52 protein-coding genes, 3 tRNA genes and 1 pseudogene (1 of these 56 cut by a window edge) are annotated in these 55,933 nt (G+C 62.5%); 35 read left to right on the top strand and 21 right to left on the bottom strand.

What is annotated here, in order from left to right; genetic code table 11:
• Window positions 1–480, bottom strand: the start of a protein-coding gene (locus tag GJ698_RS11965) for a hybrid sensor histidine kinase/response regulator (protein ID WP_154357855.1). 1,716 nt of this gene lie to the left of the window's left edge; the window shows 480 of its 2,196 coding nt (coding positions 1–480); its start codon is at window positions 478–480; its stop codon lies beyond the left edge, outside the window.
• A gap of 67 nt (window positions 481–547) precedes the next feature.
• Window positions 548–1,369 carry a response regulator gene (locus GJ698_RS11960; RefSeq protein WP_154357854.1) on the bottom strand — a complete coding sequence of 274 codons (822 nt, stop codon included), beginning with the start codon at window positions 1,367–1,369 and terminating at the stop codon, window positions 548–550.
• A gap of 229 nt (window positions 1,370–1,598) precedes the next feature.
• On the opposite strand from GJ698_RS11960, the gene GJ698_RS11955 reads away from it, so the two are divergent.
• The 9 genes from GJ698_RS11955 to GJ698_RS11915 all read left to right on the top strand — a co-directional run bounded on the left by GJ698_RS11955 (window position 1,599) and on the right by GJ698_RS11915 (window position 6,780).
• Window positions 1,599–1,826, top strand: a complete 228-nt coding sequence (locus GJ698_RS11955; RefSeq protein ID WP_154357853.1) for a hypothetical protein — start codon at window positions 1,599–1,601, stop codon at window positions 1,824–1,826.
• Window positions 1,827–2,032: 206 nt separating this feature from the next.
• Window positions 2,033–2,109: transfer RNA gene (locus GJ698_RS11950), tRNA-Arg, on the top strand.
• 72 nt (window positions 2,110–2,181) lie between these two features.
• Window positions 2,182–2,258 (top strand) — tRNA-Arg (locus GJ698_RS11945).
• A gap of 157 nt (window positions 2,259–2,415) precedes the next feature.
• Window positions 2,416–2,492, top strand: a tRNA-Arg gene (locus GJ698_RS11940).
• 149 nt (window positions 2,493–2,641) lie between these two features.
• Entirely contained in the window at window positions 2,642–3,187 is a 546-nt protein-coding gene (locus tag GJ698_RS11935; RefSeq protein ID WP_154357852.1) for an FxDxF family PEP-CTERM protein, read from the top strand.
• A 109-nt stretch (window positions 3,188–3,296) separates the two neighbouring features.
• The gene (locus GJ698_RS11930) at window positions 3,297–3,749 is read left to right on the top strand and encodes a hypothetical protein (RefSeq protein ID WP_154357851.1); all 453 of its coding nucleotides are present in this window, start codon (window positions 3,297–3,299) and stop codon (window positions 3,747–3,749) included.
• 64 nt (window positions 3,750–3,813) lie between these two features.
• Window positions 3,814–4,959, top strand: coding sequence for an alpha-hydroxy acid oxidase (locus GJ698_RS11925; RefSeq protein WP_154357850.1), 1,146 nt, complete (start codon window positions 3,814–3,816; stop codon window positions 4,957–4,959).
• Between the two features lie 116 nt (window positions 4,960–5,075).
• A complete protein-coding gene (locus GJ698_RS11920) occupies window positions 5,076–6,449 on the top strand; it encodes an NAD-dependent succinate-semialdehyde dehydrogenase (protein WP_154357849.1) in 1,374 nt (457 codons plus the stop codon).
• A gap of 10 nt (window positions 6,450–6,459) precedes the next feature.
• Entirely contained in the window at window positions 6,460–6,780 is a 321-nt protein-coding gene (locus GJ698_RS11915; RefSeq protein WP_154357848.1) for a DMT family transporter, read from the top strand.
• A 3-nt stretch (window positions 6,781–6,783) separates the two neighbouring features.
• Here GJ698_RS11915 and GJ698_RS11910 read toward each other — a convergent pair whose 3' ends face one another.
• On the bottom strand, window positions 6,784–7,755 hold the full coding sequence (locus GJ698_RS11910; protein ID WP_154357847.1) for a D-2-hydroxyacid dehydrogenase: 972 nt from the start codon (window positions 7,753–7,755) through the stop codon (window positions 6,784–6,786).
• A complete protein-coding gene (locus GJ698_RS11905) occupies window positions 7,752–8,702 on the bottom strand; it encodes a LysR family transcriptional regulator (protein ID WP_154357846.1) in 951 nt (316 codons plus the stop codon). The genes GJ698_RS11910 and GJ698_RS11905 overlap by 4 nt, the downstream gene beginning before the upstream one ends.
• Before the next feature lie 124 nt (window positions 8,703–8,826).
• On the opposite strand from GJ698_RS11905, the gene GJ698_RS11900 reads away from it, so the two are divergent.
• From GJ698_RS11900 to GJ698_RS11880, 5 genes are all read left to right on the top strand, one after another.
• Window positions 8,827–9,036 (top strand): hypothetical protein, encoded by a 210-nt coding sequence (locus tag GJ698_RS11900; protein ID WP_154357845.1) that lies wholly within the window; start codon window positions 8,827–8,829, stop codon window positions 9,034–9,036.
• Window positions 9,033–9,896 (top strand): alpha/beta hydrolase, encoded by an 864-nt coding sequence (locus tag GJ698_RS11895; RefSeq protein WP_154357844.1) that lies wholly within the window; start codon window positions 9,033–9,035, stop codon window positions 9,894–9,896. The genes GJ698_RS11900 and GJ698_RS11895 overlap by 4 nt, the downstream gene beginning before the upstream one ends.
• Window positions 9,897–10,040: 144 nt before the next feature.
• Entirely contained in the window at window positions 10,041–11,267 is a 1,227-nt protein-coding gene (locus GJ698_RS11890; RefSeq protein WP_154357843.1) for an efflux RND transporter periplasmic adaptor subunit, read from the top strand.
• Window positions 11,268–11,273: 6 nt separating this feature from the next.
• Complete coding sequence (locus tag GJ698_RS11885; protein ID WP_154357842.1) at window positions 11,274–14,462, top strand: efflux RND transporter permease subunit; 3,189 nt, start codon at window positions 11,274–11,276, stop codon at window positions 14,460–14,462.
• Between the two features lies 1 nt (window position 14,463).
• Window positions 14,464–15,969, top strand: a complete 1,506-nt coding sequence (locus tag GJ698_RS11880) for an efflux transporter outer membrane subunit (protein ID WP_154357841.1) — start codon at window positions 14,464–14,466, stop codon at window positions 15,967–15,969.
• Between the two features lie 64 nt (window positions 15,970–16,033).
• On the opposite strand, the gene GJ698_RS11875 is transcribed toward GJ698_RS11880, so the two are convergent.
• Window positions 16,034–16,366, bottom strand: a complete 333-nt coding sequence (locus GJ698_RS11875; protein ID WP_154357840.1) for a hypothetical protein — start codon at window positions 16,364–16,366, stop codon at window positions 16,034–16,036.
• A gap of 155 nt (window positions 16,367–16,521) precedes the next feature.
• Here GJ698_RS11875 and ligD point away from each other — a divergent pair, with 155 nt between their 5' ends.
• Window positions 16,522–18,993 carry a DNA ligase D gene (ligD, locus tag GJ698_RS11870; protein WP_154357839.1) on the top strand — a complete coding sequence of 824 codons (2,472 nt, stop codon included), beginning with the start codon at window positions 16,522–16,524 and terminating at the stop codon, window positions 18,991–18,993.
• A 33-nt stretch (window positions 18,994–19,026) separates the two neighbouring features.
• Here ligD and ku read toward each other — a convergent pair whose 3' ends face one another.
• A complete protein-coding gene (gene ku / locus GJ698_RS11865; RefSeq protein ID WP_154357838.1) occupies window positions 19,027–19,968 on the bottom strand; it encodes a non-homologous end joining protein Ku in 942 nt (313 codons plus the stop codon).
• Window positions 19,969–19,971: 3 nt separating this feature from the next.
• On the bottom strand, window positions 19,972–20,967 hold the full coding sequence (locus tag GJ698_RS11860; RefSeq protein ID WP_154357837.1) for an SDR family oxidoreductase: 996 nt from the start codon (window positions 20,965–20,967) through the stop codon (window positions 19,972–19,974).
• Between the two features lie 175 nt (window positions 20,968–21,142).
• Between GJ698_RS11860 and GJ698_RS11855 the strand changes: the two genes are divergently transcribed.
• Window positions 21,143–22,627: a GGDEF domain-containing response regulator gene (locus GJ698_RS11855; protein ID WP_154357836.1), complete on the top strand. Its 1,485-nt coding sequence runs from the start codon at window positions 21,143–21,145 to the stop codon at window positions 22,625–22,627.
• Here the strand turns inward: GJ698_RS11855 and GJ698_RS11850 are convergent.
• On the bottom strand, window positions 22,624–23,760 hold the full coding sequence (locus GJ698_RS11850) for a thiolase family protein (RefSeq protein ID WP_154357835.1): 1,137 nt from the start codon (window positions 23,758–23,760) through the stop codon (window positions 22,624–22,626). The genes GJ698_RS11855 and GJ698_RS11850 overlap by 4 nt on opposite strands.
• A gap of 86 nt (window positions 23,761–23,846) precedes the next feature.
• On the opposite strand from GJ698_RS11850, the gene GJ698_RS11845 reads away from it, so the two are divergent.
• Window positions 23,847–24,413 (top strand): TetR/AcrR family transcriptional regulator, encoded by a 567-nt coding sequence (locus tag GJ698_RS11845; protein WP_154357834.1) that lies wholly within the window; start codon window positions 23,847–23,849, stop codon window positions 24,411–24,413.
• Between the two features lie 4 nt (window positions 24,414–24,417).
• Here the strand turns inward: GJ698_RS11845 and GJ698_RS11840 are convergent, their stop codons facing one another.
• From GJ698_RS11840 to GJ698_RS11815, 6 genes are all read right to left on the bottom strand, one after another.
• Window positions 24,418–24,786, bottom strand: a complete 369-nt coding sequence (locus tag GJ698_RS11840) for a VOC family protein (RefSeq protein WP_154357833.1) — start codon at window positions 24,784–24,786, stop codon at window positions 24,418–24,420.
• 209 nt (window positions 24,787–24,995) lie between these two features.
• On the bottom strand, window positions 24,996–26,438 hold the full coding sequence (locus GJ698_RS11835; RefSeq protein WP_154357832.1) for an IS1182 family transposase: 1,443 nt from the start codon (window positions 26,436–26,438) through the stop codon (window positions 24,996–24,998).
• A gap of 182 nt (window positions 26,439–26,620) precedes the next feature.
• Entirely contained in the window at window positions 26,621–26,962 is a 342-nt protein-coding gene (locus GJ698_RS11830; RefSeq protein WP_154357831.1) for a hypothetical protein, read from the bottom strand.
• Window positions 26,963–27,027: 65 nt separating this feature from the next.
• Window positions 27,028–27,357 (bottom strand): DUF4431 domain-containing protein, encoded by a 330-nt coding sequence (locus GJ698_RS31415; RefSeq protein ID WP_371865279.1) that lies wholly within the window; start codon window positions 27,355–27,357, stop codon window positions 27,028–27,030.
• A gap of 407 nt (window positions 27,358–27,764) precedes the next feature.
• A complete protein-coding gene (locus GJ698_RS11820; RefSeq protein ID WP_154357829.1) occupies window positions 27,765–27,947 on the bottom strand; it encodes a hypothetical protein in 183 nt (60 codons plus the stop codon).
• Window positions 27,948–27,997: 50 nt separating this feature from the next.
• On the bottom strand, window positions 27,998–28,699 hold the full coding sequence (locus GJ698_RS11815) for a DUF3027 domain-containing protein (RefSeq protein ID WP_154357828.1): 702 nt from the start codon (window positions 28,697–28,699) through the stop codon (window positions 27,998–28,000).
• A 211-nt stretch (window positions 28,700–28,910) separates the two neighbouring features.
• Here GJ698_RS11815 and GJ698_RS11810 point away from each other — a divergent pair, with 211 nt between their 5' ends.
• Window positions 28,911–31,868: a sensor histidine kinase gene (locus GJ698_RS11810; protein ID WP_166454854.1), complete on the top strand. Its 2,958-nt coding sequence runs from the start codon at window positions 28,911–28,913 to the stop codon at window positions 31,866–31,868.
• Window positions 31,869–31,875: 7 nt separating this feature from the next.
• Here the strand turns inward: GJ698_RS11810 and GJ698_RS11805 are convergent, their stop codons facing one another.
• Window positions 31,876–33,276 (bottom strand): aminotransferase-like domain-containing protein, encoded by a 1,401-nt coding sequence (locus GJ698_RS11805; RefSeq protein WP_154357826.1) that lies wholly within the window; start codon window positions 33,274–33,276, stop codon window positions 31,876–31,878.
• 86 nt (window positions 33,277–33,362) lie between these two features.
• Between GJ698_RS11805 and GJ698_RS11800 the strand changes: the two genes are divergently transcribed.
• Complete coding sequence (locus GJ698_RS11800; RefSeq protein WP_154357825.1) at window positions 33,363–33,599, top strand: hypothetical protein; 237 nt, start codon at window positions 33,363–33,365, stop codon at window positions 33,597–33,599.
• 178 nt (window positions 33,600–33,777) lie between these two features.
• Here the strand turns inward: GJ698_RS11800 and GJ698_RS11795 are convergent, their stop codons facing one another.
• The 3 genes from GJ698_RS11795 to GJ698_RS11785 are packed head-to-tail and all read right to left on the bottom strand — an operon-like array spanning window position 33,778 to window position 35,095.
• Window positions 33,778–34,455: a DMP19 family protein gene (locus GJ698_RS11795; RefSeq protein WP_154357824.1), complete on the bottom strand. Its 678-nt coding sequence runs from the start codon at window positions 34,453–34,455 to the stop codon at window positions 33,778–33,780.
• The gene (locus GJ698_RS11790; protein ID WP_154357823.1) at window positions 34,448–34,723 is read right to left on the bottom strand and encodes a hypothetical protein; all 276 of its coding nucleotides are present in this window, start codon (window positions 34,721–34,723) and stop codon (window positions 34,448–34,450) included. The genes GJ698_RS11795 and GJ698_RS11790 overlap by 8 nt, the downstream gene beginning before the upstream one ends.
• A 9-nt stretch (window positions 34,724–34,732) precedes the next feature.
• Complete coding sequence (locus GJ698_RS11785; protein ID WP_154357822.1) at window positions 34,733–35,095, bottom strand: VOC family protein; 363 nt, start codon at window positions 35,093–35,095, stop codon at window positions 34,733–34,735.
• 150 nt (window positions 35,096–35,245) lie between these two features.
• Here GJ698_RS11785 and GJ698_RS11780 point away from each other — a divergent pair, with 150 nt between their 5' ends.
• The 6 genes from GJ698_RS11780 (at window position 35,246) to GJ698_RS11755 (ending at window position 45,771) form a co-directional block, all read left to right on the top strand.
• On the top strand, window positions 35,246–36,892 hold the full coding sequence (locus GJ698_RS11780; RefSeq protein WP_154357821.1) for a SulP family inorganic anion transporter: 1,647 nt from the start codon (window positions 35,246–35,248) through the stop codon (window positions 36,890–36,892).
• Window positions 36,893–36,978: 86 nt separating this feature from the next.
• The gene (locus GJ698_RS11775) at window positions 36,979–39,543 is read left to right on the top strand and encodes an ATP-binding protein (RefSeq protein ID WP_154357820.1); all 2,565 of its coding nucleotides are present in this window, start codon (window positions 36,979–36,981) and stop codon (window positions 39,541–39,543) included.
• A 50-nt stretch (window positions 39,544–39,593) separates the two neighbouring features.
• Window positions 39,594–41,777 carry a two-component system response regulator gene (locus GJ698_RS11770; protein ID WP_154357819.1) on the top strand — a complete coding sequence of 728 codons (2,184 nt, stop codon included), beginning with the start codon at window positions 39,594–39,596 and terminating at the stop codon, window positions 41,775–41,777.
• Between the two features lie 15 nt (window positions 41,778–41,792).
• Window positions 41,793–43,571 (top strand): DUF885 domain-containing protein, encoded by a 1,779-nt coding sequence (locus tag GJ698_RS11765; RefSeq protein WP_154357818.1) that lies wholly within the window; start codon window positions 41,793–41,795, stop codon window positions 43,569–43,571.
• Between the two features lie 68 nt (window positions 43,572–43,639).
• Window positions 43,640–44,971: a DUF945 family protein gene (locus GJ698_RS11760; protein WP_154357817.1), complete on the top strand. Its 1,332-nt coding sequence runs from the start codon at window positions 43,640–43,642 to the stop codon at window positions 44,969–44,971.
• A complete protein-coding gene (locus tag GJ698_RS11755; protein ID WP_154357816.1) occupies window positions 44,968–45,771 on the top strand; it encodes a DUF6624 domain-containing protein in 804 nt (267 codons plus the stop codon). Before GJ698_RS11760 ends, GJ698_RS11755 begins: the two co-directional genes overlap by 4 nt.
• Before the next feature lie 2 nt (window positions 45,772–45,773).
• Here GJ698_RS11755 and GJ698_RS11750 read toward each other — a convergent pair whose 3' ends face one another.
• A complete protein-coding gene (locus GJ698_RS11750; RefSeq protein WP_154357815.1) occupies window positions 45,774–46,667 on the bottom strand; it encodes an NAD-dependent epimerase/dehydratase family protein in 894 nt (297 codons plus the stop codon).
• A gap of 102 nt (window positions 46,668–46,769) precedes the next feature.
• On the bottom strand, window positions 46,770–47,279 hold the full coding sequence (locus GJ698_RS11745) for a Csu type fimbrial protein (protein WP_154357814.1): 510 nt from the start codon (window positions 47,277–47,279) through the stop codon (window positions 46,770–46,772).
• A 273-nt stretch (window positions 47,280–47,552) separates the two neighbouring features.
• Here GJ698_RS11745 and GJ698_RS11740 point away from each other — a divergent pair, with 273 nt between their 5' ends.
• The 8 genes from GJ698_RS11740 to GJ698_RS11705 are packed head-to-tail and all read left to right on the top strand — an operon-like array spanning window position 47,553 to window position 53,180.
• Window positions 47,553–48,410, top strand: a complete 858-nt coding sequence (locus GJ698_RS11740; protein ID WP_154357813.1) for an urease accessory protein UreD — start codon at window positions 47,553–47,555, stop codon at window positions 48,408–48,410.
• Between the two features lie 23 nt (window positions 48,411–48,433).
• Complete coding sequence (locus GJ698_RS11735; RefSeq protein ID WP_117010090.1) at window positions 48,434–48,736, top strand: urease subunit gamma; 303 nt, start codon at window positions 48,434–48,436, stop codon at window positions 48,734–48,736.
• 10 nt (window positions 48,737–48,746) lie between these two features.
• On the top strand, window positions 48,747–49,073 hold the full coding sequence (locus GJ698_RS11730; RefSeq protein ID WP_154357812.1) for an urease subunit beta: 327 nt from the start codon (window positions 48,747–48,749) through the stop codon (window positions 49,071–49,073).
• Window positions 49,074–49,081: 8 nt separating this feature from the next.
• Window positions 49,082–50,782 (top strand): urease subunit alpha, encoded by a 1,701-nt coding sequence (gene ureC, locus GJ698_RS11725; RefSeq protein WP_154357811.1) that lies wholly within the window; start codon window positions 49,082–49,084, stop codon window positions 50,780–50,782.
• A 16-nt stretch (window positions 50,783–50,798) separates the two neighbouring features.
• Complete coding sequence (gene ureE / locus GJ698_RS11720; RefSeq protein ID WP_154357810.1) at window positions 50,799–51,302, top strand: urease accessory protein UreE; 504 nt, start codon at window positions 50,799–50,801, stop codon at window positions 51,300–51,302.
• The gene (locus GJ698_RS11715) at window positions 51,303–51,983 is read left to right on the top strand and encodes an urease accessory protein UreF (RefSeq protein WP_154357809.1); all 681 of its coding nucleotides are present in this window, start codon (window positions 51,303–51,305) and stop codon (window positions 51,981–51,983) included.
• Between the two features lie 16 nt (window positions 51,984–51,999).
• Complete coding sequence (ureG, locus tag GJ698_RS11710; RefSeq protein ID WP_154357808.1) at window positions 52,000–52,623, top strand: urease accessory protein UreG; 624 nt, start codon at window positions 52,000–52,002, stop codon at window positions 52,621–52,623.
• An 8-nt stretch (window positions 52,624–52,631) separates the two neighbouring features.
• Window positions 52,632–53,180 (top strand): HupE/UreJ family protein, encoded by a 549-nt coding sequence (locus tag GJ698_RS11705; protein ID WP_154357807.1) that lies wholly within the window; start codon window positions 52,632–52,634, stop codon window positions 53,178–53,180.
• Between the two features lies 1 nt (window position 53,181).
• On the opposite strand, the gene GJ698_RS11700 is transcribed toward GJ698_RS11705, so the two are convergent.
• The gene (locus GJ698_RS11700; protein WP_154357806.1) at window positions 53,182–53,799 is read right to left on the bottom strand and encodes a 1-acyl-sn-glycerol-3-phosphate acyltransferase; all 618 of its coding nucleotides are present in this window, start codon (window positions 53,797–53,799) and stop codon (window positions 53,182–53,184) included.
• A 144-nt stretch (window positions 53,800–53,943) separates the two neighbouring features.
• On the opposite strand from GJ698_RS11700, the gene GJ698_RS11695 reads away from it, so the two are divergent.
• Together GJ698_RS11695 and GJ698_RS11690 are read left to right on the top strand one after the other, a co-directional pair.
• Window positions 53,944–55,284 carry a sigma-54 dependent transcriptional regulator gene (locus GJ698_RS11695; RefSeq protein ID WP_154357805.1) on the top strand — a complete coding sequence of 447 codons (1,341 nt, stop codon included), beginning with the start codon at window positions 53,944–53,946 and terminating at the stop codon, window positions 55,282–55,284.
• Window positions 55,285–55,490: 206 nt separating this feature from the next.
• A pseudogene (locus tag GJ698_RS11690) lies at window positions 55,491–55,933 on the top strand (hypothetical protein); the annotation flags it as partial.

Genomic DNA, 55,933 nt, shown 5'->3' with positions numbered 1-55,933 from the left:
CACGGCGGTTTCGTCGCGCAGCGCTTCCTGCGCGCGCTTGACCTGGTCGACGTCGGTGCTGGTGCCGAACCAGCGCAGCAGGCTGCCGTCGCCGCTGCGCACCGGATTGGCGCGGGTGAGGAACCAGCGGAATTCGCCGTTGGCGCTGCGGATCGGCACTTCCAGTTCGAATACTTCGCCGCTGCGGCGCGACTGTTCCCAGTGGGCCGCCATGGCATCCAGGCAGTCGGGCGCGTAGACGCGGCGCCAGCCGTCACCCGCCATCTGCTCGGGTGTGGTGCCGGTGTAGTCGTACCAGCGTTGGTTGTACCAGACCATGGTGCCGTCCTGCTCGGCGATCCAGGCCAGCTGCGGCATGGAGTTCGCCAGCGCGCGCAATTCCAGCTGGCTCTGGTGCAAGGATTCCCTCGCGCGGAGCAGTTCTTCATGCGCATCCGATGCCGGGGGCGGCACGGCGGTGGGAGTGTTCGGAACTATCATGGTCCCATTTTATCGCCAACCCCTGCACCGGCTCCGCACGTTTGACAGGCGCGAGGCGCCGCCGGAATCAGCGTTTGTGCAGCCTGGCGCCGATCTGTTCGAGCACCGCCTGCAATTGCTCGATATCATAAGGTTTTTGCAAGGACTGGGAGGGGAATTCCAGGTGGCGCGTCAGTTCCTCGCCGTAGCCGGAGGCGAACAGCAGCGCCAGGTCCGGCTTCTGCCGCACGGCCTGGCGCGCCAGGTCGACGCCGGACATGCCGGGCAGGCTGACGTCGGTGAATAGCACATCGAAGCGGTGCTGCTCTAGCTGCGGCAGTGCTTCCTCGCCGCTGGCCACGGCTTCCACCTCGTGGCCCAGCGCGCGCAGGGTTTCGCAGACCAGGTAGCGGGCATCGCTGTTGTCTTCCACCACCAGCAGGCGCAGCGGGGTGTCGCTGTCGGCCGTGGCGGTGCTGCGGCCGGCCGCGAGGGTGCACAGGATGCCGGCCACGCCGCCGCCGTCGCCCGGCACCGGCGTGTAGTACAGGTCCAGCGGCTGCGGTTCCATGTGGCCGTCGCGCCACACCGGCAGTTCGCAGCCGCGATAGCTGACGCTGCGGCCTTCGCGCGCCGGCGCCAGCGCGGCGCTGTTCCAGCTCCACGCCGCCGGCTGCATCGACGGCACCTTGCCGCCCGGCGCGCGCAGGCTCGGCAGGCCGATCAGGGTGGCATACGCGTCGTTATAGACCATAATCTGCTGCGGGCCCCACATCAGCAGCATGGCTTGCGGCGAGTTGAGCAGGATGTCGATGGTCAGCCGGAGGCTGGGATGCCAGTCTGCGGCGGGGCCGAGGGCGGTTTGCGACCAGTCGGGTGCGGGCGGCAGGGCGGCGGGAGGGTGATTCATGCGGTGCGGACGCTCTCTGTTATCTGTCTTGTATCGGTCTTATGAAAAGGCAAAGCTGAGTGCATCGTACACGGTTAAAAAAAAGCCCGCTACAGGAGCGGGCTAAATCTATTTCCTTGGAGGAGAATAGAGGAGACAGGTCAATGATGCTGCAATGCGCAAATGAATGCAAATTTAGATTCGTAATGTGTGCGATAACTGGCATGAATGAAGCAAGGGGAGAACGGTCATGGCGAATGTCATCAAGCACCGCAAGGTGAAGATTGTTGTGCTGGAGCAGGACGAGGAAGTGGGCGGGCATTGCCGCGAGGGCGATATCGCGATTTTGTCGGACAGCGAGGGCTGGTGGATCAAGTTTGTCGGCGCCGATGGCCAGGTGGACTGTTATGGCCAGCCCTATCCGTCCTACAACGAGGCGCTGTGGTCGGCCAAGGCGGCGGCCGAGTTCGGTACCTGAGTTTCTCTCTAGTTACAGAGTGCTGGACAAGCTGCGGGAGTATACCTATAATGCTGCTTCTTTCGAACGGCACGCTGTTTGAAAGAGATGCAGCAGAGCAGTTTTGTAAGGCAGTTGGTTCGGTATTTCGTATTCCAAGCCAACTAAACGATAGAAAATATCGTACTTTGCAAAACAAAATTAATGCTTTATAATGCTTGCACAGTGCGGCTGTAGCTCAGCTGGATAGAGTACTTGGCTACGAACCAAGGGGTCGTGGGTTCGATTCCTGCCAGCCGCACCATCAGTTTTACCTGAAGAGTTGGAAGATTCTTCTGTTTTCAAACAAGAAAGTGCTGTTATAATCTTGTTTTACGCGGCTGTAGCTCAGCTGGATAGAGTACTTGGCTACGAACCAAGGGGTCGTGGGTTCGATTCCTGCCAGCCGCACCAAAATTCGTAAGTGGAAGGGCCTGAAGAGTGATCTTCGGGCCCTTTTGCTTTATGCACGTGCAGCGGGACTGCCCGCGCGCATCTGTCATGCAGGGCTGGGGAAACTTCAAGTTAGGCCTTTTGGAATTGGAATTGCTCTGCTATAATGTTGTCTTTCGCGGCTGTAGCTCAGCTGGATAGAGTACTTGGCTACGAACCAAGGGGTCGTGGGTTCGATTCCTGCCAGCCGCACCAGAATATATGTAGTAAATTGAGGACTTGGAAGTCGCGAACTTCCAAGTCCTTTTTCTTTGTGTCACCACGTTGTGGAGTGTTTTTTGCATCGAAAAATTTAATAATGCTGATATATTCAACATTGTTAAGTTTTTTTTGGGGGATTGCAAATGCTAAAACGATTAGCTGGCTTTGTGCTTTCCGCCTTCTTATTCTGCGCAAACGCCGCCCAAGCGGCGGACTACAGGTTGGACTTTACGGCGACTAATTTTTCTGGCTTTGGTCCGAGTCCTTTGAGTGCCATTTCGGGATCGTTTCTCTATTCAGCCCCCAATGCTGCCAGCGTGTGGACGTCACTGAATGGAGTCGATTTGACGATCGCCGACTATCGCTACAGCGTGGCTGATGTTGGTTTCTCGCATGGGACTGGAATTAACGTTATCGGCGGAACTTTACACTCCGTCAATACCGTATATTCCGGGACCAACGACTTTTATCTTGCCTTGGCTGGAGAGACGATATTTTTCGTCTATGGACTCTCGTCGGTGCCATCCGATGCCTGGACCTCCTACACCGTTCAGACGGTTATAACGGAAGTAACCGCCGTACCTGAGCCGGGGACCTATGCAATGCTGCTTGCGGGACTTGGTCTGATGCGTGTGGTAGGGCGCCGCCGTCGCAATGCCAGCCGCACCAGAATATATGTTGTAAGTTAAGGACTTGGAAGTCGCAAACTTCCAAGTCCTTTTTCTTTGGGCCTTGCGCTTGCTCATGCGCTGTCTCAGCTACGCACGGTAGGCTGACTCCCTTGACCGGGAGGCCGTCATGGCGAATGATAAAAGCATGGAGCTACGCGTCGCACTGCAGGAGCATCAGATGGAAATGCTGATGGATATCGTTCGGGATATCCAGGCCAACTACGTCACCAAAGCCGAGTTGAAAGAAAGCGTGGCTGAGCTGAAGTCCTATGTCGAGCAGCGCTTTGCAAGCAAAGACGACCTCACACGCTTCGCTACCAAAGAAGACCTCGCGCGCTTCGCCACGAAAGAAGACCTCACACGCTTCGCTACCAAGGAAGACCTCGCACGCTTCGCCACCAAAGAAGACCTCTCGCGTTTCGCCACCAAGGAAGATCTCTCGCACTTCGCGACCAAAGAGGATCTGGAACGGACGCAGCAGAGTACCCGCAACTGGATGATCACCGTGGTGCTCTCCGTTACCGCGCTGCAATTCGCGATACAGTACGCGATGTTTCAGCTCTATATCCAGATCCACTAAATGCACTTGGCTTTTAGAAAAAAATGGCCGATGATCTGTCGGACATACTAAAAAGGGAGACTGGATGGGCATCATCACCACCATTGAAGACCTGCGCGTGCTGGCCAAAAAACGCGTGCCCCGCATGTTTTACGATTATGCCGATGCCGGTTCCTGGACCGAATCAACCTACCGCGCCAACAACGAAGATTTCGCCAAGATCAAATTCCGCCAGCGCGTAGCGGTCAACCTGGAAAACCGCACGCTGGCCAGCACCATGATCGGCCAGAATGTCGCGATGCCGGTGGCGCTGGCGCCGACCGGCCTGACCGGCATGCAGCACGCCGACGGCGAGATCCTGGCCGCCAAGGCGGCGGAAAAATTCGGCGTCCCGTTCACCCTGTCGACCATGAGTATCTGCTCGATCGAGGACATCGCCGCCCACACCAGCGCGCCATTCTGGTTCCAGCTGTATGTGATGAAGGACCGCGATTTCATCAACCGCCTGATCGACCGCGCCAAGGCCGCGCGCTGTTCGGCGCTGGTGCTGACGCTGGACCTGCAGGTGCTGGGCCAGCGCCACAAGGATCTGCGCAACGGCCTGTCGGCGCCGCCCAAGCTGACCCTCCCGAACATCATCAACCTGGCCACCAAGCCGCGCTGGTGCCTGGGCATGCTGGGCACGCCGCGCCGCACCTTCGGCAACATCGTCGGCCACGCGACCTCGGTGTCGGACATGTCTTCGCTGTCGTCGTGGACCAGCCAGCAGTTCGACCTCAGCCTGTCGTGGAAGGACGTCGAGTGGATCAAGCAGCGCTGGGGCGGCAAGCTGATCATCAAAGGCATCATGGATGCGGAAGACGCGCGCCTGTGTGTGGAAAGCGGCGCCGATGCGCTGATCGTCTCCAACCACGGCGGCCGCCAATTGGATGGCGCCGAATCGTCCATCGGCGCGCTGCCGCGCATTGCCGAGGCGGTCGGCAAGCAGATCGAAGTGCACATGGACGGCGGCATCCGCTCGGGCCAGGACGTGATCAAGGCGCTGGCGCTGGGCGCCAAGGGCGTCTACATCGGCCGGCCGTTCCTCTACGGCCTGGGGGCGATGGGCGAGCAGGGCGTCAGCAAATGCCTGGACATCATCCGCAACGAACTGGATCTGACCATGGCGTTCTGCGGCCTGCGCGATGTGCGCCAGGTCGACCGCAACATCCTGCTGCCGGGGAGTTTCTGACGCCGAACCCGCTAGCCTTCCTGAAAATGGAATTCTGAAGTCAATTCTTTTCCATTTATTGTGATGCCGGATTTTTCTACACTGGGGCCATACCAACCTCACTCAGGAGAAACATCATGGCATACCAAAGCATCAATCCAGCCACCGGCGCACTGGTCAAGACTTTCGACAACCACACCGACGCACAGGTCCAGGCCGCGCTGACGGTGGCGCATGCGGTCTACAAATCGGACTGGTCCAAGGGCGACATCCAGCCGCGCCTGGCCGTGCTGGACAAGCTGGCGGACCTGATCGAGGCGCGTTCCGAGCAGCTGGCCGTCACGCTGGTGCAGGAAATGGGCAAGCGCATCTCGGAAGCGCGTTTCGAAGTGCAGATGTCGGCCGACATCGCCCGCTACTATGCTCGCAATGCCGCCGGCTTCCTGGCCGGCCGCAAGCTGGAAACCGCGCACGGCGACGCCTGGACCGAATACCACCCGATCGGCGTGGTGGTGGCCGTGGAGCCATGGAACTTCCCGCTGTACCAGCTGATCCGCGTGGCCGGCCCGAATATCGCCGTCGGCAATCCGGTGCTGGCCAAGCACGCCAGCAATGTGCCGCAAGCCGCCGCCGCCTTCGAGCAGCTGGTGCGCGACGCCGGCGCGCCGGTGGGCGTGTGGACCAATCTGTATGCATCCGGCGAGCAGGTCGCCGCCCTGATCGCCGATGACCGCGTGCAGGGCGTGGCGCTGACCGGCTCGGAAAAAGCCGGCAGCATCGTCGCCGCCCAGGCCGGCAAATACCTGAAGAAATCGGTGCTGGAACTGGGCGGCGCCGACGTCTTCATGGTGCTGGACGACGCCGACGTCGACAAGGCCGCCGAAGTGGGCGCGGCGGCGCGGCTGTATGTGGCGGGCCAGGCCTGCAACGCCGCCAAGCGCTTCCTGGTACACGAAAAGGTCGCAGACCGCTTCCTGGAAAAATTCACCGCCATTTTTGCCGGCATCAAGGTCGGCGATCCGATGGATGAAAGCGCCGACATGGGGCCGCTGTGCTCGCTGGCCGCCCGTGCCGACATTGCGCAGCAGGTCGACAATGCAGTCCAGGCCGGCGCCACGCTGCACTACGGCGGCAAGGCCTTGCCTGGCGCTGGCGCCTACTACAGCCCGACCATCCTGACCAATGTCACGCGCGACAATCCGGCGTACTTCTCCGAGTTCTTCGGCCCGGTGGCCCAGGTCTACGTGGTGCGCAGCGACGACGAGGCGGTGGAATTGGCCAATGATTCGATGTTCGGCCTGTCCGGCGTGGTGTTCTCGGCCGATATCGAGCGCGCGCGCAAGCTGGCGTCGCGCATCGAAACCGGCTCGGTGTGGATCAACACACGCTCGTCGACCTCGCCCGAGCTGCCGTTCGGCGGCGTCAAGCGCTCCGGTTACGGCCGCGAGCTGGCCGAGGACGGTCTGAAGGAACTGGTCAACCAGAAAATGGTTGTGGTCGCCCGTAACTAAGGAGAACGACATGAACAAATGGTTGCTACTGGCAATTGCCATCGGCTCGGAAACGATGGCCACCACCGCGCTCAAGCACAGCGAAGGCTTCACCCGGCTGTTGCCATCGATCGTGGTGGTGGCCGGCTACACGGCGGCGTTCTACTGCCTGTCGCTGACCTTGCGCCAGGTGCCGGTCGGTATCGCCTACGCGATCTGGTCCGGTGTCGGCACCACGCTGATCACCCTGATCGGCTGGTTCTTCCTGGGGCAGCGTCTGGACATCCCGTCGCTGATCGGAATCGGCCTGATCATCGCCGGGGTAGTGACCATGAACGTGTTCTCCAGCTAGCCGTCAGGCCACCACGTTGCGCGGCGTGCCGGCGGCCCAGGCCTCGATATTGCCGATCAACTGGTCGACCAGCGTCTGCATGGCCTGGGTGCTGGCCCAGGCCGAATGCGGCGTCAGGATGAAGTTCGGCAGGCGCAGGTTGAGCAGTACGTTGTCGGCCGGCGGCGGTTCCGTCACCAGCACGTCGAAGCCGGCGCCGGCGATCAGGCCGCTGCGCAGGGCGTCGGCCAGCGCTTCCTCATCCACCAGGCCGCCGCGCGCGGTGTTGATCAGCAGGGCGCTGCGCTTCATGCGGATCAGTTCCTTGGCGCTGATCATATTGCGGGTGGCGTCGGTCAGCGGCAGGTGCAGGCTGATCACGTCGGAGGTTTCCAGCACTTCGTCGAAGCCCGCTTCGCGCACGCCGTCTGCCGCCGCATCGGGCAGCGGCGAGCGGTTGTGGACGATGACTTCCATGCCGAACGCGCGGGCGATCTGCGCGGTCGCCTTGCCCAGCGCGCCGTAGCCGAACAGGCCAAGGCGGCTGCCGGCCAGGTCGGCGATCGGATGGCCGAACAGGCAGAAGCGCTCGGACTTCTGCCACAGGCCGGCCTCGATATCCTCGCGGTAGGCCACCAGCTGGCGGCGCAGCGCCAGGATCAGGGCAAAGGTATGCTCCGGCAGCGTATGCACCGCGTAGTTGCGGATGTTGGTGACGACGATGCCGCGTTCGCGCGCCGCCGCCAGGTCGACGATGTTGGTGCCGGTGGCGGCCACCGCGATCAGCTTCAGGTCCGGCAGCTGCGCCAGGTCGTCCGCCGACAGCGGCACCTTGTTGGTAATGGCGATGGTGGCGCGGGCCTCGCGCAGGCGCTGCACGGCGTCGCCGGCGCCGGTGGCCGGATACTCGGTCCACTCGTGCTGGAACGCCGGCTTGCGGACATTGGCGATCACGCTGTCGCGGTCGAGGAAGACGATGCGGTGGGATTCAGTCATAAGGCAACCTCAAAAGAAGGGGCACGCGCGGTCATTTTCGGCAAGCGCATACCGGGATGGTTGGAAAACAGTTCGGCGACCCATTCGACAAACACGCGCACCTTGGCCGACAGGTGGCGGTTCTGCGGGTACACCACGTGGATCGGCAGCGGATCGCTGACCCAGTCGTTGAGTATGATCTCGAAGCGGCCGTCCCTGAGCAGCGGTTCCATCATGAAGCTGGCCATCTGCACGATGCCCAGGCCCGCCATGCCGGCCGCGATATAGGCGTTGCTGTCGTTCAGGGCGATATGGCCGGGCAGCGCAACCTGTACCCGTTCGCCGTCGCGGGTAAAGTCCCAGTCGAAGATTTTACCGGTACGGGCGGAAAAATAGTTGACGCAACGGTGACGCAGCAAATCGTTGGGGTGCGCCGGACGGCCGTAGCGCTCCAGGTAGGCCGGCGAGGCGCCGGTGGTGAATTGCAGGATGCCGACCCGGCGCGCGATCAGGCTGGAATCGCCCAGCGCGCCGCCGCGCACCGCGCAGTCGACGCCTTCCTCGACCAGGTCCACCGGGCGGTCGCTGCAGCCCAGTTCCAGCTGGATGTCCGGATACAGCTCGAAAAACTGCGGCAGGGCCGGCACGATGACATCGCTGGCCAGGCCGGTCGGGGCGTCGACCCGCAGCCGTCCGCTGGGGCTGAGCCGGGTGCGCGACAGCGATTCCTCGGCCTCGCGCACGTCGGACAGGATGCGCAGGCAGCGCTCGTAATAAGCGGCGCCGTCGGCGGTGACGCTGACGTGGCGGGTGGTCCGGTGCAGCAGCTTGACCGCCAGCGAGGTTTCCAGCGCCTGGATCAAGGTGGAGACGGTGGCCTTGGGCAGTTTCATGTTTTCCGCCGCACGCGTGAAGCCGCCGGCGTCCACCACCTGCACAAATACTTCCATCGCTTGAAGTTTATTCATCTTTGGTCCTTATTGTTCAAGATCCTGAACAATCAATTCGACTTTGCCTTATTTATCGGATTGTAGAACAAGTTTAAGATTGCTGTACTGCACAAAGTAAAAGACGAAGAAAGGAGGACTTATCATGAAATATCGGGATGCAATTTTCGCAACGATAGCACTGACGCTGACGTCGGTTGCACTGGCAGGCGTGGTATATACCGACGCCTATTCACATACGGCCAAATCGGAGGTTCGCGGCGTACGCGCCTTGACGCTGGTCGCCAGCGGCGATAAGCCGTGCGATCCCGCCAGCATGTTGTCCTCCAACGAATTGGGAACGGTGCAACAATGAACAATCCCGTAGAGGCTTTGCCGACCTTGTCGGACCAACTGAAAATCCGCAGCCTGGAAGTGAAGGGCGCGGAAGGTCCGCTGGCGGCGCGCCTCTATACCAGCGGCGATGCCGGCGCCAAGCGCGACATGCTGCTGGTCTTCTTCCATGCCGGCGGTTTCGTCGGCGGCGACCTGGAAGATGCGGACATGTTCCTCCGCCATTTGGCAGACGACAGCCAGCACGTCGCGGTGCTAGCCTCTGCTTATACACTGGCGACCGAAAAACCGTTCCCGGCCGCGGTGGAAGATGCACACGCGGTACTGCTGTGGGCCAAGAAGAACAAGGCCAAGCTGGGTTGGAGCGGCAAGCAGCTGCTGGTGGCCGGCATTGAAGCCGGCGCCAACCTGGCGGCCGTCTGCGCGCTGATGGCGCGCGACCGCGGCGGTCCGCTGCTGGCCGGCCAGATTCTGGTGATGCCGATGCTGGACCCGGGCCTGACCACCTGCTCGATGCGCGAGCTGCAAGCGCCGGAGCTGCTGGACGTGGCCGACGCCTGCGCCAAGGCCTACCGCGGCTATCTGCCGAACGCCGCCGACCGCACGCACCCCTACGCATCGCCGCTGCAGTCGAGCCGTTTGAAAAACCTGCCGCCGGCACTCATCCTGTCGACCGAAGACGATCCGCTGCGCGACGAAGCGGAACAATACGGCGCCAAGCTGATTTCCTGCGGTGTCAAAACCACGGTCCGGCGCATGCAGCCGGCGCCCCTGAACGATGTGGGGGCACGCAACGAATGTGCTTGCCGATGTCAGGCGCTTGGAGAAATCGCCAGCTTCATTGCTGGCCTGGAGCGGTCCGAGACGCCGCCGGCCGCATAGGATTTCCCACCCCTTAAGCAGTATGTAGAGTCACGTCCCCATTGGCTTGCCAGCGGGGCGTTAGTACCGTGTTTTCTCGATTTTCGTTGAGACCGCCCGGTGCCGCCTTTTCCATTAATTATTTTCATACAAAAAGGAATTAACATGAAAACCATTAAATCAATGTCTGCCGTGGCGCGACCGCTGGTCGCCGCCATGGCACTGGCGGGCCTGGCCGCAATTTCACTGTCCGGCTGTGGCGAGGCCACCGGCAAGGCAGCGGAAGCACCTGCAGGCGCGGGCGGTCCACCGGTCTCGGCAGCTGCCGTGGTCGAGAAAAGCATTATTGAAACCCAGGAGTTCTCGGGCCGCCTGGAAGCCATCGAACAAGTGCAGATCCGTCCGCGCGTCGGCGGCTTCATCACCGCGATCAACTTCAAGCCGGGTTCGCAGGTCAAGAAGGGCGACGTGCTGTTCGTGATCGATCCGCGTCCGTTCCAGGCCGAAGCCAACCGCGCCGAAGCGGCCGCCAACTCGGCCCGCGCCAAGGTGGAACTGGCCAAGGTGGAACTGGCCCGCGCCGAGAAACTGCTGGCCGACAAAGCCATCGCCCAGCGCGAATACGACACCTCGGCATCGAGCTTCAAGCAGCTGGACGCCGATGCCCACGCGGCCCAGGCCCAGTACGAAGCGGCCAAGCTGAACCTGAGCTACACCCAGGTGACGTCGCCGATCAACGGCCGCGTGTCGAAAGCGGAAATCACGCTGGGCAACCTGGTCGACGCCTCGGCCGTGCTGACCTCGGTGGTGTCGCTGGACCAGATCTACGCCTCCTTCGACGGTGACGAAGACACCTATCTGCGCGTCGGCGCCGCCGCCCACCAGGGCAAGCCTGCCACCGTGAAGATCGGCCTGGCCAACGAAACCGGCTTCCCGCACGAAGGCAAGCTGGAATTCGTCGACAACCAGCTCGACCCGCGCAGCGGCTCGGTGCGCATGCGCGCCACCCTGGCCAACGCCGACGGCCTGCTGGTGCCCGGCCTGTTCGCCCGCGTGCAACTGGCCGGCAGCACCGGCGCCAAGTCGACGCTGCTGATCAACGACCGCGCCGTCAATACCGACCAGGACCGCAAGTTCGTGTTCGTGGTCGGCAAGGACAACAAGGCCGAATACCGTCCGGTCACGCTGGGCCAGCAAGTCGACGGCCTGCGCGTGGTGCGCGACGGCCTGAAGCCAGGCGAGAAGATCGTTGTCAACGGCCTGCAGCGCGTCAAGCCAGGCGCGCCGATCACGCCGAACATTGTGCCGATGGACGCCGATCCGCTGGCCACCAATGCGGCTAAAAAAGAAGAGAAAGTTGCAGTCGCCAAGACTGGCACCACCAAGGAATAATTAAAAATGAATATCTCCCGATTTTTTGTCGACAAGCCGATTTTCGCGGCGGTTCTGTCGATCATTATCTTCGTCGCCGGCTTGATATCGATCTTCAAGCTGCCGATCTCGGAGTACCCGGATGTGGTGCCGCCGTCGATCGTGGTGCGCGCGCAGTATCCGGGCGCGAATCCGAAGATCATTGCCGAAACCGTGGCCGCGCCGCTTGAGGAACAGATCAACGGCGTCGAGAACATGCTCTACATGTCCTCGCAAAACACCTCGGACGGCGCGCTGGCGCTGACCGTCACCTTCAAGATCGGCACCAACGTCGAGCAGGCCGAAACGCAAGTGCAGAACCGCGTCCAGCGCGCGCTGCCACGCCTGCCGGAAGAGGTGCGCCAGATCGGCGTGACGACCGTCAAGGCCTCGCCGAATCTGACCATGGTGGTCCACCTGCAATCGCCGAACGGCCGTTACGACGACCTGTATCTGCGTAACTACGCGGTGCTGAACGTCAAGGACCAACTGGCGCGCCTGCCCGGCATGGGCGAGGTGCAGCTGTTCGGTTCGGGCGACTACGCCATGCGCGTCTGGCTCGATCCGCAGAAAGTGGCACAGCGCGGCCTGACCGCCGGCGACGTTGTCGACGCCGTCCGCGAGCAGAACGTGCAGGTGGCCGCCGGTGTGATCGGCCAGGGCCCGGCCCAGGGCGCGGACTTCCAGCTGACCGTCAACACGCAAGGCCGTCTGCAAAGCCCGGAGGAATTCGGCAACATCATCCTGAAGACCAACGCCGACGGCGCGGTAACGCTGCTGAAGGACGTCGCTCGCCTGGAGATGGGGTCCAACTCCTACGCACTGCGCTCGCTGCTGAACAACAAGTCGGCGGTGGCGATCCCGATTTTCGAGGCGCCTAACGCCAATGCGCTGCAGCTGTCGGCCGACGTCCGCGCGACCATGGCCCGCCTGTCGAAAGATTTCCCGGAAGGCGTCACGTACAGCGTTGTATATGACCCGACCCAATTCGTGCGTCAGTCGATCGACGCCGTGATCCACACCCTGATCGAAGCGGTGATCCTGGTTGCCCTGGTGGTGATCATCTTCCTGCAAACCTGGCGCGCCTCGCTGATTCCGCTGCTGGCGGTGCCGGTGTCGGTGGTGGGTACGTTTGCCGTGATGCTGGGCTTCGGCTTCTCGATCAACACGCTGTCGCTGTTCGGCCTGGTGCTGGCCATCGGTATCGTGGTCGATGATGCGATCGTGGTGGTGGAAAACGTCGAACGTAACATCGAAAACGGCCTGACGCCGCATGACGCGACCATCCAGGCGATGAAAGAGGTGAGTGGTCCGATCATCGCGATTGCGCTGGTGCTGTGCGCCGTGTTCGTGCCGATCGCCTTCGTCTCCGGCCTGTCCGGTCAGTTCTACAAGCAGTTCGCGCTGACCATCGCCATTTCGACCGTGATCTCGGCATTCAGCTCGCTGACCCTGGCGCCGGCGCTGTCGGCCGTGCTGCTGAAACCGCACGATGCGCCGAAAGACGCGCTGACCCGCGGCATGGACAAAGTCTTCGGTGGCTTCTTCCGCTGGTTCAACCGCTTCTTCAACCGCGCTTCGCACGGCTATGAAGGCGGCGTGAAGAGCGCGCTGAAACGCAAGGGCGGTTCGCTGATCGTCTACGCGGTGCTGGCGGTGGCCGCAGGCTTCATGTTCAAGATCGTGCCGCCGGGCTTCGTGCCGCCGCAGGACAAGGGCTACCTGATCGGCTTCGCCCAGCTGCCTGACGCCGCCTCGCTGGACCGTACCGACGCCGTGATCCGCAAGATGTCGGAAATCGCCAAGGACATCCCTGGCGTCGACAACTCGATCTCGTTCCCTGGCCTGTCGATCAACGGCTTCACCAACGCGCCGAACGCCGGTATCGTGTTCCTGGGCCTGAAACCGTTCGAGGAACGTACCAAGTCCAACGAGACCGCCGAAGCGATCGCCGCTGAAATGAACAAGCGCATGGGTGCGATCGAAGGCGCCTTCGTGCTGGTGCTGTCGCCACCGCCAGTGAGCGGCCTGGGTACCACCGGCGGCTTCAAGCTGATGGTCGAAGACCGTGGCAACCTGGGTTACGACGAGCTGTATAAAGCGGTGCAGGCGGTGCAGATGAAAGCCTGGCAGAACCCGAAACTGGCCGGCGTGTTCTCCAGCTACCAGATCAACGTGCCGCAGCTGTTCGCCGACATCGACCGCCAGAAAGCCAAGCAACTGGGCGTGCCGCTGCAGACCATCTACCAGACCTTGCAGATCAACCTCGGTTCGCTGTACGTGAACGACTTCAACCAGTTCGGCCGCACCTACCAGGTCCGCGTCCAGGCTGACAAGCAGTTCCGTTCGCACGCTGAAGACATCGCGCAACTGAAGATCCGCAACAACAAGGGCGAAATGATTCCGCTGTCGTCGCTGATGCGCGTCAAGGACAGCTATGGCCCGGACCGCGTACAGCGCTACAACGCTTACGTTGCTGCAGAAATCAACGGCGGCGCCGCACCTGGCGTATCGACCGGCGAAGCGCAGGCTGAAATGACCAAGATCGTCAACGAAGTGCTGCCGAAGGGTATCGGCTACGAATGGACCGAGCTGGTTTACCAGGACATCCTGTCCGGTAACACCATGATTTACGTGTTCCCGCTGTGCGTGCTGCTGGTGTTCCTGGTGCTGGCTGCGCAATACGAAAGCTGGACCCTGCCGCTGGCGGTGATCCTGATCGTGCCGATGTCGATCTTCTGCGCGCTGGTTGGCGTGAAGCTGACCCACGGCGACAACAACGTGTTCACGCAGATTGCGCTGTTCGTTCTGGTGGGCCTGGCGTCGAAGAATGCGATTCTGATCGTGGAGTTTGCACGGGAGCTGGAACACCATGGCCGCAGCATCGTCGATGCCGCGCTGGAAGCCTGCCGCCTGCGTCTGCGTCCGATTCTGATGACGTCGATCGCATTCATAATGGGCGTGCTGCCGCTGGTGTTCTCGCACGGCGCAGGTGCGGAAATGCGTCATGCAATGGGTGTGGCGGTGTTTGCCGGCATGCTGGGCGTGACCTTCTTCGGCCTGTTCCTGACGCCGGTGTTCTATGTCCTGCTGCGCAAGCTGGCCGTCAGCCTGGAGAAGAAAAAACCTGCCGCAGATGGCGACGCCTCCGCGGTAAAACTGGAAGGGACTCACTAATATGAACAAGCTGCATATGATCGCTAAGGGCGTAGCGCCCATCCTGGCGGCCTTGCTGATGACCGCATGCGCAGCGCCGGAGTTCAAGCAACCTGCGATGGACGTGCCGACCGCGTTCAAGGAATCGCAGCTGCCTGTCGCGGCGGACCTGCCGACCAAGACGGCGGCCGACGGCAGCACCTGGAAACAGGCGCAAGCCGCCGAAGCGCAGCCGCGCGGCGAGTGGTGGCTGGCGTTCAACGATCCGGCCCTGAATGAGCTGATCAACGAAGCCACCCGCGCCAACGCCAACCTGGCGGTGGCCGCCGCCCGCGTCAAGCAGGCCCGCGCTATCGCCGGCATCGCCGAAGCGGACCGCATTCCGCAAGTCGGCGTCGGTGTCGGCGCCCAGCGCCTGCGCCAGTCGGACGTGGAACTGGGCCTGCCGGCCGGTACGCCGGTGGCGCCGGCCAAGGTGTTCAGCGCCAACCTGACCGCAAGCTACGAGGTCGACCTGTTCGGCCGCGTATCGTCCAACGTCGCCGCGGCGCGCGGCGATGCGGCATCGGTCGAAGCGACCTACCGTTCGGTGCTGCTGTCGGTGCAGGCCGACGTGGCGCAGACCTACTTCCGTCTGCGTTCCACCGACGCCGAGCTGGAAACGCTGAACCGCACGGTGCAGACCCGCGAAGAAAACGTCAAGGTCAATCAGCGTCGTTTCGACCTGGGCGACATCGGCGAATTCGATCTGTCGCGTGCCAAGACCGAGCTGGCGACGTCGAAGGCGGAAGCCATCGGCCTGCAACGTCAGCGCGTGACCACCGAGCATGCGCTGGCTGTCCTGCTGGGCAAGCCGGCGGCCAGCTACACGGCGGGCAACAGCCCACTGCTGGACACGGCGCTGCTGCCGGTGATTCCAGCCGGCCTGCCATCGTCGCTGCTGGAGCGCCGTCCCGACATCGCCGCCGCACAGCGCGCGATGGAAGCGGCCAACGCCCGCATCGGCGTGGCCCGTTCGGCGATGTTCCCGTCGCTGATGCTGAACGCTAATGCGGGCGGCATCTCGGGTAACACCGTGGCCGACGTGTTCAAGTGGAGCAGCCGTTCGTGGCTGCTGGGCGCGGCGCTGTCGATGCCGCTGATCGATGGTGGCCGCAACAAGTCCAACATCACCCGCAGCGAAGGTGCGCTGGAGGAGTCGGTCGGTACCTATCGCCAAAGCGTGCTGACGGCGTTTGCCGAGGTTGAAGACAACCTGGCGGGCCTGCGCATCCTGGCCGGCCAGACGGCCCAGATCGACGAAGCGGTGGTTTCCGCGCGTCGTTCGGCCGACCTGGCGCAGAAGCTGTACAGCGCCGGCCGTTCGAGCTACCTCGAACTGCTGGATGCACAGCGCAACCAGGCGACGGTGGAACGTACTGCGGTGCAGTTGCGCGGCAATCGCGCGGTCACCACGGTGGCGCTGATCCGCGCGCTGGGCGGCGGCTGGGATGCCGGTGCACCGGCGCAGACGGTGGCGCAGCAATAACGCCATTGAAGCAAAATAAAAGCGGACCGAAAGGTCCGCTTTTTTTACGCCTGAAGCGACGTGATTACTTGGTGGCGACAGGCGCCGGCGTGGCTGCGGCTTCTGCTTTTTCAGCTTTGGCGTGGGCCTTGGCTTTGGTTTTGGTGGCTTTGGCGTGAGCGTCCGCCTTGTCGGATTTTTCCTCGGCCTTGGCGACGGCGACGTCTTTCTTGGCGTCGGCTTCTACCTTGGCGGTCTTGGCTTCTGCCTTGATCTCAGCCTTGGTTTCCTTGGCTTCCGCCTTGGCGGCGGTTTTGGTTTCCTTGGCTTCAGCCTTGGCGGCAGCAGGAGCTGGGGTCTGTGCGAATGCAGCGGTAGCGAACAGGCCGGCGATCAGGGTAGCGATTACTTTGGTCATGATATACATCCTTTAGTAAGGTTTCAGGGCCGGGACAATTCCCGTGTCACTGAGCAGAAAACGCGGCCCGGAAAGCAAGCGTTGACGGCCTTTACAATCGCTTACATGTTCGCCAACGCACGGTTCTGCGACGCGGACGGGCATAGTCTGACGGGATGAAAGACGCCCTCAAAACCTACCAGGCCAAACGCAACTTCGCCATCACCCCCGAACCTGCCGAAGGCGGCGACGAGGGCAGGGAGGCGCTGGCGTTCGTCATCCAGAAGCACTGGGCTTCGCGGCTGCATTACGATTTCCGGCTGGAGCTGGACGGCGTGATGATGAGCTGGGCCGTGCCGAAAGGCCCGAGCTACGACACGCACGACAAGCGCATGGCGGTGCACGTCGAGGACCATCCCATCTCTTATAACGACTTTGAAGGCACGATACCGCCCAGGCAGTATGGTGCGGGCAAGGTCATCATCTGGGACAAGGGCACGTGGCAGCCGCTGGACGATCCGCGCAAGGCGCTGGCGGCCGGCAATCTGAAATTCGAGATCCACGGCCACAAGATGCACGGCCGCTGGGTGCTGGTGCGAATGAAAGGCAAGAGCGAGAAGCAGGAGCCGTGGCTGCTGATCAAGGAGAAGGACGACTATGCGCGGCCGGCCGAAGAGTTCAGCGTGGTCGACGAGATGCCCGACAGCGTCAGGGCGCTGCCGATGCCCGCCGGCGTATCGTCTGCCTCCGAGCCGGTCGTGTCGCCGCGTGCGGCCGCCGCCGACGAACGCGCCGCACCGAAAGCCGCACTGCCCAAAACGCTGTCGCCGCAACTGGCCACGCTGGTCGACGCTCCGCCGGCATCGGCTGAGGAATGGCTATTCGAAGTCAAGTTCGACGGCTACCGGCTGCTGGCGCGCGTGGACGGCAAGGACCTCCGCCTGATCACCCGCAACGGCAACGACTGGACGCACAAGCTGCAACCGCTGCACGCCGCACTGAGCAAGATGAAGCTGCCCTCCGGCTGGTACGACGGCGAAATCGTCGTCCACGACGACAACGGCCGTCCCGACTTCGGCCTGCTGCAAAACGCCTTCGACGAAGAACATCCCGGCGACATCGTCTACTTCCTGTTCGACCTGCCGTTCCACAACGGCCACGACCTGCGCGAACTGCCGCTGGAAGAACGCCGCGCCATCCTGGCGGACGTGTTAAAGAAGCGCGCCAACGACACCATCCGTTTCAGCACCGCCCTCAGCGCGTCGCCGCAGGACATGATCGCCGCCGCCTGCCAGATGGGCCTTGAAGGCATCATTGGCAAGCGCCGCGACTCGCGCTACACCGCGCGCCGCAGCGGCGCCTGGATCAAACTGAAATGCGGCCAGCGCCAGGAATTCGTCATCGGCGGCTATACCGATCCGCAAGGCGCGCGCAGCGGCTTCGGCTCGCTGCTGCTCGGTACCTACGACAAGGACGGCAAGCTGCAATACGCCGGCAACGTCGGCAGCGGCTTCAACGCCACCTCGCTGGCCGAGCTGAAAGCAAAGATGGACAAGCAGGTCGCCGACAAAAGCCCGTTCGCGCCTAGCCGCGACATCGCCAAAAAAGCTCACTGGCTCAAGCCGGTGCTGGTGGCGGAAGTCGCGTTCGGCGAATGGACGCATTCCGGCTCGATCCGGCATGCCGTATTCAAAGGACTTCGCATGGACAAGAAAGCCAGCGCCATCGGGCGCGAACAAGCCGTCGAGGGCAAGCTGCCCGAGTCACTGAAAATCACCAATCCCGACCGCGTCATCGACAAGCAAAGCGGCGCCACCAAAATGACGCTGGTGCGCTACTACGCGCTGGTGGCGTCGCTGATGCTGCCGCACCTGAAAGGCCGCCCGGTATCGCTGGTGCGCGCGCCGGAGGGCGTGGGCGGAGAACTGTTCTTCCAGAAGCACGCCGAGGTCTCGCGCATGCCTGGCGTGAAGCAGTTCAAGCAGTCGCTGGACCCGGATCATCCGCCGATGCTGGAAGTGCCGACGGAGGAGGGTTTGCTGTCGGCAGCGCAAATGAACGTGATCGAACTGCACACGCAAAACGCCAACGGCAGCAGCTACCAAAAACCTAACCGCATGATCTTCGACCTCGATCCCGGCAAGGGTGTCACCTGGGACCAGGTCAAGGAGGCGGCGCAGCTGATGCGCGCCTTCCTGGCGCAGCTGGAATTGCCGGCCTTCCTGAAGACCAGCGGCGGCAAGGGCCTGCACGTGGTGGTGCCGATCAAGCCAGGCTACGGCTGGGATGACGTGAAGGCCTTCTCGCAAGCCATCGTTGCGCATATGGCGGAGACGATACCGGAACGCTTTGTGCTGAAGAGCGGGCCGCGCAACCGCGTCGGCAAGATCTTCATCGACTACCTGCGCAACGGACGTGGCGCCACCACCGTCAGCGCGTGGTCGGCACGCACGCGGCCCGGTCTGGGCATTTCGGTGCCGATCACCTGGGAGGAGCTGGATGGCTTGCAGGGCGCGGATCATTGGAACGTCGCCAACGTCCACACCCGGCTGGATGTCGGCAACGCGCCGTGGGACGATTACGCCAAGTCGGCCAAAGGTCTGGCGCCGGCCATGAAACGCATGCACTTCAAGCCCGGCCAGGGCTGAAGCACCGCGCAGCCGCTTCGCTGCGCTGCGCGGTCAGGCTGCCTTGGCGCGACTGGCGGCCGGCTTGCCGCGTTTGGCCGCTGCCGCGTGCGTGGTGGACTTTGCGCCGGCCTTGGATGCCTGTGCAGCTGCACGGCTGCGCGTCGCCGTGGCTTTGGACGGCGCCGCCTTGCCGCCACGCTTGCCCAGGCTGTCCTGCAACAGCGCCACCAGATCGACCACATTGGAAGCCTTCGGCGCGCTTGGTTCGGACTCCGGCGCGGTAATCGTCTTGGTCTGTCCAGCCTTGATCTTCTTCTTGACCATGGCCAGCACGTCTTCCTTGTAGGTGTCGTGGTACTGCTCTGGTTTCCAGTCTTCGCTCATGCCTTCCACCAGCGACAGCGCCATCTTCAACTCCTTGTCGCTGATGCCGGCCGCCTTCAAGGTCGCTGGCGGCAGCTTGAGTTCCTCGGCGCTGCGGATTTCGGTCGCGTAGCGCAAGGTGTTCAGCACAATCTTGTCCTCCACGCACACCAGCGCGCACAGGTGCTGCTTGGTGCGCATGACCACCGTGGCGATGCCGATCTTGCCGGCCTTGCGCAGCGTCTCGCGCAGCAGCGCATACACCTTCGATCCGCCGCGCGATGGCGCGAGGTAGTAGGGCGTTTCGTAGTAAGTCAGCGGCACGTCGGCCGCCTCCACGAAGGCCACGATGTCGATCGTCTGCGTCGCCTCCACGTTGGCGCGCTTCAGATCCTCGTCCGACAGCACCACGTACTCGTTATCCTCGTACTCATAGCCCTTGACGATATCGTCCCACGTGACTTCCTTGCCGGTCTTTTTGTTATAGCGCTTGTAGCCGACCGGCGAAAAGTCGCGCCGGTCCAGCATGGTCAGATCCAGATCATGCTCCTGCACCGCCGTGTACATCTCCACCGGAATATAGACCAGGCCAAAGCTGATCGCCCCTTTCCACAACGCGCGCGCGGCCATGGCTCAGGCGCCCACGGAACCGGTCACCGGCAACACGATGCCGGTGATGTAACTGGAACAGCACGGCGCCGCCAGGAAGACATACGACGGCGACAGTTCCTGCGGCTGGGCCGGGCGTTTCATGTCGGTGTCCGCGCCGAAGCTGGCGATCTTCTCGGGCGATGCATCGGCGGGATTCAGCGGCGTCCACACCGGCCCCGGCGCCACGGCGTTGACGCGAATGCCTTGCTCCAGCAGGTTGGACGCCAGCGACTTGGTAAATGCATGAATCGCGCCCTTGGTGGTGGAGTAGTCCAGCAGGTCCGCGGTCCCGGACAGCCCGGTCACCGAGCCGGTGTTGATGATGGCCGCGCCGCGCTTCAGGTAAGGCACCACCGCCTTCGCCATGTGGAAGTAGCCGTAGACATTGGTCTTCATGGTGAGGTCGAAGCGGTCTTCGGTGAGGTCGGTCAGCTTTTCCGCGTGCTCCTGGAAGGCGGCGTTGTTGACCAGGATATCCAGTCGGCCGAAACGCTCATGCGCCTGACGCGCGGCGTCGCGGCAGAACGCCGCATCGCGCACGTCGCCGCGCAGCAGCAAGCAGGTCTGGCCTTCCGCCTCCACGTAGCGCTTGGTGTCCTGCGCATCCTGGTCCTCGTCCAGGTAGATGATGGCCACGTCCGCGCCTTCGCGCGCATACAGCACGGCGACCGCGCGTCCGATGCCCGAGTCGCCGCCGGTGATCAGCGCCGCCATGCCGGCCAGCTTGCCGCTGCCGCAGTAGTCGGGGGCGAGAAATTCAGGCTTGCGCTGCATGTCCGCTTCCAGCCCCGGCTTCTGCAGATGCTGGGTTGGCAGCGGCGTGCCGGGATAGTCGTGGCCGGTGGTTTGCACCGGCGCCTGACTCTTGCCGGTGACGCTGGCGCGCGGATCTTGCTGGTCGATCTGGTCCTGACGCTGCTGGACTTCGCGCTGCAAGCTGGCCGCACCCGCGTCGGCCTTGTTTTCCGATTGTGCCATGGTGTCCTCCTTGATTCTGGAAGAAACAGTATTGGCGCGGCCCGCCTGCATGACGGTGCGCTTGTTCACATATGCTGCAAGCATAAAAATATTGCAAAAAGATTGCTAGTTTTGAACTTTATGGCACACTATCGTTCGAGAGAGAAACAAATTATAAATACTAGGGGGCAACATCATGTCGCACGTCTACAGTCGGTCGAACAGCACTGGCGTGTTTTTCCATCCCGCCCCGGAACGCAGGGCGGAATTCCAGTCCTGTTGCGGCGAAATGTTCTCGCAGCTGGTGATGTGCGACCACGTGGATACGGTCGGCGCCGAGCTGGTGCGGCGCGAGGCCGATCTGCTGATCCTCGACCTGAGCGGCTTTCAGCAACTGAGCCAGCTGGCCGGCGTCGGCGCATTGATACGCGGCCGCGCGGGCGCACCGGTCCTACTGCTGTGCGCCTATGAACACACCGCCTGGCTGCCGGAACTGATGGCGTATGGCGCCTTCGACTACCGTATCTGCCCGGTGCTCAACGACGAGTTGCAGCAGGCCGTGAGACAGGCGCTGGCCGTGCCGGCCGATCCGGCCGCCGCCATGCAGCAGGAGTTGCTGGACAAGGAAAAGGAGCTGCGCGACCTGCTCGGCGTGCAGCGCAGCCTGCAGCGCGCGCTGGGCGGCATCGACAGCATCGCCAGCATGTCCTCGCAGATTTGCCTGGCCCTGTGTAATTTCCCCGGCGTGCGCCACACCGCGGTGCTGCACATGAAGGCGCGCGGCGACCTGCAACTGGTGGCGCAGGAAGCGCGCAACCACCTCGATCTGAGCCGGCTGCTGCAACGGCGCGACCGCCTGCTGCAATCGCCGCTGCGCGACGTGTTCCCGCCGCTGATGGCGGTGGCGCGCGGCGAGCTGGTGCTGATGGACGCGCCGGAGAAAGCCGGCGATCCCGAACTGGCGATGGCGCTGCATGACCGCAATGTGCGCATGGTGCTGGCGCTGCCGCTGCGCGCCGATCCGGGCGGTCCGGAAATGGGCGCCATCTGCCTGATGTTCGACCGTCATATCAGCTTCTCGCGCGAGCAGTTTGCCTGCTTCGCCAGCCTGGCGCAGTTTGTCAGCTTCGGCCTGGGCATGAGCGAGTTGAAGCATCAGAACGATGCGCTGTCCGGCCAGCTGTCGCTGATGAGCACCGTGGACGGCGTCACCGGCGCCGCCAACCGCCGCGCCGGCGAGGATGCGCTGGACAACGAAATCCGCCGCGCGCGCCGCTATGGCCTGCCGCTGGCGCTGCTGTCGTTTGATGTGAGCAGCTTCCGCTCCTCCAACGATTTATACGGTACGCAGGTAGGCGACATCACCTTGCGCAAAGTGGCCGAAACGGTGATGGGCCGCCTGCGCACGTCGGACACGCTGGCGCGCATGCGCGGCGAGGAATTCCTGATCGTCGCCACCCACACCACCTCGGAGGACGCGGTGCGGCTGGCGGAAAAGCTGCGCGGCGCGATTGCCGAAGCCGACCTGCCGGGCGCCGACTTCGGCGCCACCATCAGCATCGCGCTGGGCGTGGTGCAGGTGGGGCAGGAAGAGGGCAGCGGCGCCGTGCTCGATCGCCTCGATACAGCGCTGCACCGCGCCAAGCGCGCGGGCCGCAACTGCATCAAGGTGGCCGCTTAGAGCTTTTCCAGGATGGTGGCGATCCCCTGGCCGCCGCCGATGCACTGCGCGGCCAGCGCGTAACGGCCGCCGGTGCGTTCCAGCAGCGCCGCCGCCTTGCCGGTGATGCGCGCGCCGGTGGCGCCCAGCGGATGGCCGATGGCCATGCCGCCGCCATCGATATTCAACGCTTCCGGCTTGATGCCCAGCTCGCGCACGCAGGCCAGCGCCTGCGAGGCGAAGGCTTCGTTAATCTCCGCCACATCGATGTCCTCCGCTTTCAGGCCGGCGATGCTGAGGGCTTTTTGCGTGGCCGGAATCGGACCGATGCCCATCAACGCCGGATCGACGCCCACAGCCGCCATCGAGACGATGCGCGCGCTCGGCTTCAGGCCATGCTTGCGGGCGAATTCCTCGCTGGTGACCAGCACCGCCGAGGCGCCGTCGGTCAGCGGCGACGAGGTGCCGGCGGTGACCACGCCGTGCTCGGGATCGAACACCGGTTTCAGCGACGCCAGCGCTTCCAGCGTGGTGCCGGGACGGATGCAGCCGTCTTCGGCGATCACTTCGCCGCTGGCGGTGGTGATCGGAATGATTTCATCCTTCAGCAAACCGGCTGCACGCGCGGCGGCGGCTTTCTGGTGCGATTGCAGCGCCAGCACTTCCTGGTCGGCGCGCGCGATCTCGTATTTGCGGGCGACGTTTTCGGCGGTGTCGCCCATGCTGATGTAGGCGTCGGTTTCAGCCAGCAGATGCGGATTCGGCGAGAAGTTGAAGCCGCCCTGCGGCACCATGGTCATCGACTCGACGCCGACGCACAGATAAGCTTCGCCCAGGCCGGCCTCGATATTGGCGGCGGCGATATGGATGGCCGACATCGAGGAGCCGCAGAAGCGGTTGATGGTCATGGCGCTGACTTCATGCGGGAAGCCGGCCAGCAGCGAGACGATGCGCGCCAGGTTGTTGCCCTGCGAGGATTCCGGATAAGCGCAGCCGAGGATCACGTCATCCAGCAACTTCGGATCGACGCCGGTGCGCTGGATCAGGCCCTTGACCACCTGCGCACCCAGATCGTCCGGGCGGACCTCGGCCAGCTTGCCCTTGCGGGCGAAATGAAAGGGCGAACGGGCATAGGCACTGATGACTGCTTTCATGATGGCTTCCTTTAATGATGATCGTAATGATTGATATATTATGCCCGTAATATATAATGTCAATAGATTAGAGGTGGGAGTCGAAAATGAAAGTCAGCAGGGAACAAGTGGCGCTCAACCGCGAGCGCATCGTCGAAACGGCCGCGCGGCTGTTCCGCGAAAAGGGATATGACGGTATCGGCGTGTCCGATCTGATGAAGAGCGCAGGGCTGACGCACGGCGGCTTTTACGGCCACTTTGAGTCCAAGGAAGACCTGCTGGCCGAAGCCGCCGCGCATGCGCTGAAGAAGTCGGTGGAGCGCTGGGAAGGCTTCATGGCCGATGGTCGCGATGCGGCACTGGACAAGATCCGCGCCAGCTACCTGAGCGAGACGCATCGCGATCATCCGGAGAGTGGCTGCGCCGTTACGTCGTTGGGATCGGACATCGGCCGGCTGGGCGACAAGGCTCGCCACGCGCTGACCGAAGGCGCGCGCGGCCAGATCGCCGTGTTGCAGCAGCTGATGCCCGGCGTGGATGCGGCCGAGCAGCGCAAGCAGGCGCTGGCGCAATATGCCGCCATGGTCGGCGCCATTGTGCTGTCGCGCGCGGTCGACGACGAGGCGCTGTCGGCCGAAGTGCTGGCGGCGGCGCGCGACGCGCTGCCGCGCTAGGCGCTTACTGGCCGGCCGGCGGCTGCCACAGCTCGACCTTGTTGCCTTCCGGGTCGATGACCCAGCCGAACTTGCCGTATTCCGAGTCGTCGGTCTTGTCGAGCACCTGGCAGCCTTCGTCGCGCAGGGCCTGGAGCAGGGCGGTCAGGTCGTCGACGCGGTAGTTGATCATGAACGGCGCGGTGCTCGGTTCGAAGTGACCGTTGTCCGCCGGACCGATCGACCAGACAGTCGTTTCCTTGCCTTCCCACGTGAAGGCCGCGCCGCCCCACACCTGCACGTCGATGCCGAGATGATCCTTGTACCAGGCGCGCAGCGCCACAGGATCTTTCGCGTGGAAGAAAATACCGCCGATGCCGGTTACGCGTTTCATGTAGGTCTCCGATTGGGATACAGGTTGTGTCGTCGCTAAGAATGATACTGCAGGATGCCGGACTAGTCAGGATGGAATATGGGGATTGTGGGCAGGCGATCGGCGGCTTGCGCCCCAGGCTGTGTGAAAACCCGAGTTTCTATGGCGCGAACACCGCGTAGTGCAAGTGCCGACTTTATCGGACGCGCAAGTCGACGTTAAAAAGGGGCTCACGCCAGCCCCAACAACGCCGCTTTCAGCCCCTGGTGACCCATGATGTTCACCACGCGTTTCAAATTGTAGGCTAGAACATGTAAGCTCATCTCTGTTTTCACGCGCGGCAAAGTTCGAGTTAGGAAATGCGTAGCTCCCATCCAGGCTTTTAACGTGCCGAATGGATGTTCGACAGTTTGCCGCCTGACTCTCGCGACGTCTCCGCGCTCAGCTAACCGCTTGCTCATCCGATCGAGGGCATCTTCATGTTCCCAGCGGGCGATGCGGCGATTTGTCCCCGTGGTGCACTGAGATTTTATCGGGCACTTGGGACAAGATGACGACCAGTATTTGTAAAACAGCAGCCCTTTTTCCAGCGTGCTGAATCGTCGTATCGCGCGTTCTCCGGCAGGACATTGGAACTCATCGCTCTCGGGCAGATATCGGAAGTCGCGTTTATCGAAGAGCCCCTTTGCACGATTGCCCGAAGTGAGTGGCTTAGGAACTAAAGGCACCATCCCCGACTCCTCGCACGCCAAAATTTCGGGGCCGCTGTAGTAGCCGCGATCGGCATACACTTCCAGATGTTCTTTTTCAAGTACCTCGTTGGCTTGCTTGGCCATTGACGCAAGTTGCGCGCGATCATTTCCTACGTTGGTGACTTCATGCGCCACGATTAAGTGGTGCTTGGTGTCGACGGCAGATTGGACGTTGTACCCGACAGTGGCGGTGCCTCGACCACTCGTCGACATCGAGCGTGCATCAGGATCGGTCAACGAGATCTGCTGATCTGGCGCCTGCTTTAATTGCTTGTTGAGTTCAGCCAGGTTTTCAATCTGTTCTTTCAGACCTGCGATTTTTTCTTTGATACGGGTCAAGCGAGTTTCGGCGACAAACATAGGATCGCGGTCGGCGCGGTCAAGCTCGTCCATGTAGCGCTTGATGCTTTCCTCCAGCTGCTCGACGCGGGCTTCAAGCTTGTTATTGGTGAAGTTGCGGTCGCGATTATTCACCGCTTTGAACTTGCTGCCATCGATGGCCACGCTGCTGTCGGAGAAAACATCAAGCCGGCGGCATACCTGAACAAATTGACGGCATACCTGGCAGATAGCAGGGCCATTATCCTTGCGAAAATCAGCGATGGTTTTAAAGTCCGGTGATAGCCTGCCGGTGAGCCACATCAGTTCGACATTGCGCTGGGCCTCGCGCTCCAGGCGCCGGCTGGACTGGATACGATTCAGGTAGCCGTAGATGTAGATCCCAAGGAGAACTGCAGGATGATAGGATGGGCGACCGGTGCGTGCTGGCTCGGCGCCGGCAAAGCCAAGCGCCTTGAGGTCAAGCGCTTCGATGAATGCCTCCACGATCCGAACGATGTTGTCTTCTGCAACATAGTCGTCCAGATGCTCGGGAAAGAGAACACTCTGGCTGCGGTCGGTTCCTTCGACAAAACGCTTCATCCTACTCTCCTGATGGCGTCAGATGAGCTATCAACGCTTTAGAAAGAATCTCGTTTACATTTAGGACGCGTTTTCACACAGTCTGGCCCCTTATCGGACAGTCGCAACTATTATCAAACCCAGTTAGTTGACGATCAGGTGCCGTTAGTGTGTATAAGAACGGCGAATACTATCCTTTAGATTTAAGACACATTGCTATAGATATCCAAAATTGCCCTAGCGCTCAATGCCATTAATCCTGACGGACACCGTGCTAAATTGTGCAATACCTTTGCAGCATCATCCCTGACTTCGGTCTTCATTAAATGCGCGGCTGCTACAAAACGGACGGAGTTCGAAGGGTAACTCAAAAGCGGCTTGAGAAAATCAGTAGAAAAATCACCCAATTGCGCGACAATTTTATTATTTCGTTTTTCCGCTAAATTGGCTGCTTTTGAATTTCCACTTTCGATATTTTCGCAATAATCCACCGCGTTCTTGACGAAGCCTATCAGCGTCTCGCGCTCACTTTGCAAAAACTTCATGTAGGGTATCCCGAAGTTGCAGGTTGATTTATCGTAAGGCCGCTATTGACCGATTGTTGCCTAATCTAGTTAGAAACTCGCATCAAAACGTCAGCGTGATGGTGACCGGTATGCGCTGAAAATAATTGCCCTTGCAGTATAACTTTCGTCCCCAGTTTTGGCCTAAGAAAGGCGTACTGCTTTTCGTTAAGTACAAGCTGAATTTTACGAACCGATTCAAAGGAGACTTGATCGGCACCGCTACCGCCCACCGTGCAAATAGGAGACTCCAATGATAAGTAGAAACCGGTTTCCGCCTCATCCCCATTTGCCACACTCTCAAAATTGGGGCGGCCAGGGAACGTCTCTCTGTGTAACTTCCCAATGACCGCTACCGTTTTAGGCTCATATTTCATGCAGCTGTCAGGTCCGGCGAAAGCTGTAGGGACCTGTGCGAGCAACAGTGCGGCAATGTAAGGTAGACGTGATTTCATAAAATATCTGTGCCGCTTCTTCGAGGTCTGCTTTTGGCCGAGCGCAGCCTTTTTCAATCTCAGTGGCTAAGTACACTGGGCGTTTCCTCACAATTCTCCAGCATCGCGAATCGCCCTTTGACCTTACCGACCAACAAGATAGGAACAGAGGTCTCACCATCATCAGATATGCGAACTTCCATTTCTTGATTTTCGAAGGTTTGCAATTCCTTTATGAATTGCGACACAGTCTTTCCTCGACTTTGCCAGTTCGAATTCGACATCGGTCATCCTATTCTGTCTCTAGTATGTTGTGTTTGGCCGCTTTTGGCCGGTACCGGGCAGCCATGTCAGCTAGTTGCTTTGAGTGCCATGACGATAGCAGCGGCAAGAATGATTGCCTCTAGGCCTGCATACCAATATTTTTTTCTGATGTGGTAAATCGTTTCGTTTCCGTCACCAGCGCGATACCATCGCAGGCCGATAACGGTTGCGCAAGCAATTAAAGGAATTAGCCAATGATAGTTATTCATACGCTCTTGGTTTAATGTGTTGGGCGGCAGCTCTTGGCCGGTAACAGAAGTCAGTTTTCATGCAAAGCAAAAGATGCACAGCCACTGGCCATATTTACGACTCGACCATCAAAAGGACTTTCTACCGACGTGCATACTCCGTAGTCAAGAAAATCGGCATTGCCGTCAAGGCGTATCATGTAGGTGCAACTATCACACCGTCCTTTTTGCCCGCTTCCAACGGCTACGCCCCAACGCTTCGCAGTAATGCGGGCATGCTCAAAGACTGCTTGATCCTCAGGTGCCAGGCCCGTCGCAACGCCGTCGCCCACGTACACTATCCCATCAACGCAAGAAATCCATACCGCGCCTGGCAATCGAATACTCCATTCAGAAGTGTCTGTACACATCGCGGCTGACATCAAACGTGCGCCGTTCGAGAACTCTATTGAAAGTTCGGGGACGGAACCTTGGATTGTAATATTTTGAATTGTGATGCCAACAAGCGCATCGATCCCGTCATTAATTTCGGGCTGACTATTTGAGCTTCCATAAAGTACTCGTGAACCCGCTTCGACCCGCCAATCCCATCCAATATAAATCGTAGCTTCGCCATTCTGATGCCGCTGTCGGGGGCGCTCAAGCGAAGCTAGGTTGCCAAGCTCCAAAAAAATGGCCGAACCACGTCCTTTCCAAGGCAACGAAATAGCCATATGAACGAGCGGCCGAATTAGCAAATTAGCCTCATCAAGAGTAAGCGATGTATCGGGCATTAGACTTTCTGATTTCGTAAAGTTTTAGTGCAATCGAAAGGCTGCGCTTGGCCGACTGTCGTCGACTGCGGCAAGAATAGCACCTTGCTCACGCACAAGACTCACGCATTGTCACCTGGAATCGCTGTTGTTTTGCAGTCACTTACCATATCGAGGCATGTGCGATTGTTGTGGACAATCTAAACTCGTGGGTTTGCGATTAGGAATGTTCATGCGTCTATCCCACTGGCCATTGGCGGTCGGCTTGCTTTCACTGCTGTGGTGGCCATGTGCGCATGCGCTCAATCCAGATCTCCGGCTCGAACAGCTCAATCACGCCAGCTGGACGCAGAAGGAAGGCGTACCGTCCGATATCACGAGCATGGCGCAAACCCCGGACGGTTGGCTGTGGCTGGGCACGCGCGGCGGGCTATATCGGTTTGACGGCATGACGTTTGAACGCTATCCGCTCAAGGGCAGCCGCGTTTATAAACTGCACGCGGCCGATAATGGCGATCTGCTGATCAGCTTTGTGCCGGACGGCCTGATGGTTCTGCATGCGGACGGCAGCAGCACCCAATTGCCGCCTCTCCCCAATCAGCTGGGAACATTCCGCGCCATGACGCTGGACCGCGATGGGGCGATCTGGGCCATTAACCTGAACGGGCTGTACCGGTATGCCCAAGGCCGATGGCAGGTGATGGCCAGCGGTGCCGAATGGGCGGAATCCACCCAGAGCCTGGTGGTGGATCAATACGGTCGCTTGTGGATTTCCAACAGGCAGGCGCTGTACCGCCATGACCGTGCCACGGACAAACTGGTGCGGGTGGAGGGCGAGGGTATGCAAGGCGGCTTGCTGCAATCGCCCGATGGACGTTTGTGGATCAATGGTAATGACGACCGCGTGCGACTGGTGCCGATGCCGCCGCTCGGACAGCATGCGCAGCGGCTGCCCTCATTTAACCAGGGCTCGGCGCGCAGCGCCGGGCAATTCGACCGCGATGGCAATCTCTGGGTGCCACTTTGCCCGCGCGGCATTTGCCGAATGGCCCGCGCCGGCGACCAGCGCAGCGGGGCGCTCGATCCAGAGCACGAGGCCACGGATCGTCTCGACCAGTCCTGGCAACTGAGTGACCTGGGCACGCGTGGCGTGCTGGAAGACCGGGAAGGGAATGTCTGGATTTTCACCAAGTCAGGCATCGATCGTTTTCGCGAAAACAAGCTGATCCCAGCGCATATGGTTGGCGTCGCCGGCGAGCTCAATGCCGCCAGCGATAATGCGGGCAAGCTATGGGTGGCCGACGGGCAGATGCACAGTATCTGGACCATCGGCGCCGACGGCATCGCCGTCCGCGACCCGCAACGCTCGGGCACCTCGGTCGCGACGGATCGCGACGGTGCGATCCTGATCGCAGGCAACCGCTATATCGAGCGCATCTACCAGGGCCAGTCCAGCCGCATTGCATTCCCCGAACGGGACGGCAAACCGGCCGATATCAGCGTGGTAGGCATGTTCGACGACGGCAAGGTATTATGGGTGATCTCCATGCAGGCCGGCCTGATGGCATGGATGGATGGCCGATGGCGCGATCGCAAGGAGTTCAACATCCCCCCGCGCATTTATATGCTGGCGCCGGGCGGTCCCGGCCAGATGTGGCTCAGCAATAACGACGGCAGCCTGAAGTTGTTCGACAACGGCAAGCTCACCCCTTACGATATTGCGCTGGTGGGACAGGAGTCGGGCATCTTTCCCGGTCCGCAACTGGTGGCGGCGGGCGAGCGCGGTATTGCGGTCCTGCGCGACAACAAGTTCGTCGCCCTTGGATCGGCCGGCGTGGAGGCCCTGCGCAACGTCAGCGGCATGGCGGTGACGGCCGATGGCGACCGCTGGTTGAATGGCGCGCGCGGCCTGGTCCACATCCGCCGCGAAGACTGGGACGCGTCGGTGCGCCAGCCCGCGATTCCGCTGATATACGAACTGTTCGACTCGCAGGAAGGCTATCCGGGCCAGGCCACCCTGGACAATCGTCAGCCGTCCGTGTACGACATGGGCGGCGGCGTGCTGTGGCTGCGCGGCAGTGGCGGCCTGGTGCGGCTTGATACGGCCAAGCTGCGGCCCAATCCCGTCAAACCGGTGGCGCAACTGCTGCGCGTGAATGTCGACAACCGCTCTTATCCGGCAACATCGCCCTTGCGCCTGCCGCCGGACACGCGCAGCTTCAACATCCAATATACGGCGCCGGGCCTGCGCAAGCCGGAAGGCATGCGCTTCCAGTACAAGCTCGACGGTGTCGATCCGCAATGGCAGGACGCCGGCAGCCGTCGCGCCGCCTATTACACCAATGTGGGACCGGGCCGTTACACGTTTAGCCTGCGCGCCGTCAACGAGGATGGCTTGGCCGGCACGGCAGTGGCTCCACTGCAGCTGGAGATCGCGCCCACCATCGTGCAAACCTGGTGGTTCCAACTGGCGTGCGTGCTTGCCGCGATGCTGGCGGTATATGGCGTGTACCGGTATCGCCTGAGCAAGGCGACAGCGGCTATCGCGCGGCAGCTGGAAGTACGCATGGACGAGCGCGTACGCATCGCCCGCACCTTGCACGATACCTTCCTGCAAAGTGTACAGGCGCTGATCCTGCGCGTATACACGGTGCTGACCAAGCTGCCCGAGGACAGCGAGCCTCGCATCAAGCTTGAATCGATTCTTACACAGGCGGAGCAGGCGATTAACGAAGGCCGCGATCAAGTGGAGCAACTTCGTAGCGGTCGCGATCTCCGCGAACAAATCGAAGGATGCGGCAACGCGATGGCCGCATTGCACGAAGGCGTTACGTTCAACCTGGTATCCGTCGGCCTGCCGCGTCGGCTGGCGCCGCCGGTGCAGGAGGAGCTGTGTGCCATTGCGCAGGAAGCGCTGGGCAACGCGTTCCGGCATGCGGCCGCCAGCCAGATCACGGCGAAGCTCGAATACCTGCGCGACGGATTGGCGCTGAGTATTGCCGATGACGGTTGCGGAATCGACGACGCCCAATTGCGTCGCCGTATGGATGAGCGCCATTTTGGCATGGTCGGCATGCATGAACGCGCCAAGCGGGTGGGAACGGTGCTGGAGGTTGGCAGCGCTCCTGGCAAAGGCACCGTGGTCGCCATCAAGGTGCCGGGCGAGCTGTGCTATGTCGCCGATATGTAAGGATGAGTTAAACCACGGCAGCGCTGAACGCCTCGGGCCGCCGCGCAAGCAGATGAGACAGCCGTTGAAGACCTGCCTGCAAGCGTCCACGGTCCTTGATGCTTCCCAAGGAGATCCGGATGGCATTCACGGATACGTTGCCGGTTGCGAAGGCCTCCGCCGGCGTGACAGCGATCCCCTCGCTGTCGGCGGCACGCGCAAGCTGCGCGGAGTTCCAATACGCCGGCAATTCCAGCCATACATGCAGGCCGTCGCCGGCGCCGCTGTAGCGTCCCGCCAGAATGTCCCGCGCCATGCGGTGGCGCAGGCGCGCCTCCTTGCGTACGCCTTCCATCAATCCGTCGGCCGAACCGTCGAGTATCCACTGCGTAGCCAGTGCGGCCGTTAGCGGAGCGACCATCAGCGCAAAGGATCTGAGCGCGACCAGGAAGCGTTCGCGCTCGTGCGGGTCGCGTATCAGCACGAAGGCGACACGCAGGCCGGGCGTCAGGCATTTCGACAGGGTGGAGATGTAGTACACCTGTTCCGGGGCCAACGTGGCAATCGGTGGCGGCGGCGCTTCGGCGAGCAGCCAGTAGGGATCGTCCTCGACGATGCGTACATTGCAGCGCTGCGCGATGCCGGCAAGCTCCTTGCGCCGGCGTTCCGGCATGGTGATGGCGGTCGGGTTCTGCAAGGTCGGGTTGAGGAAGACCAGTCCGGGCTGGTGTTGGCGGCATGCCTTCTCAAGCATCTCCGGCAGCATCCCGTGCTGGTCCGCTTCCACCGGAATGATGTGGCGGCCGAATTGGGTGGCCGCGGAACGCAAGCCGGGATAAGTCGTTGGCTCCGCCAGGATCACGTCGCCAGGCGCCGTCAGCGCCAGGATCAGGGCGGCGATCGCCGCTTGCGCACCCGGACAGACAAGCACTTGTCGCGCATCCAGACGTCCGAACATCGGTTCGAGCCACTTGGCGCCCGCCTTGCGGTCGGAGTCGCTGCCGCCGGCCAGGTGGTAAGTCATCAGCAATTCACTGTCTGCCCGCATCAGGACTTGGGACAAACCTTGCTTCAACATATCGTCGAAGTCGACGCCATCCGGCGGCGGCGGGGTATTCATGCTCAGGTCGAGGATTGAGGTCAATTCGACTTTCGGCGCCGCCACGTACGTGCCGCGCGCACCGCGGCCCTCCAGCAAGTTGCGGCGCCTGGCTTCGTCGTATGCGCGCGTGATCGTCGTCAGGTCGACGTCCAGCTGTGCCGCCAGCTGGCGCTGCGGAGGCAGACGGTCGCCTGGTTGCAGCGATCCGGCTGCCATCGCCGCCTGCAGCGCGTCCGCAATCTGCAAAAAACGTGGCCCGCCGTGTAGGGCCAAGCGTGGCAGCCAGGTTGGCAAATTTTCGTCTTGTATGGTTTTTAACTGGGACATTTTGTCTCAATGTATGGAAATTGCTTTTAAGTAGTATGCCATACAACGTGCAGCAACTCCTTAAATAGACTGGAAAACACAAAATCATGGATTGGATCCCTATAGTCTTCGTTGCATTCAAGGCTCTCGTGCTTGGCACGGGCATGTTCTACGCCATCAAGTGGCATTACGATCAAGGGCGGAAGGGGAGGGTGGCGGAGCGGCGCGCAGTGCTGCGCGCGAGCGGCAAGATCGCCGCAATCTTCGTGCTGTCGCTGCTGGGCCTGGGAATCGTCACCTACGTCCTGATCAGGACGCTCGGTATGGACTTGACCTTCCCGTGACGGCAAAGAATAGGCGGCCGATGCCGCCTACGCCTGGGCAAAGGTCTGACGCATAATTTCTATGTCGTAGGCGAGCAACAGGTCTTCATGCCGCTGGTATAACCAATTGAACATTGTGTGATGAATGTGTTTGGATGCTAAGGGTGACTTTGGTCTGCAGATTCAACAGAGTGAAAATTCAGGTTGAACCCGGCGAAAGAAATTGCTCTTCGTGGGATTGAAGGAATGTGGCTCGCAATGTTCTGAATTTCTCCGCACAAGAACAAAATTCATCATTGAATTTTGAAAGTTCACTCTTGGCATTTGATTCAGCGTACGCGGCAAACCCGTCCCCCTTCTTGCGTTCCCGGTATGTGGGACTCTCCTCAACAGCGACGATAACTGCTTGTTCAAATATGTCAGCAGCTTCTCTGGCTTGAAGTTCGCGAAGTGCTGGGACAATTAACTCTGCCATGTCGAAAGACAGGTTCCAAAAGAATTGATGAAGTCCACCGTTCATGACTTCTACTTCAACAATAAACGACAGGTAAAAAAGCTGTAGTCCACGAGGCAGTAAGCGCAGCGCAGCTAGCCGGTCTGTGGAATTTGAAAGCTGGCGTTCTACATACTCGTAAACAGCTAAGTCCAGGTCTTCACCGCTCAGCACGCTTAACGCTTCGGCGGAAATCTCTGTCAGGGTGGGCCTCGGTGGGCGAGCGTCGGCCTCAGTTTTCATTTTGGCGAATGCTTCCCGTACTTCAGGGGGAAGTGAGGCAAAAAGTTCCTCTTGAATGGCTAGCAATTCCGCTGGTGATTTCGTGTGGAGGTTATTGCTTACCTCCATCAATTCATCGAGAGACATTTTTTTGTTAGCCATGATAATCAATATCTCCGCAAGTGCCGTCTATTTCCTGAAGGTGGTCGGCAGGCTGGGACTGAAATTGCGTGCCGTGCTCGCGGGCCAGGTACAAAGTCAGGTAGGCGCCGAATAATGGCACCAGCAATATGAGCGCGGTTTGCCCCCATCGCTGCGCAGGCTCGTAGAACGACGAGGTGAATACTTTTCGTATGGCGTATGCATCGAGGGCAAGCGCTACCGTAGCCAACGCTATGAAGAACCATGCGGTCAAAGAAAGTGTGCCCATATGCGTTTGTTACAGTTCCTGGCCGAACATGATGCGGTGGCCGTCGATGGTGCGGATGCCGAACTCGCGCATGCCCCACGGTTTGTCGGCAAGTTGCTGGGTGAACTCTACGCCCGCTGCCTGGTATTCGGCAAACAGGGCGGCGGCGTCCGAGACCGTCACATAGCCATACCAGGAATGGTCGCCCAACTGCGCTGGGGGAAGGGCGTCCGTGCACTCGCCCAGCATGAGGCGGAAGCTGCCTCGGGACAGAAACGTCCAGCCCGGTGCGGTGAAGTCGATGGTCAGGCCAAGAACGGCGGTGTAGTAGTGCGTGGAGCTGGCCAAGTCGAGAACCGCCAGCGTGAAACGGACATCGGTGAAGTCGGACATGGTTTTCTCCGCTGGCGCATAAGGGCTTTCACGACAATACAGTAAATGAATGTTTTAAAATTTGCAACTCGCGTTATACGTTTATCGAATGAGCTAATTTGGTAAACGCATTTAAGGTAAACTGGCGTCTTTCTGTACAGTGGAACAACGATGCTGCAATGGCTGAAGCACTACCGGCGTGACCAACTTCCCGGCGACCTCAGCGCCGGGCTGGTGGTGGCGATGATGATGATCCCGCAGGGCATGGCTTATGCTCTGGTGGCGGGGCTGTCGCCGGTGGTCGGGATTTACGCCAGCATCCTGCCGCCCATCGTCTACGCCCTGTTCGGCAGCAGCATGACGCAGTCGGTCGGCCCGATGGCGATCATTTCGCTGATGACGGCCGCCGTGATCGGCCCGCTGGCGGCGCCGGGTTCCGCACTGGCCGGCGTGCTGGCGGCGCAGCTGGCGCTGGTGTCGGGCGCGGTGCTGCTGCTGTGCGGCCTGCTGCGCATGGGCTTCCTGGCCAACTTCTTTTCCCGTCCGGTGATGAGCGGCTTTACCGTCGGTTCGGCGCTCGTCATCGCTTACGATCAGATTCACACCTTGCTGGGCGCGGAACTGCCGCACGTGCACGTGCCCAGCGCCGCGCTGGGCCTCGGTTCGCTGCTGTTGCTGGTGCTGGCGCGCCAGTACTTGGCCGGGCTGCTGAAGCGCTGCGGCCTGTCGCCGGCGGCGTCCGATGTCTGCGCCAAGCTGGCGCCGATGCTGGTGGTGCTGGGCGGTATCGCGCTGATGGCTTGCACCGGCCTGGCCGGGATGGGCGTGCGCACCACCGGCGCCGTGCCTGCCGGCCTGCCGCATCTGAACCTGGCGTCGTCGAGCGCGCACTGGCGCGTCTTGCTACAACCGGGGCTGCTGATCGGTTTCATCGTGTTCCTGATGTCGATGTCGGCGGCGCAGTCGCTGGCGCTGAAGCGCAATGAGAAGCTGGTCAGCAACCACGAGCTGATCGGCCTCGGCGCGGCCAACGTGGCCAGTGCGCTGTCCGGCGGCTTTCCGGTGACGGGCAGCCTGTCGCGTTCCGCCGTCAACTTCGCGGCCGGCGCCAACACGCCGCTGGCCAGCTTGATCACCGCGGCGCTGCTGGCCTGCGCGCTGATCGCGCCCACCGGCTGGCTGGCGCTGCTGCCGCTGCCGACGCTGGCCGCCACCATCATCGTCGCCGTGCTGGGCATGCTGGAACTGGGCATCCTGCGCACCGCCTGGCAGTACGACCGCGGCGACGCGCTGGCCTGGGGTGCGACCTGTCTCGGCGTGCTGGTGATGGGCGTCGAGGCCGGCGTGGTCATCGGTGTCGCGCTGTCGATGGGGACGCTGATCTGGCGCGCCAGCCGGCCGCACATCGCGGTGCTGGGACGGATTGCCGGCAGCGAGCATTTCCGCAATATCGAACGCTATCCGGCCGAGACGCAGCGGGAACTGCTGGCGCTGCGCATCGACGCCAATCTGTTCTTCGGCAATATGGAGTCGGTGACCCAGCGCATCGAATGCGAACTGGCCACGCACCAGAGCGCGCGCCAGCTGCTGCTGGTGATGTCGGCGGTCAGCTCGATCGACACCACCGCGCTGATGGCGCTGGCGGAACTGAACCAGAGCCTGAAAAGGCGCGGCATCGGCCTGCACCTGGCCGAGGTGAAAGGCCCGGTGATGGATCGTCTACGTAATAGTACGCTGCTGCAGCAATTGAACGGCAAGCTGTTCCTGAGCACCGCCAATGCATGGGATCAATTACATAACATCAAGGATGTTGCTTAGGCGCAAATATGAATAGACTTCACGCTGGATTGAACCTATGATCTAAGTCGTTACAACGCAGATTAACCCCAAAGAATGGTTTGCCGATGTTGGTTCGACTTGCACGCCGTATTGGAAAAGTATCGATCGCCGTTTTCGTCAGCGTGACGCTGACCGCCGTGGTCACACTGGTGCTGACCACGTTTGCGCTGTACTTTTATCAGGTGGAACGCGCACAGCGCTGGGAGCAGCTGCGCAAGACCCTGGCCAACAGCGCCGACGAGCTGGCCGCCGCCGTGGCGCTGCCGGCGTGGAATTTCGACGAGACGCAAATCGTCACCATCATGAAGAGCGGCTTGAGCAACCGCGACCTGTACGCCAGCGCGGTGGCGCCGGCCGCCAGCACCCATCCATTCATCCTGAGCCGCAACGAAGAGGCGCAACTGGTGCCGGCCGAGCGGCTGCCGTCCGATCCCGAACTGCTGTCCGAGCAGCGCCCCATCGTCGCCGGCGGTCAGAACATCGGCACCATCACCGTGTACGCCTCGCCGGCGGTGCTGATCGAGCAGCTGCGCCAGCGCCTGTACACCATCGCCGGCCTGATTTTCGTGCTGGACGTGACGCTGGTGCTGAGTCTCTATCTGCTGCTGTGGCAGCTGATCCTCAAGCCGCTGACCAATATCGAACGCTACGCCGCCAGCGTCAAGGCCGGCCAGAACTCCGGCGCCGCGCCGCCGCGCGACTGGTACACCGGCGAACTGCGCACGCTGAACGCCTCCATCCGCGACATGGTGCGCCTGATGGAAAGCCGCTACGTCGCCATGCACGCCAGCGAGGAACGGTTGCAGATCGCTTCCAGCGCCGCCGCCATCGGCATCTGGGACTGGAACATCGTCACCGGCCAGATGGTGTGGGACGAGCAGATGTACCGCCTGCACGGCATGGAGGGCGAGAAGCTGGAAAATCCGTTCCAGATGTGGCGCAGCATGGTGCACCCGGACGACGCCATTCCGACCGAGATGCTGTTGCAGCAGGCGCTCAACGGCGCCGCCGAATTCGACATCGAGTACCGCCTGATCTGGCCCGACGGCTCCATCCATTACCTGAAGGCGGACGGCATGACCTTCCGCGACGGCCAGGGCCACGCGATGCGCATGGTCGGCGTCAATTACGACGTCACGGCCAGCCGCACGGCGGAGCAGGAGCTGGTGCGCCACCGCGTCCACCTGGAGGAACTGGTTGCCGAGCGCACCAATGCGCTGTCGGTGGCGGTGCGCCAGGCGCAGGCGGCCAACCGCGCCAAGAGCACCTTCCTGGCCAATATGAGCCACGAGCTGCGCACGCCGCTCAATTCCGTGATCGGCTTCTCGCGCCTGATGGCCGACTCGAAGAATATGCTGCCGGAAGAGAAGCGTAACCTGGCCATCATCCACCGCTCCGGCCAGCACTTGCTGACGCTGATTAACGACATCCTGGAACTGTCCAAGATCGAGGCCGGCCGCGCCGTGCTGCAAACCGAAGTGGTGCACGTCAACGACATGCTGCAGGAAGTGATGGACATGGTCAGCATGCGTGCGGTGCAGACCGGCGTCGAGCTGGTGCTCGACAGCGTCGGCCTGCCGGTCAGCGCGCGCGTGGACGGCACCAAGCTGCGCCAGGTGCTGCTGAACCTGATGTCGAACGCGGTCAAGTTTACCGCGCAGGGCAAGGTCACGCTGAAGGTGCGCGGCGTGTCGCGCAACGGCCATTGCGAGCTGGCCTTCGCCGTCATCGACGACGGCCCCGGCATCGCCGAGGAAGACCAGTTGCGCATCTTCGAACCGTTCATCCAGGCCGAAGGCCCGGGCGCGAAGGAGGGCACGGGCCTGGGCCTGACCATCTCGCGCGAATTCGTGCAGCTGATGGGCGGCACGCTGGCGCTGCATTCCACGCCGGGCCACGGCTCGACCTTCTACTTCACCGTCGCCGTGCAGGTGGCCGACGAAGCGCCGGTCATCGACCAGGACGAAGTGGCGGTGCTGGAACCGCAACAGCGCCGCCGCATCCTGGTGGCGGACGATAACGCCGACGGCGGGGCGCTGATGGAAAGCCTGCTCAAGCCGCTGGGCTTCGACGTCGCCGTGGTGGGCGACGGCGTGCAGGCGCTGGCCATGGTCGATGTGTGGCAGCCGGACCTGGTGTTCATGGACTGGCGCATGCCGGCGCTGGACGGCATCAGCGCCACGCGCCAGATCCGCGCCAACCGCGAAGGTCCGCAGCCGAGCATCGTGATGCTGACCGCGTCCGCCTTCGCCGAGGAGCGCGAGGAAGCGCTGGGCGCCGGCGCCGATGAATTCCTGCGCAAGCCGGTCGAGCAGGACCAGTTGTACGCGGTGCTGGAGCAGCAGCTGAATTTGCAGTTCGTGCGCCGCCACCGGGCCGCCGCGCGCCAGGCGCCGCCGGAGCCGCTGAACCGCAATGACCTGCGGCGCCTGGATCCGGAACTGCGCGGCGACCTGAAGACCGCCGTGCAGGAGCTGAACCTGGCGCGCGTGGCCATGCTGCTGGAACCTTTGCCGCCGGCGCTGGCCGACGTCGCCGAGCGCATCGCGCACATGGTGCAGCTGCACCAGTATCCGCAGCTGTGCGCGTTGCTGGACGAGGCGGGTAACGAATTGGAACCTGCGGCCTGACCAGTATATGATAGTGAAATGTAGCAGCTAAATCAGGCGAGAGACTTTACATGCATCGGGATTTGTCGGAACAACACACCAAGGGCGAAGTGCTGATCGTGGAAGACACGCCGGCGTCGCTCAAGCTGCTGAGCGACCTGCTGACCGAGGCCGGCTACTACGTGCGCCAGGCGCCCAACGGCGAGCTGGCGCTGTGGACCGCGCAATCGCGGCCGCCGGAGCTGATACTGCTCGACGTGCGCATGCCCGGCATCGACGGCTTTGAAGTGTGCCGCCGCCTGAAAGCCAATCCGGAACTGAACCAGGTGCCGGTGATTTTCCTCTCCGCCCAGCATGACACCGACGACAAGGTGCGCGGCTTCGAACTGGGCGCGGTCGACTTCGTCGCCAAGCCGTTCCAGGCCGAGGAAATCCTGGCCCGCACCGATGCCCACGTGCGCCTGGGCCGCGCGCAGAAAGCGCTGGCCGAGGAGCGCGCGCTGCTGGAACAGCGCGTGGCCGAACGCACCGCCGAACTGGCCAAGGAAGTCGAGCAGCGCCGCGCCAACGAGGAGTTCCTGCGCCTGGCCAGCCAGGTGTTCGAGGCGACCCAGGATGCGATCGTGGTCACCGACCGCGAGGCGCGCATCGTCGCCACCAATCCCGCCTTCACGCAGATTTCCGGCTACACCGCCAAGGAGGTGCTGGGCCAGAACGTGGGGCTGCTGCATGCCGGCGAGCTGGATCCTGGCTCATTCGATGCGCTGGTGCAGTCGGTCGTCACCAAGGGCCACTGGTCGGGCGAGATCCTGGCGCGCCGCAAGAACGGCGAAACCTATCCGGGCCTGTTGAGCGCTTCCGTAGTGCGCGACGCCGACGGCCACGTGATCAACCACGTGGCGGTGTTCATGGACATCACCGAGCGCAAGGCCGAACAGCACCTGATCGATTTTCTCTCCAATCACGACGCGCTGACCGGGCTGCCGAACCGCCTGCTGGCGCGCCAGCGCTTTACCCAGACGCTGAACACCGCCCGCCGCGAAGGCCGCTGCGTGTCGGTCATGTGCCTGGACCTGGACCGCTTCAAGAGCATCAACGATTCGTATGGCCACGACATGGGCGACAAGGCGCTGCAGGTGGTGGCCAAGTATTTGAGCGAAACCGTGCGCGCCGACGACATCGTCACCCGCCAGGGCGGCGACGAATTCCAGATCATCGTCGCCGACGATGCGCAGCTGAGCGCCACCATGGCCCTGGCGCAGCAGATCCTGGCCGGCCTGCGCAAGGAACTGGTGATCGACGGCCAGCAGATCACCGTCACCTCCAGCATCGGTATCGCCGTCAGCCTGACCGACGGCGACAGCTTCGATGAACTGGTGCGCAACGCCGACACGGCGCTGTTCCGCGCCAAGGAAATCGGCCGCGACAACTACGCCCTGTTCACCGAACGCATGGACGCGGAAATCCGCGACAAGCTGGCGATCCAGGGCCAGCTGCGCGGCGCCATCGCGCGAGACGAATTCGAGGTGCATTACCAGCCGCAGGTCTGCCTGAAAACCGGCGCCATGGTCGGCGCCGAAGCGCTGCTGCGCTGGGATAACGCGGTGCTGGGCAAGGTGCCGCCGAACCGCTTCATCCCGCTGGCGGAGGAATATGGCCTGGTCAATTCGATCGGCGAATGGGTGCTGGAAAGCGTGTGCGCGCAGATGAAGGTGTGGCACGATCAGGGCCTGGGCAAGATCAAGGTGGCGGTCAACCTGGCGGCGGGGCAGTTCGCCAACGACGCCACCGTGCCTTACGTGGAAAGCACGCTGCGCAAGTTCGACGTGGCGGCCGAGTACCTGGGCCTGGAAATCACCGAAGGCACGGTGATGGGCGATCCGAACAAGGCGGTGGCGGCGCTGCGCCGCCTGAAGGACATCGGCGTCAGCATCTCGCTGGACGACTTCGGCACCGGCTATTCCAGCCTGAGTTACCTCAAGCGCTTCCCGATCGACGTGCTGAAGATCGACAAATCCTTCGTCGACGACGTCACCACCAACAGCGACGACGCGGCGATCGCGCTGTCGGTCATCTCGCTGGCGCACAACCTGAATATGCGGGTAATCGCCGAAGGCGTGGAAACCCGCGAGCAGGTGCAGTTCCTGACCGAGCGTGGTTGCGACGAGATGCAGGGCTATTTCTTCAGCCGTCCGCTGAACGCCGAAGGCTTTACCGCGCTGCTGCGCGAGCGCCGCAATCTGTTGACCATGTAATCTACCTGGAGTCTTATGGAAAAGAAGTTCAGTACCGCCATCGCCGGTGCATGCATGCTGTTATGCCTGAATGCGGCGAGCGCAACGCCGGCTGCGGCTGTCAAGGCCGGCCCGTCGGACGCCCAGTTCAAGGCCATCTACACCCAGGAATGGAAATGGCGCCTGAGCCAGAAACAGGAAGACGGCGAGGATGATGACGACAGCGGCGTCTCGCCATCGCTGCCGCAGATCGACGTCGCCACCCAGAACAGCCGCACCGCCTACTGGCAGGGCGTGATGAAGAAGCTGGACGGCATCAAGGAATCGAAGCTGTCGGCGCCGGAGCGCATCAACTACCAGGTCTACAAGGCGCAGATCGCCGCTTTCATCGCCGCCCAGCAGTTCAAGGAATATGAAAAGCCGCTGAATGCCGATACCGCGTTCTGGTCCAACATGGCCGGCACCGCGCGCCGCCCGATGACCAAGGACGCCGAGTTCCGCGACTACCTGAAGCAGCTGGCCGACGTGCCGCGCTACTTCAACGACGAAATCGTCAACATGCGCGCCGGCCTGGCGCGTGGCTTCACGCCGCCCAAGGTCACGCTGGTGGGCCGCGATGGTTCCATCACCTCGGTGACCGAGGCGAAGACGCCGCAGGACACGGTGTTCTACCTGCCGTTCAAGAGCATGCCGGCCGCCATGCCGGCGGCGCGCCAGGAAGAGCTGCGCGCGCAGGCGGTCAAGGTGATCCAGACCGTGGTGATTCCGGCGCACCAGGCGCTGTTGAAGTTCATGCGTGAAGAGTATGTGCCGAAGGCGCGCGAAGAACTGGCGGCGGAAACGCTGCCGGACGGTAAAGCCTACTACCAGTCGAAGATCGTCGAATTCACCACCACCTCGATGAGCGCGGACCAGATCCACCAGCTCGGCCTCGATGAAATGGCCAAGATCCGCAACGAGATGCAGGACGTGATCAAGCAGGTCGGCTTCAAGGGCGACCTGCCGGCCTTCCTGCACTTCCTGCGCACCGATCCGCAGTTCTACGCCAAAACGCCGGAAGAGCTGCTGATGCGCTCCGCCTGGGTGGCCAAGAAGTTCGACGGCAAGGTGTCGCAGTACTTCGGCTACCTGCCGCGCCGCCGCTTCGCGGTGATACCGGTGCCGGACGACCAGGCGCCGTTCTACACTTCCGGCCGCGGCGGTCCCGGCGTCTACCTGGTCAACACCTACAACCTGCCGGCGCGCGCGCTGTACAGCATGCCGGCGCTGACGCTGCACGAATCGGCGCCGGGCCATGCATTCCAGATGCCGATCGCGATGGAGCAGAAGGGGCGTCCGCCGTTCCGCAACGCCTACATCTCGGCCTATGGCGAGGGCTGGGCGCTGTACACCGAGCGCCTGGGCGCGGAGATGGGCATGTACGAAACGCCGTATGAAACCTTCGGCATGCTGAGTTACCAGGCCTGGCGCGCGTCGCGCCTGGTGGTCGACACCGGTATCCACAGCAAGGGCTGGACCCGCAAGCAGGCGCAGGACTACCTGCATGCCAACACCGCGCTGTCCGACCATGAAATCGAAACGGAAGTGGACCGCTACATTTCCTGGCCGGGCCAGGCGCTGTCCTACTACCTGGGCGAGATGAGCATCATCAACGCGCGCCGCAAGGCGGAAAAAGCACTGGGCCAGAAGTTCGACATTCGCGCCTTCCACGACACCGTGCTGCAACTCGGCTCGGTGCCGCTGCCGGTGCTGGAGGCGCGCATCGACCAGTTCATCGCCGACGGCGGCAAGAGTCCGTATCCCGATCTGGAGTGACAATGCGTGTATTTCCGGAGAGTATGGTTAGGTAAAATGCCACACCTTTGACTCTTCCGGCGTGCACCTTGAAACAGACATTCTTCGCAGTCACGATGGCCAGCGCCTTGCTGGCCATTCCTTCCCACGCCCAGGACGCGGCACCAGCCCACTTCCTCAAGCAAGAGACCATCATCACGCTGGGCGATGCCGCCAAGGAGGTCCAGGCTGTGCTGGGCAAGGAACGCACGCCCGGCAAGCGCCTCGAAGCCTATACCAAATTCCAGTTTTCGCCGGAATTGCGCCCCAAGCTGCAGGAGATCTTCGGCACCGAGCGTCCGCTGCCGATGACGCGCGTGGCCAGCGGACCGAAAGGGCAGGTCAACTACGTCGCCAGGCTGGCGCCATACGCCTACAAGCAGGATAACGGCACCGATTTCACCTGGACCGAACTGGTCTCGAAGGTCAATGTCGATAAGAGCGGCCGCGCAACCACCAGTACCACTGTGTGGCCGTCGCTGGTGATCTCGCGCCCGGATATGTCGGTGAGCCTGCTGAACATGAACATGATCAGCAAGCAGCTGACCGGCGCCGACGAAGTGGCCTACGGTACCGCCGTGTTCAAGATCGGCGGTGTCGTCATGCGTGATGCGCCGGCCGGCGGCACGGAACTCAAGGAGACGATGCGCTTCGAGGATATCGAGGCGAAGTCGGAAGTCCGGCGCCGTGGCGCGATGACCGAGATTATCTACGGTAGCTCGATCAAGGCTATCGTGTTCAGCGACGAGCGTGTGGAGCGCGTCAACACGGCCTTCCGCCTGACCAATGTGCCGGTCAAGGCGGTGGCGGATCTGGGCAAGCAGTGGCGCGAACAGCAGGGCAAGAAGCTGGAGACGGCGGAAGAGCGGCAGCAGTTGCTGAAAACGCTGCAAGACTTCGGCAAGCGCGTCGCCATTGCCGGCGCCACGCTGTTCATCGACGACATCAGCGTCGGCTATCGCGGCAACACGGCTTCGCTGAAGGGCCGCATCGGCTTCCAGAAAGTGCTGGAGGCGGATTTCAAGGATATGCCGGCGCTGCTGAAGAAGCTGGTCGGCCGCTTTGAGGTGCGGCTGCCGGTGGCGCTGGTGCGTGACGCATCGCGCGCCTTCATCACCAAGACCATCAATCCGGCGGCGCCGGATGCCGCCAAGCAGATCGATGCCGGTACCGATTCCGTCGTCAGCATGGTGGTCGGCAAGACCGTCAGCGGGGGCTATGGCATCGTGGAGCAGAACGAACTGCGCACCGTCATCGAGATCAAGGACGGCAAGGTGACGTTCAACGGCAAGCCGATCGAGGTGCCGGCAGGTGTGCTTAACAGCCTGAACGCCAAACCGGCGCCGCAGCCGGCGCCGGCGCCACCACAGGAGGCGCAATGATGCGGTATCCATGCATCCTGCTCATCGGCGTTCTGGCCGCTGTTGTGCTGTCCGTGCGGGCGGAGGACGGCCTGTCGCAGACCACGGTGTCGTTCTATGCCGACGGCAAGCCTGTCGGCGGAATCATCTTTGCCATCGGCGCCAAAACCGCGATGAGCGCCAAAGCCAATCATGCGGAGAACGACGAGACAAGCCGGCATTTGACCGGCAATGTGCAGGCGCGACTGATCCCGGACGGCGGCCAGCCCTTCCTCCTGTTCGGTGAGGACGTCGTACTAAGCAATGCATCCATCAGCGCTGAACATGCCAAGGCGGTGCGGGATCTGCAAGCAATGGGCGCGACCGATCAGTTGTATCGCGGCCGTTCCAGCAACGTCGAACTGACGCCGGATGAATGGAAGCAGCAAACCGCAATCGACGTTGCCAATACCAAGCGTGTGGCGGAGATCATCGATGCTTTCGGCTGGCCAGGATTGCGTTTCGCCGGTGCGGCGTCACAGACCGCTTTCCTGGTGGTGCAGCACGCGGACAACGACACCCAGCGTAAATACCTGCCGCTGTTGCGCGACGCGGTCAAGCGCGGCGACGCCAGGGGCGACGACCTGGCCCTGCTGGAAGACCGTGTCCGCGTCTTCGACGGCAAGCCGCAGCTATATGGTTCGCAGCTGTCGGGCAAGCCGTTGAAATTTTTTCCGATCGAGGATGAGGCCCATGTCGACGAACGGCGGCGCAGCATAGGCCTGCCGCCGTTGGCCGAATATGCCCAGATGTTCGGACTGACCTACACGCCAATCCGCTAGCATCAGGCGCGCAGCATGTCGCCCGCGATCCAGTCCAGCACTGGCGGGCGATGCGGCTGCCAGCCCAGTTTGCGTGCGCGCTCGCCGCGCACGCGGCTGTTGGAGCCCAGGCCGTACGAGGCCATTTCGTAGCCCCATTCTTCCTTGGCCTGTTCCAGCGGCCAGTCCTGCGCCGGACCGAGGTTGAGCGCCCTGGCGATCGCGTTGCTCATCTCGCCGAACGAGGCTTCGCCGCTTTCCACAAAGTAGAAGGTGCCGGCTTCGGTCTTTTCCAGCGCCAGCAGGTACAGGTCCACCACGTCGTCGATGTGGGTGTTGGACCAGATGTTGCGGCCGGGGCCGACGTGGCGCACGATGCCGCTCTTGCGCGCCTGTTTCAGCAGGCGTGGCAGCTGCACCGAGTCGCGCGGCAGCGCGCCGTGGCCGTAGATCAGGGTATTGCACAGCACCGCCGAGCGCACGCCCTTGTTGGCGGCGTCCAGCACCAGGGTGTCGATGGCGACGCGCGCGGCCTTATCTTCGGTGGGCGCGGGCAGCTTGTCTTCGTAGTAGATGTTGTCGGTGCCTTCGCCGCCCGATGCATCGCCGACGATGCTGGAGCCGCTGGTGTGCAGGAACACCTTGCCGCTGCCGGCCAGCGCGTCGATGAAGGCTTCCACTGCCGCGCGGTTGTCGCTGCTGGCGGCGTTGATGACGGCGTCGGCCGCCTGCGCCTGGGCGATCAGCAGGTCGCGGTCGGTCAGCGACCCGAGCACGCCGGTGACGCCGATCTTCTTCACTTCTTCCAGCTGCTCCGGCTTGCGCACCAGGCCAAGCACTTCATGGCCGGCCTTGACCAGGCCCGCGGCGATCGAGCCGCCGATAAAACCGGCGGCGCCGGTGACGAATACTTTCATGTGCTGCTCCCAGATCCATTACGAGAAGCAGACAGTATGGGGACCGCACGGTTGCACACCAATAGGGCGCGGCTCAAAGCTCCCTTGCGCCCGTATCAAGAATCAGAAATACACGGTCGCGGTGATGGTCGATTTGTAGGTGTCAGGTTGCGGCGTCGCCTGGGCCGGCACCACGCCGTACACCGTATGCGTGACCGTGACGCCCGAGCCGACGCCGGACTTGGTGTCGGTGCCTTGCGTATTGCCCCAGTTGGTGGTGCCCGCGGCCTGGTACAGATTGAAGGCGACGGTGCTGCTGTTGCCGCTGGTGCCGGTCATCAGGCGCGCTGCGGTGGTGGAGCCGACGCCGGTGCCGGCGCTCAGGCCGATGTTGTAAGGCGTGGTGTTGGTGCAGGTGACCTGCAGCGTGGTGTTGACGCTGACGTTGGTGGCCAGCACGCCTTGCGTCTGGCCGAAGTCCAGCGCGTTGGCGGCAATGGTGCAGTCGGCGATGATTTTCAGCGTGACGTCGAAGTTGGAGGTTTTGGCCCCGTTGCTGTAGACGGCTGCGCCACCCAGCATGGGCACCAACGAGGCGGCCACGATCGCCCGGGCCAGGAATTTGCTTTTCATGATGAATCTCCGTTCAAGTCAGGCAACTTTAGTTTCTGTTTCCTAATGAAACCAATTATTCCTCAACAATGAAAAAGCTGCTTTTGTCGCGTGAGGCCAAGCTTTTGCCCGCGTAGAAATCGCAAAATATATTTTCCATAGGGAACTTTTTACAACGGACGCACCTGATTGGTGCGTGATGCCGCATAACGGTGCGCGCTTCGACCGGCGCGGAGGCTTCGGGCTGGCATGACGATTGCATAGGACAGTACATTATTTTATCGTCCTCTTTATATGCCTGACTGCACCGCATCGCGTGACCTTGCCGCCAGCACCACCGCCTGGCAGGCCAGCCTCACGCTCGGTTTTGCGGATGACGCCGGCACCACGCGGCTGCTGAACAAAATCCACTACGGCCCGCTGCGCGTGCAGAAAGCCCTTTACCCGGAAGACCACAAGGTCTGCCAGGCCATCATCGTCCACCCGCCGGGCGGCGTGGTGGGCGGCGACCAGCTGGAAATCGACATCGGCGTCGGCGCCAGCGCGCATGCCTTCATCACCACACCGGGCGCCGCCAAGTGGTATCAGGCCAACGGCAAGCAGTCGCGCCAGACTGTGCATTTGCACGTGAACGAGAATGCGGCGCTCGAATGGCTGCCGCAGGAAACGATCTTTTTTGATACCGCTAACGTGGTGCTGGAGCAGCACGTGGAACTGGCCGCCGGCGCCACCTTCCTTGGCTGCGAAATCCTGTGCATGGGCCGGCGCGGTTCGGGCGAGGTGTTCCGCACCGGCCGCATCCGCCAACGCAACAGCATCCGCCGCGCAGGCCGCTTGATCTGGTGGGAGCAGGGCGACATGGTCGGCGGCCGCCTGGACAGCCCGCTGGCGCTGAACGGCCACACCGTATGCGCCACGCTGACCGCCGCCGGCAAGCCGCTGCCGGCCGCCGTGCTGAATGATATCCGTGCCGACATCGCCGCCGACGGCGCGCATGTTTTCGGCGTTACGCAAACCAAGGGGGTGCTGGTGGCGCGCCATCTGGGCGACGACAGCGAAACCGCGCGCCGCCTGATGCTGGCCGTGTGGCGCCGCCTGCGCCCGCATCTGCTGGAGCGCGCGGCCGTCACGCCGCGCATCTGGCAAACCTGACAAAGCAGAAAGAGCACAACGACATGGACCTGACTCCACGCGAAAAAGACAAGCTGTTGATTTTTACCGCAGGCATTGTGGCGGAACGCCGCCTTGCGCGCGGCTTGAAGTTGAATTACCCGGAAGCGGTGGCGTTGATTACCTGCGCCATCATGGAAGGTGCCCGCGACGGCAAAACTGTCGCCCAACTGATGTCCGACGGCACGCGCATACTCACGCGCGCCGACGTCATGGAGGGTATCCCCGAAATGATCCCCGACATCCAGGTCGAAGCGACGTTCCCCGATGGGAGCAAGCTTGTGACTGTCCACAACCCCATCCCATAAGGAGTTCATCATGATCCCAGGTGAATACAAGCTTGAAGAGGGTGAGATCGGTCTGAACGTGGGCCGCGAAACGGTCACCGTCGTCGTCACCAACCAGGGCGACCGCCCGGTGCAGATCGGCTCGCATTTCCATTTTTTTGAAGTCAATTCCGTGCTCAAGCTGGAACGCTGGAAGGCCTACGGCAAGCGCCTGAACATCGCGGCCGGCACCGCCGTGCGCTTCGAACCGGGCCAGCAGCGCACCGTGGAACTGGTGCAGCTGGATGGCGACCAGGAAGTGTATGGCTTCAACGGCAAAGTAATGGGCAAGCTGGACTCCAAACCACCAAAAAGCTAAAGGCTCTCATGGCTACAATCTCGCGCCGCGCTTACGCGGAGATGTTTGGTCCGACCACAGGTGACCGCATCCGGCTGGCGGACACCGAACTGTTTATCGAAATCGAAAAGGACTACGCCACCTACGGCGAGGAAGTGAAATTCGGCGGCGGCAAAGTGATCCGCGACGGCATGGGCCAGTCGCAGCGCGTAGCCGCCGACGTGATGGACACGGTGATCACCAATGCGGTGATCATCGACCACTGGGGCATCGTCAAGGCCGATATTGGTCTGAAAAACGGCGTGATCGCCGCCATCGGCAAGGCCGGCAACCCGGATATCCAGCCGGATGTGACGATGGCCATCGGCGGCGCCACCGAGATCATCGCGGGCGAGGGCATGATCGTCACCGCCGGCGGCGTCGACACGCACATTCACTTCATCTGCCCGCAGCAGATCGAGGAAGCGCTGATGAGCGGCGTGACCACCATGATAGGCGGCGGCACCGGGCCGTCGGCCGGCACCTCGGCCACCACCTGCACGCCGGGGCCGTGGCATCTGCACGCGATGCTGCAGGCGGCCGATGCGTTTCCGATGAACCTGGGCTTTCTCGGCAAGGGCAATGTCAGCCTGCCGGCGCCGCTGGAAGAGCAGGTGCTGGCCGGCGCCATCGGCCTCAAGCTGCACGAGGATTGGGGCAGCACCCCGTCCGCCATCGACAACTGCCTGTCGGTGGCGGACAGGATGGACATCCAGGTCGCCATCCACAGCGACACGCTGAACGAAGGCGGCTACCTGGCCGACACGCTGGCCGCGTTCAAGGACCGCACCATCCACACCTTCCACACCGAAGGCGCGGGCGGCGGCCATGCGCCCGACATCATCGCGGCGGTGGGCGAATCGAATGTGCTGCCGTCGTCGACCAATCCCACGCGGCCATACACGGTCAACACGCTGGACGAGCACCTGGACATGCTGATGGTGTGTCACCACCTCGACGCCGCCATCACCGAGGACGTGGCGTTCGCCGAATCGCGCATCCGCCGCGAGACCATCGCTGCCGAGGACATCCTGCACGACATCGGCGCGATTTCGATGATGTCGTCCGACTCGCAAGCCATGGGCCGCGTCGGCGAAGTGGTGATGCGCACCTGGCAGACGGCGCACAAGATGAAGGTGCAGCGCGGACCGCTGGCGCCGGATTCGTCGCGCAACGATAACTTCCGGGTCAAGCGCTACATCGCCAAGTACACCATCAATCCGGCCATCACGCACGGCATCGCGCATGCGGTGGGTTCGCTGGAAGTGGGCAAGATCGCCGACATCGTGTTGTGGAAGCCGGCCTTCTTCGGCGTCAAGCCGCAGATGATTTTAAAAGGCGGCATGATCGCCGCCGCGCTGATGGGCGATCCGAATGCCTCGATTCCCACGCCGCAGCCGGTGCATTACCGGCCGATGTTCGGCGCTTTTGGCGGCGGCTTGAAGAAGTCCTTCACCTTCGTGTCGCAGGCGGCGTATGACGCTGGCATCGGCGACGCATTGAAACTGAATAAAACGCTGATCGTGGCCAAGGGCATGCGCGCGCTGCGCAAGTCCGACATGATCCACAACAGCCTGGCGCCCAAGATGGACGTCAATCCCGAAACCTATGAAGTGCGCGCCAATGGCGAATTGCTGGTTTGCGAACCGGCCGTCGTCCTGCCGATGGCGCAGCGCTATTTCCTGTTCTGACCATGCTGACCGCTTTATGCTGACACTACATACCAAGATTCCGCAAGCCGACATCATCGCCGCGCAGCTGGTGCTGCCGTACGAACTGCGCGAAAAATGCCGCCTGCGTGCCACGCTGGACAACGGCGAAGACGTGGCGGTGTTCACCGTGCGCGGCACCGTGCTGCGCGACGGCGACCTGCTGACCGGCGAGGACCAGCGCGTGGTGCGCGTGGTCGCCGCGCTGGAGCCGACCTACAAAGTCACCTGCGCCGACGCGCATGCGCTGCTGCGCTGTGCTTTCCATTTGGGGAATCGCCACACGCAGGCGCAGGTGGGCGACGGCTTCCTGCGCATCCGCGCCGATGCGGTGCTGAAGGAGATGCTGGCCGGCCTGGGCGCCACGGTGCTGGAAGAGATGTCGGCGTTCGAGCCGGAGTCCGGCGCCTACGGCGGCGGCCATGGCCACCATCACGACAACGGTCCGCTGGCGCCGATCCCGCTGCGCCAGAAAATCCACCGTCCGAGCGACCCGAAATAAATGCAGGCCTCCGCGCTCCTCAACCTGCTGCAATTCGCCAGCCCGGCCTTGCCGATTGGCGCGTACAGCTATTCGCAAGGGCTGGAGGCGGCGCTGGAAAGCGGCGCGGTGCGCAACGCCGACACCGCGCGTGCCTGGATCGTGCACCACCTGCACGAAGTGGTGGCGCAGTGGGAAGCGCCTATCACCTGGCGCCTGATGCAGGCCTGGTCGCAACGCGACTGGAACGCCGTCAGCGACTGGAGCGAAAAATTCATCGCCTCGCGCGACAGCGCCGAATTCCGCGCCGAGACCATCCAGATGGGCTACTCGCTGACCAAGCTGGTCGCCGAACTAGGCATTACCGATGCCGCCATGCTGGATCACCTGCAATCCGAGCCGGAAGTGGCGCTGCCCACCGCCTTCAGCTGCGCCGTCGCCGCCCTGAACATTCCGCACGACGCCGCGCTGCTGGCCATGCTGTTTGCCTGGGCCGAAAACCAGGTGCTGGTCTGCGTCAAGTCCGTGCCGCTGGGGCAGGTGGCCGGCCAGCGCATGCTGCTGTCGCTGCGCGAAGAGATCGAAGCCGCCGCCCGCCAGGCGCAAACCGTCAGCGATGACGACATGTGCAACTGGGCGCCGGGCCTGTCGCTGCTGTCGATGCAGCACGAAGTTCAATACAGCCGTTTATACAGATCCTGAAAGAGCACACCTAAAAATGAACACCTCCAATCCTCTCCGCGTAGGCATCGGCGGCCCGGTAGGCTCCGGCAAAACCGCGCTGTGCGAAATGCTGTGCAAGGGCATGCGCGACAAGTACGACATGGCCGTCATCACCAACGACATCTACACCAAGGAGGACATGGAGATCCTGCTGCGCGCGGACGCGCTGCCGGCTGAACGTCTGATGGGCGTGGAAACCGGCGGCTGCCCGCACACCGCCATCCGTGAAGACGCCTCGATCAACCTGGAGGCCATCGCCCGCATGCAGGCCGACTTCCCCAACCTGGACCTGATCCTGGTGGAATCGGGCGGCGACAACCTGGCCGCCACCTTCAGCCCGGAGCTGTCCGACCTGACCATCTACGTCATCGACGTCGCCGGCGGCGAGAAGATTCCGCGCAAGGGCGGTCCCGGCATCACGCGCTCGGATCTGCTGATCATCAACAAGACCGACCTGGCGCCGCACGTCGGCGCCGACCTCGATGTGATGGCGCGCGACGCCAAACAGCAGCGCGGCGCGCGTCCCTTCATCTTCACCAATCTGCGCAGCGGCGAGGGCGTGACCAAGGTGATCGACTTCATTCGCGAACAAGGCCTGCTGGGCCAAACCCCACACTAGGAGCTCACATGAAAAAGACTGTCGCAGCCTTGGCCTTGGCCGCCACCAGTACGGCCGCACTGGCGCATACCGGCGCCGGCGTGCACACGCACGGCTTCCTGCAAGGTTTCGCGCATCCGTTCACCGGCCTCGATCACCTGCTGGCGATGCTGGCGGTGGGCGCATGGAGCGTACGCCAGCCGAACGCCAAATGGCTGCCGGCCACCTTCATCGGCATGGTCATGGCCGGCATGGCGACCGGCGCGCTGGGATTGCATATTCCGGGACTGGAAACCGGCATCGCGCTGACGGTGGCGCTGATGGGCGTATTGATCGCGGTGGCGGTGCGGCTGCCGGCAGCCGCAGGCGCGGTGATGGTGGGCGCGTTCGCGCTCCTGCACGGCAACGCGCACGGCCACGAACTGCCGCAGATGAGCAGCGCGGCGGGCCTGCTGCTGGCCAGCGCCTTGCTGGTGTATGGCGGGAATCTGCTGGGCCGCATCAGCCCTGCGCTGGCGCTGAAGCTTTCCGGCGCCGCGATTGCCGCCACCGGCGTGATGCTGGCGGCGACCGCCTGACTCAGACGCGTTCTTCGGCGCGGCGTTCCTGCAGCACGACGGGCGCCTCGTTTTGCGGGTACAGGCCGTGGTGGCCGGCATAGACGGCGCGGATGGCGGCCATGTCGGCCGCCTGGTCGCCGCTCAGGTGCAGGTGGTCGACCACGCCCAGCGTCTTGTTCGGATAATCGATGTACACCAGGCACAGCGGCACCTTGGCTTCCAGTGCCAGGTGATAGAAGCCGCTCTTCCAGTTGGGACGGTGGCTGCGCGAGGCTTCCGGTGTGATGGCCAGCCAGTACCAGTCGGCCGCGTTCATGCGTTCGGCCTGCGAGCGTATCATGCCTTGCGGCGCGCTGCGGTCCACCGGTTCGCCGCCCAGCGCGCGGAACCAGCCGCCCAGCGGCGACTTGAACAGCGAATCCTTGGCCAGCCAGCGGAACGGCAGCGCCAGCGCCCATTTGCCGAACAGGCCGACGAAGAAATCCCAGTTGGAGGTGTGCGGATAGATGACCGCGATGCCGCGCGGGCCGGGCAGCGGACGGTACAGCATGCGCCAGCCGAACAGGTTGAGCACGCGCAACGACGCGCGCTGCGTCCAGCTTGGCAGGGCGGCCGGTTTCAATTCAAAGTCAGTCATCTCACTACATCCCGTTGTTGTTTTAGGCTTTATGCACTATTGACAGGCTGTTATTCGCCTGCTTAAAAAGTAGCGCGCATTCTATATTGGCCTCCGCGGCGGAGCAAGCCTTGAACTTTTCATATCATTTCCCGTCCAATAGGCATGACGACGAAATCGATACTCTGCGTGGGCGTCGGCGAACCGGGCCTGCCGGCGGACTGGGAGGTGCGACGGGCCCACACGCTGGCCGAAGCGCGCCGTCATTTGAAGGCGTTGCCGTGCGCCGTGGGCCTGCTGCTGGTGCAGGACATGGACAACTGCGCCGACCTCAACGCTTTCCTGCTCGATCACTGGTCGCCGCACTGGATCGCCGTGCTGCCGCCGGCGGCGCTGGGGCAGGCCGCCTGGCGCCATCTGCTGCGCGACCATTGCGCCGATTACCACACCTGGCCGGTGGACAGCCAGCGGCTGCGCCACGCGCTCGGCCATGCGCTCGGCATCGCGGCGCTGCGCGGCGAGGAGGCCGCACCGCGCGCCAATGACGACGCCACGCTCACCGGCCAGAGCGCCCCCATCACCCGGCTGCGGCGGCAGATCGTCAAGGTGGCGGCGGCCAGCGCGCCGGTGCTGATCTGGGGCGAGAGCGGCAGCGGCAAGGAGCTGGCGGCACAGGCCGTGCACGCGCATTCGCCGCGCCGCAACGGGCCGTTCGTGCCGATCAACTGCGGCGCGATTCCGGCGTCGCTGATCCAGTCCGAATTGTTCGGCCACGAGCGCGGCGCTTTTACCGGTGCGGCGCGCGACAAGCGCGGCCTGGTCGAAAGCGCGCAGGGCGGCTCGATCTTCCTCGATGAAATCGGCGACCTGCCGCTGGAGCTGCAGGCCAACCTGCTGCGCTTCCTGCAGGAGAAAACCATCTACCGCGTCGGCGGCACGCGCAGCATCGCGGTCGATGCGCGCGTGATCGCCGCCTCGCACGTCAACCTGCCGCAGGCGGTGCAGCGCGGCGCCTTCCGCGAAGACCTGTACTACCGCCTGAACGTGCTGGCGCTGGACGTGCCGCCGCTGCGCGAGCGCAAGGACGACCTGCTGCCGCTGGCCGAACATTTTTTCCATACCTTTTCCAGCGAACGGGCGCCGCGCGTCAGGGGCTTCAGCAGCCGCGCCGCGCAGGCCATCCGCGAGCACGACTGGCCCGGCAATGTGCGCGAGCTGATCAACCGCGTGCGGCGCGCCATGGTGATGGCGGAAGGGCGCCTGATCCTGCCGCAGGACCTGGGACTGGCGGCGGGGGCGCCGGCACGGCCGCCGCTGCAGCTGGACGACGCCCGCATCCGCGCCGAGCGCGACGCCATCGACGCCAGCCTGCTGCGCGCCGGCCGCAACATCACGCTGGCCGCGCGTGACCTTGGCGTATCGCGCATGACGCTATACCGCTTGCTGGCCAAGCATGGGATCAGCGCGTCGTCGCAAGACCGTTACAGCAATGCGTCGAGTGAATAAGGGGAGCGCGGCCACGCGCACTGTCGCGTCGCTGTGACGGTTTACGGCGCCAATCAAGCGGCGCGGCCGGGGCGCCTGCCGGCTTCTCTTTTGATATCAAAGCCTTGACGGCGCTGGCACCAAGATTGCGAAAGCCGTAGGGCGGGAGACAGGTCTCCATGCGCACACACATTCACCTTCCATCCATTCTTCAGGCAGGAGCAACCATGAAAAAATCGTTAATCGGAGCCGCGATCGCGCTGGCTTTCAGCGCACAGGCCTATGCACAGACCACCACCACGCAGTCCGGCGCCGGGGCGCATGCCAGCGACAATGCCAGTGCAACCCAGGACAGCAGCAACAAGAACAACAATAACAACAGCAGCGGCGCAGCCAGGGCCAACGCACTGGGCAGCGCGGCGGCCAACAACGGCGGCAGCGCCACCGCGACCTTGAGCAACGCCTACAACCAGTCCAGCGCCGACGCCACCACCACGCTGACCGGCACGGTCAGCAATAACACCGTGCAGGATATCGGCAACCGCGCGTCCAACACCGGTAACAGCAATGGCGGTGTCGGCTATGGCGGCGTGGGCGGCGCCGCCACCGGCGGCAGCGCCACCGGCACCGGGGCGGCAGGCGGCGCCAGCTATGGCGGCAGTGGCGCGGC

It is taken from the genome of Duganella aquatilis, from assembly GCF_009674565.1.
GTDB classification, from domain to species: domain Bacteria; phylum Pseudomonadota; class Gammaproteobacteria; order Burkholderiales; family Burkholderiaceae_D; genus Rugamonas; species Rugamonas aquatilis.
The sequence above is the reverse complement of the archived record's forward strand: the minus strand, read 5'-3'. Positions and strand labels throughout refer to the sequence as shown.

What these genes read in the sequence shown, in the direction of transcription:
- GJ698_RS11960 (WP_154357854.1), bottom strand. Translation starts at nt 1,369, where the DNA reads ATGAATCACCCTCCCGCCGCCCTGCCGCCCGCACCCGACTGGTCGCAA.
- GJ698_RS11955 (WP_154357853.1), top strand. Translation starts at nt 1,599, where the DNA reads ATGGCGAATGTCATCAAGCACCGCAAGGTGAAGATTGTTGTGCTGGAG.
- GJ698_RS11935 (WP_154357852.1), top strand. Translation starts at nt 2,642, where the DNA reads ATGCTAAAACGATTAGCTGGCTTTGTGCTTTCCGCCTTCTTATTCTGC.
- GJ698_RS11930 (WP_154357851.1), top strand. Translation starts at nt 3,297, where the DNA reads ATGGCGAATGATAAAAGCATGGAGCTACGCGTCGCACTGCAGGAGCAT.
- GJ698_RS11925 (WP_154357850.1), top strand. Translation starts at nt 3,814, where the DNA reads ATGGGCATCATCACCACCATTGAAGACCTGCGCGTGCTGGCCAAAAAA.
- GJ698_RS11920 (WP_154357849.1), top strand. Translation starts at nt 5,076, where the DNA reads ATGGCATACCAAAGCATCAATCCAGCCACCGGCGCACTGGTCAAGACT.
- GJ698_RS11915 (WP_154357848.1), top strand. Translation starts at nt 6,460, where the DNA reads ATGAACAAATGGTTGCTACTGGCAATTGCCATCGGCTCGGAAACGATG.
- GJ698_RS11910 (WP_154357847.1), bottom strand. Translation starts at nt 7,755, where the DNA reads ATGACTGAATCCCACCGCATCGTCTTCCTCGACCGCGACAGCGTGATC.
- GJ698_RS11905 (WP_154357846.1), bottom strand. Translation starts at nt 8,702, where the DNA reads ATGAATAAACTTCAAGCGATGGAAGTATTTGTGCAGGTGGTGGACGCC.
- GJ698_RS11900 (WP_154357845.1), top strand. Translation starts at nt 8,827, where the DNA reads ATGAAATATCGGGATGCAATTTTCGCAACGATAGCACTGACGCTGACG.
- GJ698_RS11895 (WP_154357844.1), top strand. Translation starts at nt 9,033, where the DNA reads ATGAACAATCCCGTAGAGGCTTTGCCGACCTTGTCGGACCAACTGAAA.
- GJ698_RS11890 (WP_154357843.1), top strand. Translation starts at nt 10,041, where the DNA reads ATGAAAACCATTAAATCAATGTCTGCCGTGGCGCGACCGCTGGTCGCC.
- GJ698_RS11885 (WP_154357842.1), top strand. Translation starts at nt 11,274, where the DNA reads ATGAATATCTCCCGATTTTTTGTCGACAAGCCGATTTTCGCGGCGGTT.
- GJ698_RS11880 (WP_154357841.1), top strand. Translation starts at nt 14,464, where the DNA reads ATGAACAAGCTGCATATGATCGCTAAGGGCGTAGCGCCCATCCTGGCG.
- GJ698_RS11875 (WP_154357840.1), bottom strand. Translation starts at nt 16,366, where the DNA reads ATGACCAAAGTAATCGCTACCCTGATCGCCGGCCTGTTCGCTACCGCT.
- ligD (WP_154357839.1), top strand. Translation starts at nt 16,522, where the DNA reads ATGAAAGACGCCCTCAAAACCTACCAGGCCAAACGCAACTTCGCCATC.
- ku (WP_154357838.1), bottom strand. Translation starts at nt 19,968, where the DNA reads ATGGCCGCGCGCGCGTTGTGGAAAGGGGCGATCAGCTTTGGCCTGGTC.
- GJ698_RS11860 (WP_154357837.1), bottom strand. Translation starts at nt 20,967, where the DNA reads ATGGCACAATCGGAAAACAAGGCCGACGCGGGTGCGGCCAGCTTGCAG.
- GJ698_RS11855 (WP_154357836.1), top strand. Translation starts at nt 21,143, where the DNA reads ATGTCGCACGTCTACAGTCGGTCGAACAGCACTGGCGTGTTTTTCCAT.
- GJ698_RS11850 (WP_154357835.1), bottom strand. Translation starts at nt 23,760, where the DNA reads ATGAAAGCAGTCATCAGTGCCTATGCCCGTTCGCCCTTTCATTTCGCC.
- GJ698_RS11845 (WP_154357834.1), top strand. Translation starts at nt 23,847, where the DNA reads ATGAAAGTCAGCAGGGAACAAGTGGCGCTCAACCGCGAGCGCATCGTC.
- GJ698_RS11840 (WP_154357833.1), bottom strand. Translation starts at nt 24,786, where the DNA reads ATGAAACGCGTAACCGGCATCGGCGGTATTTTCTTCCACGCGAAAGAT.
- GJ698_RS11835 (WP_154357832.1), bottom strand. Translation starts at nt 26,438, where the DNA reads ATGAAGCGTTTTGTCGAAGGAACCGACCGCAGCCAGAGTGTTCTCTTT.
- GJ698_RS11830 (WP_154357831.1), bottom strand. Translation starts at nt 26,962, where the DNA reads ATGAAGTTTTTGCAAAGTGAGCGCGAGACGCTGATAGGCTTCGTCAAG.
- GJ698_RS31415 (WP_371865279.1), bottom strand. Translation starts at nt 27,357, where the DNA reads ATGAAATATGAGCCTAAAACGGTAGCGGTCATTGGGAAGTTACACAGA.
- GJ698_RS11820 (WP_154357829.1), bottom strand. Translation starts at nt 27,947, where the DNA reads ATGAATAACTATCATTGGCTAATTCCTTTAATTGCTTGCGCAACCGTT.
- GJ698_RS11815 (WP_154357828.1), bottom strand. Translation starts at nt 28,699, where the DNA reads ATGCCCGATACATCGCTTACTCTTGATGAGGCTAATTTGCTAATTCGG.
- GJ698_RS11810 (WP_166454854.1), top strand. Translation starts at nt 28,911, where the DNA reads ATGCGTCTATCCCACTGGCCATTGGCGGTCGGCTTGCTTTCACTGCTG.
- GJ698_RS11805 (WP_154357826.1), bottom strand. Translation starts at nt 33,276, where the DNA reads ATGTCCCAGTTAAAAACCATACAAGACGAAAATTTGCCAACCTGGCTG.
- GJ698_RS11800 (WP_154357825.1), top strand. Translation starts at nt 33,363, where the DNA reads ATGGATTGGATCCCTATAGTCTTCGTTGCATTCAAGGCTCTCGTGCTT.
- GJ698_RS11795 (WP_154357824.1), bottom strand. Translation starts at nt 34,455, where the DNA reads ATGGCTAACAAAAAAATGTCTCTCGATGAATTGATGGAGGTAAGCAAT.
- GJ698_RS11790 (WP_154357823.1), bottom strand. Translation starts at nt 34,723, where the DNA reads ATGGGCACACTTTCTTTGACCGCATGGTTCTTCATAGCGTTGGCTACG.
- GJ698_RS11785 (WP_154357822.1), bottom strand. Translation starts at nt 35,095, where the DNA reads ATGTCCGACTTCACCGATGTCCGTTTCACGCTGGCGGTTCTCGACTTG.
- GJ698_RS11780 (WP_154357821.1), top strand. Translation starts at nt 35,246, where the DNA reads ATGCTGCAATGGCTGAAGCACTACCGGCGTGACCAACTTCCCGGCGAC.
- GJ698_RS11775 (WP_154357820.1), top strand. Translation starts at nt 36,979, where the DNA reads ATGTTGGTTCGACTTGCACGCCGTATTGGAAAAGTATCGATCGCCGTT.
- GJ698_RS11770 (WP_154357819.1), top strand. Translation starts at nt 39,594, where the DNA reads ATGCATCGGGATTTGTCGGAACAACACACCAAGGGCGAAGTGCTGATC.
- GJ698_RS11765 (WP_154357818.1), top strand. Translation starts at nt 41,793, where the DNA reads ATGGAAAAGAAGTTCAGTACCGCCATCGCCGGTGCATGCATGCTGTTA.
- GJ698_RS11755 (WP_154357816.1), top strand. Translation starts at nt 44,968, where the DNA reads ATGATGCGGTATCCATGCATCCTGCTCATCGGCGTTCTGGCCGCTGTT.
- GJ698_RS11750 (WP_154357815.1), bottom strand. Translation starts at nt 46,667, where the DNA reads ATGAAAGTATTCGTCACCGGCGCCGCCGGTTTTATCGGCGGCTCGATC.
- GJ698_RS11745 (WP_154357814.1), bottom strand. Translation starts at nt 47,279, where the DNA reads ATGAAAAGCAAATTCCTGGCCCGGGCGATCGTGGCCGCCTCGTTGGTG.
- GJ698_RS11740 (WP_154357813.1), top strand. Translation starts at nt 47,553, where the DNA reads ATGCCTGACTGCACCGCATCGCGTGACCTTGCCGCCAGCACCACCGCC.
- GJ698_RS11735 (WP_117010090.1), top strand. Translation starts at nt 48,434, where the DNA reads ATGGACCTGACTCCACGCGAAAAAGACAAGCTGTTGATTTTTACCGCA.
- GJ698_RS11730 (WP_154357812.1), top strand. Translation starts at nt 48,747, where the DNA reads ATGATCCCAGGTGAATACAAGCTTGAAGAGGGTGAGATCGGTCTGAAC.
- ureC (WP_154357811.1), top strand. Translation starts at nt 49,082, where the DNA reads ATGGCTACAATCTCGCGCCGCGCTTACGCGGAGATGTTTGGTCCGACC.
- ureE (WP_154357810.1), top strand. Translation starts at nt 50,799, where the DNA reads ATGCTGACACTACATACCAAGATTCCGCAAGCCGACATCATCGCCGCG.
- GJ698_RS11715 (WP_154357809.1), top strand. Translation starts at nt 51,303, where the DNA reads ATGCAGGCCTCCGCGCTCCTCAACCTGCTGCAATTCGCCAGCCCGGCC.
- ureG (WP_154357808.1), top strand. Translation starts at nt 52,000, where the DNA reads ATGAACACCTCCAATCCTCTCCGCGTAGGCATCGGCGGCCCGGTAGGC.
- GJ698_RS11705 (WP_154357807.1), top strand. Translation starts at nt 52,632, where the DNA reads ATGAAAAAGACTGTCGCAGCCTTGGCCTTGGCCGCCACCAGTACGGCC.
- GJ698_RS11700 (WP_154357806.1), bottom strand. Translation starts at nt 53,799, where the DNA reads ATGACTGACTTTGAATTGAAACCGGCCGCCCTGCCAAGCTGGACGCAG.
- GJ698_RS11695 (WP_154357805.1), top strand. Translation starts at nt 53,944, where the DNA reads ATGACGACGAAATCGATACTCTGCGTGGGCGTCGGCGAACCGGGCCTG.